Below are 57,671 nucleotides of genomic sequence, written 5' to 3'. Positions count from 1 at the left end.
CGCGAAACTTTAGTGAACGGAAAAGTAACTATAGTAACCTGGCCCTCAAACTCTTTACGTGTTTCCTGCAAACTTACATCGGCAGGCGTAATATCAGCTTGATATAATTGTTTAACGGCTTTAACAGTAGCATCAATAATAAAATTCATGCGGCAAAATTAACATTTTACTCGGGATGTTTAAAAACAGGGTTAATAACAAATCCGAAATCGAACATCCGACATCCGAAATGAAGATTATTCTCAATAGCTTTGTATATCTAAAAATACCTATGATACTACCTGAGAACGATTTTAAAATAGATGTAAGCTCTGAAATTGGCGACTTACGCGCATTGCTTATCCATAGCCCTGATAACGGACTTGGCCGTGTTGTGCCATCGAAAGCGCAGGATTGGCTCTTCGAGGATATTGTACACTTGGATAGCATGCGTAAAAATGAATATGATTATTACGTTAAACTCCTGCTATATTTTTTAGATCCCGATAAAATAAAAGGCAAGCTAAAAGAAATAGATGCTAAGGAAAATAACCGCGACTTTTTTAAGCCGGATAATAAAGACTTCCACGCATCAAACAAAGTTATTGAGATACAGACTTTGCTAGCCAATATTTTGGAGGATGCAGACATCCGGAATAAGTTAGTTGCTGCTGTTTGCGCTATTGAGAGCTGCAATTATCGTTTACAACAAACTTTAACAGATACCGACCCGGTTGAGTTGGCTAAAATTTTCATCTCAGGCTCATTAAATAACAATGAAATGATATTTGCGCCTATACCTAACCTGATATTTTCAAGGGATATAGGCATCGCGATAAATAACTATATGCTGTTAAATAAACCGGCAAAGAAAGCACGCGCACGCGAGACTTTGCTGGCGCGTTATATATTCTTCAACCACCCGTTATTTGCTGCATATAAGAATAATATATTAGAGATACCAGAAACCGTACAACACTTTTTGCGCCCCGGCGAGGATCAGGATGAGAAAACCACGCTGGAGGGTGGCGATGTAATGATGATCAGCCCCGAGCATTTAATTATTGGGTGCAGCGAGCGTACCTCGGCCAATGGTGCTAATGAGGCTATTAAATTACTATTTGCCAATGATGTTGTCAAGAAAATAACCGTAGTAAAAATACCGCACCGGCGGGATTATATGCATATTGATACCGTGTTTACACAAGTTAAGCGCAATGTATGGGCAGTATTGCATTCGCTGGCTGTTACCCAAACCCCGGTTGAAGACAGCGAACCCATTGCCTGGCTGACTGAGAAAAAAACAAAGGATAAAGACCGTACAGATATTATCCAATTTGAAAAAGGCAAGAAAAAGCCTCGTGCGTTTAATTGTTTAGAAGATCTGTTAATCGACATCAGTGAAAACGACTTACAAAGCAAAGAGAAAACAAAGTTCATCTACTCGGGCAATGATACGTTTCCTTATGATGCCCGTGAACAATGGACCGACTCCTGCAACCTGCTCGCTGTTAAAGAAGGTGTTGTTTTGGGTTATGATCGCAACGATAAAACCATTGAGGCATTTAAAAAGAACGGTTTCAAGGTAATTAAGGTCAAGGACCTGCTTAACAAATTTGAGAATGATGAGCTTGATCCGCAAACCATGAAGGATACGCTGATACTAATGCCATCTGCCGAGCTGTCAAGGGCACGCGGTGGTTTCCATTGTATGAGTATGCCTCTGCAACGTAATTTAACCTAAATTCATAATTATTTTATGTTTTACATAAAATAATTTTTGTTTTATCAATTTTAGTTTTCATATTTGTTCTATAAAACAATTACAACCATGAAAACTAATTCAAACTGGCTTTTAAAAACCATAAGGGTATTACTTAACATTATTTGGGTGTTAAATTTTGTTTTTATCGCATTAGCACTTACCCTGGTTACTTTTAAATTTTGCACTTCTGATTTTTCGGAAATTAATAACCCGGTAAAATACACATCACATACCGAGATTATCAAAATGACAGCCTTAACGCCTACTGCAAAGGATATCACAATCACTAATGATCAGGGTATTTTAAGAATGAAGCTTAAAAATACCTTTAGCACCATCACTATAGCTTATTTCTTTTTTATGGCATTTGAGGTATTAGTAACTACTATTATCTATCAGTTGAGAAAGTTTTTTGATACTATTAAAGATAGTACACCTTTTCAATATGATAATATACGCAGGTTAAAAATAATAGCGCTATGCTTTGCGTTGTTAACCCCTGTGCACATTTTAGTTGGTTTATGCACCGCATTTATATTACATACTCAGATTAAAGATTTTAGTTTGCTTAACATGGTTTGGACAGAGAATTTAAGGGGTTTAATAATGGGCGCTGTTATTTATGTTATGGCCGATGTATTTAACTATGGTTTCAGCTTGCAAAAAGAAAACGAGGAATTTGTATAATGGCTATCATAGTTAATTTAGATGTAGAAATGGCGAAGAATAAAATGTCGCTAAAAGAACTTGCCGAGCGCCTGGATATCAGCATGACCAACCTTTCGCTGCTTAAAACGGGCAAGGTTAAAGGTGTACGTTTTGATACCTTACAAGCGCTTTGCCGCGAGCTAAATTGCAAACCCGGCGATATATTGGATTACAAAGCAGATTAATTAACAATTACTAAAAACTGTTGTTATATTGCTTGTATAACCTTGTGCCATGCAATCTACCTCAAACTTGTTAATGATACGCCCGGTAAGTTTTGGTTTTAACGAACAAACTGCCGAAAGCAACGCATTTCAATCCCGCGATACCGACCAGCAGCAGGTACAAGCCAACGCGTTAGCCGAATTTGATGGCTTAGTACAAGTTTTAAGAGATAACGGCTTAAACGTTACCGTTATTGACGATACGCCTCAACCACATACCCCCGACTCTCTCTTCCCAAACAATTGGGTATCATTCCATGCCAATGGTGACGTGTTTTTATACCCCATGCAGGCCGAAAACCGCAGGTTGGAACGCCGTGAAGATATTATAACCCAACTGGAAGATAATTTCACCGTAATGCATGTGATTGACCTGAGCCATTTTGAGTATGAAGGTAAATTCCTTGAGGGCACCGGCAGCATGGTTTTGGATCGCGAAAATAAAATTGCCTATGCCTGCCTCTCTCCCCGCACTGATGAAAAAGTGTTAGCTGCTTTTTGCGAGCAAACGGGTTACAACTCGGTTAAATTTCATGCTGTTGATGAAAAAGGACTCGCCATATACCATACAAATGTAATGATGGCCCTTGGCAGTAACTTCGCTGTTATTTGTTTAGATAGCATTACCAATATCATTGAAAAAGAACTAGTTATAAAATCATTAAAAGATACTAACAAACAAATCATCGACATATCTTTTACCCAAATGAACCAGTTTGCCGGTAATATGCTGGAGGCTAAGAATAATGCCGGTGATACTTTAATCGCGATGTCGCAAAGCGCTTTTCAATCGCTTACTTACGAGCAAAAAGCAGTGCTATCTGCCTTTGGTAAATTGGTTTATGCAGATATACATACGATTGAAAACAATGGCGGTGGCAGTGCCAGGTGTATGATTGCGGAGGTGTATTTGCCACGTAGCTGATAGTTCATAGATCATGGTTGATAGTTATTTATGCATCCGATTTACTATGAATCATGACCTATTATCTATGAACTAATACAATAATTACATTCCGACAATAAAATTCCATCAATAAATAGCCGTTAATTCCGTTAAAAAATTACATTTTTGCCAAAATTTTAATTAATGCAGAGTTACCAGGAATTTCTTGATTTGAGTGTTGGCTTCCCGCAAGACGGCTACGAGATTATTGACGATGAATTATATTTTCATGATCTTAATTTAATGGAGATGATAGAAACGTATGGCACGCCCCTGCGCTTTACTTATCTGCCTATCATTACCAAAAAAATACAACAAGCTAAGCTGCTTTTTCAGCAGGCTATAATAAAGAACGATTATCGTGGCAGCTATAAATATTGTTATTGTACCAAAAGCTCACACTTTAGGCACATTGTCGAAGAAGCCTTAAAGAACGAGATCCACCTGGAAACATCATCAGCTTTTGATATGCCGATGATTGACGCGCTGGAGAAAAAAGGTGCTTTAACTAAAGACATGACCGTTATCTGTAATGGCTTTAAAACCTTCCAGTACAAACAGTATATTATTGATATGCTGCATGATGGTTTTAAAAACATCATCCCGGTATTAGATAATAAAGAAGAGTTTAACTTGTATGATGATGAGATAGAAATGGCTACCCCATGCAACCTGGGTATCCGTATAGCTGCTGAAGAGCAGCCGGACTCGCAGTTTTACACCTCGCGTTTAGGTGTACGCATGGAAGATATTATTGATTTCTACTATAACAAGATAGAGAGCAATCCTAATTTCCAGGTTAAGTTATTGCATTTCTTCATTAACTCTGGCATCTCTGATACACCGTATTACTGGAACGAGCTGGAGAAATACGTAACACTATACTGCAAATTCAAAAAGATAAACCCCGCGTTAGATACTTTAGATATTGGCGGCGGTATGCCGTTTAAAGATTCGTTGGTATTTGATTTTGATTACGAGTACATGATCAACGAGATAGTTAGCCGTATTAAAGAGATCTGCGCCGAGAACGACACCGAAGAACCGGATATTATTACCGAATTTGGTAAATATACCGTTGCAGAAGCATCAGGCATATTGTATAAGGTATTAGGACGTAAACAACAAAACGATCGCGAACGCTGGTTAATGCTGGATGGATCATTCATAACCAATCTGCCGGATGTTTGGGCGCTGAACCAAAAATATGTTTTGCTACCTATAAACAACTGGGACTCTGAATACGAGCGCGTAAACCTTGGCGGCATCACCTGCGATGGCCAGGATTACTACAACCAGGAAGCCCACATGAACAGTGTATTTATGCCCAAAACCCGTAAGGTGCAATACTTAGGCTTTTTTAATACAGGCGCCTACCAGGAAGTTTTAAGCGGTTACGGCGGCATACACCATTGCCTGCTGCCATCGCCAAAGCATGTTATCATTCGCCGCAATCGCGATGAGACATTTAACTTTGAGGTATTTGGCGAAGAACAAAACAGTAAACAGGTATTGAAGATATTAGGTTATAATACCTAAGAGTATATTTTAAACTGAGTAGTCCTGAAATAGGTTGACCATTTTAGGACTACTCAGTAACTTAATATTTTTTTACCTGCCGGTCAGTTTCGCAAGCGCGTCTGGATATCGATTGCCTTGTACATCTATTTTCGAGGCGGCAATTTCAATCTCGTTCAGGTCATCAGTAGTAAGTTCAACATTAGCTGCGCCAATATTTTCTTTCAGACGATGCAGCTTGGTAGTACCGGGTATAGGAACTATCCATGGCTTTTGAGCAAGCAACCAGGCCAATGCTATTTGTGCAGGTGTCGCATCTTTTTGCTGCGCGATCTTACTTAGCAGATCGACTAAAGTCTGGTTAGCTTTACGGGCCTCGGGGGTGAAACGGGGTACGATGTTTCTAAAGTCGGTACTGTCAAACTTGGTATCCTCATTAATAGCCCCGGTTAAAAAACCTTTTCCCAACGGGCTAAAAGGCACAAAACCAATACCCAACTCTTCAAGCGTTGGTATTATCTCTTTTTCGGGCTCTCTCCACCAAAGTGAATACTCACTTTGTAATGCGGCCACAGGTTGTATCGCATGTGCTTTACGAATACTCACTACCCCTGCTTCTGATAAGCCGAAATGTTTTACTTTACCTTCTTTAATCAAATCCTTAACAGTTCCGGCTACGTCTTCCATAGGCACATTAGGGTCTACCCGGTGTTGATAAAACAGGTCAATTGCCTCAACCTTTAATCTTTTAAGCGATGCTTCAGCAACTTCGCGTATGCGCTCGGGTCTGCTGTCCACCCCTGCTTTAGAGTCGCCATTCTTAAAGCCAAATTTAGTAGCTATTACAACCTGGTTATGATAGGGCGCAAGTGCTTCACCTAATAGCTCTTCATTAACAAAGGGGCCATAGGCTTCGGCAGTGTCAAAGAAAGTAACACCGTGCTCAACAGCCGCTCTTATCAATTTTATTGCTTCCTGCGTATCTGTAGCGGGTCCATAACCAAAACTCAGGCCCATACAACCCAGTCCTAAAGCAGATACCTCAAGGCCACTTTTGCCTAATTTACGTTTTTGCATTATCTTCTATTTATTGTATTGTTTATATTCTTCATCGGTTACTGGCTGCAACCAATCTACCACACCCTTTTGCGTGTTGGTACTTATAGCGATGTGTGTAAACTCGCTATCGGGCGATGCGCCATGCCAATGCACCAGATCTGGCGGAATAGTAACTACATCTCCCTTTTTTAATAATTGAATGGCTTTTCCTTTTTCCTGGTAATAGCCTATACCGTCGGTCACTATTAATATTTGCCCGCCGCGATGTGTATGCCAGTTATTGCGTGCGCCGGCTTCAAAAACTACGTTGCCTATTACGCTGTTAAAAATATCGTCTTTGGGTACCAATGGTTTTACCCAGGCTTTGCCAGTAAAATATTCGGCCGGTGCCGGGTCGCCTTTCGGGAAGATGGTGTTGATTAATGTGTCCATGATGCTTTTCTTTTAGTAGTACAAAGATACTGCCACGCAATCATTTAATAGGATGTTCAAAATTGTATAATAATCAAAAACCACATATAACAATATGGAATATTAATGGTTTATTTGTTTACATGGATAATAATCAGCTCAATCAATTGACTCTACCGGCAGGTAACCTAAGTGTGGCAGACGAAAAGCACGCCATACTGGCTGCTATTATAGCTACATCTGATGACGCGATTATCAGCAAAACACTGGAGGGCATTATCACCAGTTGGAATCCGGGAGCAGAACGCATGTTTGGTTACAGCGAAGCGGAAGCGCTGGGCCGGCATATTTCACTTATTATCCCGCCAGATAGGCTGAGTGAGGAGGCACTAATTATCAGCAGCATTAGCCAGGGCAATAAAGTAGACCATTTTGAAACTGTGCGTATGGCAAAAGATGGTCACCAATTCCCCATATCCGTCACCATTTCGCCTATCACCGACCGGTCAGGCAAAGTCGTTGGTGCCTCAAAGATTGCCCGTGATATTACCATTTACCAGAAAGCGAACGAGAAACAAGGTATGCTGGCAGCCATAGTAGACAGCTCGGACGATACTATTCTGAGCAAGACGCTGGATGGTATTATTACCAGTTGGAATAAAGCCGCCGAAAAAATGTTCGGGTATACTGAACAGGAAATTATTGGCCAGCATATTTCCATTATCATCCCGCCAGAACGTATACAGGAAGAATCTTTTCTTATCGGCGAGGTATCCAAAGGCAACAAGGTGGATCACTTCCATACGATCCGGGTGGCAAAAGATGGGCGGCGGGTACCAATTTCGCTCACCGTATCGCCTATTGTGGACGAGCTCGGCAGGATCATCGGTGCCTCAAAAATAGCGCGTGATATTACGGAGCAGCTTAACATTGAGGAAGAAAAGGCCCGTTTGTTTGAACAGGTGAAAGAGCTTAATGACAAAAAAGACGAATTTATAGGGCTGGCCAGCCATGAACTAAAAACCCCGCTAACCAGCATAAGCGGTTATCTACAGCTACTTAGCACCATTGTAACCGATGCAAAAGCCCAGCGATTTGTGAGCAAAACCAGGCTGCAGGTAAAAAAATTGAGCATGCTGGTAGCAGATCTACTGGATGTATCTAAGATAGAAGCCGGCAAATTGCGCTTTGCGGTCGAGCGGTTTAATATCCGGCAGGTCCTTGTCGATGTAATCGAATTATTTTCGCACGGTCATAATAATTACCGGATAACATTGGAAACCAATCTGGCTGAGTTACAGGTAAGCGGCGACCCTAACCGAATTGAGCAAGTTATTAACAATCTGCTTACCAATGCTATACGCTATTCGCCCGGGACAAACCAGATCATTATATACCTGGTAAAAGAAGCCGGTAATGTTAAAATAGGCATCCGTGATTTTGGGATCGGCATTGCCGAAGAAAAATTGCAGGATGTTTTCTCGCGGTTTTACCGGGTTGATGATATCAATTCTAATATATCGGGGCTGGGCATAGGCCTTTACCTATCGCACGAGATCATCACCCGGCACCACGGCAAGATCTGGGCAGAAAGTGAGCCGGGTGTGGGTAGTACATTTTGGTTTACGTTGCCGTTAGAGAGATAAACAGCAAAGCCAACGAATATTCTAATAATTTATACACTATTTATTCATAATGGCTCGCCATGAATAGGAGGTTTGTCGGAAAAGTACCATCATAATGTTGAATAGGTAACTAGCCTATACAACTTTATGACGTTTTCAACCTTTTTGCTATTTTTAACGTTTTAAGAATGCTGATCTAACTTAGCCACTTCGATGAAATCAACTGTTGGAACACTAATTTTAATAGCGTTATTGGGCATGTACCTGCTTGCTGTTGCTTTACCAACTCAAACGTTAGCTACCAACAGAACTGATCGGACGGTTAATATAATCGTCTTACAGGCAGGCACAAAGCATAGCGAAAACGGCAACTCTGGCTTACAGGAAAATTTTCATATGTTTGAAAAAAGACCCGATAGTACCTCGGTTTTTATGGACAACGATGCCAAAGAACAGCTATTGAAGCGCTTTAACGACCGCTACTATGCAAATGCCCCCCCTACAGTGTATAAGTCTGAAACTAAACTGGGAATTGACCATACTGTGTTTACGCTAAATAACAAACCCACATTTTTATATGGCATAAGCTATTATGGCGCGTTGGGCGCCCCGGAATCATTTATACAAAAAGACCTTGCCGACATAAAAAAGAATGGATTTAACTGGATCCGTATCTGGGCGAACTGGCCGGGGACAGATGGCGACATCAGCGCGGTAGACGACTATGGAACCCCCGTTAACATATATATGAATAAACTAAAGTGGATTATACAGGAATGTGATAAGGCCGGTATTGTAGTGGATGTGACGCTTGCACACAGTAATAATAAAGACGGCCGTTCATTAAAAACCCCTGAGGCGCACGAACATGCTGTTTGTTCCATTTTAACGGCACTAAAACCTTATCAAAACTGGTATTTGGATCTAGCTAATGAACGAGATATTGGCGACTCACGGTTTGTGAGTTTTAAGGACCTGAAACTGATGCGGGAAACGGCTAAGAAACTTTATCCTGATCTGCTTATTACCGCTTCTGCCGGTGATGATATCAATTACGAAGACTTAAATTCCTACATAAACGATGTTAAGGTAGATTTTATAAGTCCTCATCGCCCACGAACCGCAGGGTCTGCATCAAAAACATCTGTAAAAACAGAAGAATATTTGGCCTGGATGAAAAAGCTGGGAAAGGCAGTTCCTATTCATTATCAGGAGCCATTCCGCCGTGGGTATTCAGACTGGCAACCAATGATAAAGGATTATATTACAGACCTTTTTGGCGCAAAAAAATCCGGTGCAGCGGGCTGGTGCTTCCATAACGGAGATCAACGTACAGACTCCCAACACCGGCCGATGCGTTCTTTTGACCTGCATGAAAAACGTTTATTTGATCAGCTTGATTCGGAGGAATTGCTGGTTATTCGAACCCTGGCGGAGAAAATGCATTAAGAGATGGCATTTTTATAAAGCGCACCATTCTGCTTTCATGTAATTCCTTTTCCTTTTTTAAACAAGGCTGCGTTACCTTGCATCGTATGCCTCAGTCTAAACGCTGCCTTGAGATTAAGATGTGGTGGCAATATCAACAATGACAATGAATAAAGTTCGCAAAAAGCTGATTGAGTGATTCACTCAAATTTCTAAAATTTCACGATAATCACATAATTATCTTATTTACAAATGATTAAATATATCAGCTTAAAGTTTTAGTACTGATTCAGGGTGATTCACTCCATTTCAGCAATCAATTGATTCATAAATAGTTACAGAAAAAAAGTGATTCAGGTGATTCACTATTTTGTGAATCACTTAAGAAGCTTACAAGCCAGTGTAACTGTCAGGCCGCCGTCAGTAGATCGATATTAATTTAATAGTTCCGCATCAATCATTATATTGGCACTACTATAATTGTAACCGCATGCTTGAACAATACGACCTTAGTAATATACTGGTATTAGACATTGAAACCGTGCCCCAATATGCCACGCACGATGAACTGCCCGATCACTTTAAGAAACTCTGGGATCTTAAAACCCAAAACCAACGCAAAGAAGAAACTGCTGAGAACTTCTACGAACGTGCCGGCATCTGGGCCGAATTTGGTAAGATCATCTGCATATCGGTAGGCATATTCACTGGTGGCAAGGACCGTGGTTTGCGTATAAAATCGTTCGCTGGTCATGATGAAAAGGAGTTGCTGGAGGGGTTTTCGGCAATGCTGGCCGGGCAACCAGCCAACCTTGTATTATGCGCGCATAACGGCAAGGAGTTTGATTTCCCATACATCTGTCGCAGGCTGCTGATCAACGGCTTACCCTTACCCAAACAATTAGACATAGCAGGCAAAAAGCCCTGGGAGATTGGTCATTTAGATACCATGGAACTTTGGAAATTTGGTGATTATAAAAGTTATACATCACTAAATCTGCTTACTGCTATATTTAATATCCCCACCCCTAAAGATGATATTGACGGCAGCATGGTTGGCAGTGTCTATTGGAAAGACAACGAATTAGAACGCATTTGCATCTATTGCCAAAAAGATGTGGTGGCCACCTCGCAACTGCTAAGGCGTTATCGCGGCGAGGCTTTGATAGCTGATGAACACATTACCATAGTTGGTTAATATGCTAAGTGTAACCAACCTCACTATTCGGTTTAAAACAGCTAATGGTTTGTTTGATGCAGTTAAGGGCATCAGCTTCCATCTCGCCAAAGGCGAAACCATTGGTATAGTCGGCGAGTCGGGTTCGGGTAAGTCGGTTACTGCGTTGTCATTAATGCGTTTGCTGAATAAGAGTAATTCGGTAGTTAGCGGGCAAGTGATGTTGGATGAGTTCAGTCTGTTTGAATTATCCGAAGATGAAACACGTGCTATCCGTGGCAACAAGATAGCCATGATATTTCAGGAACCCATGACATCGCTTAACCCGGTGCTTACCTGCGGTTTCCAGGTTACAGAAGCTATACAACTGCATTTAGGATCATCTAAATCCGAGGCTAAAGTACAAGCTATCAAACTATTTAAAGAAGTACAACTCCCCCGCCCTGAAGCGATATTTGATAGTTATCCACACCAAATATCCGGCGGACAAAAGCAACGCGTAATGATAGCCATGGCGCTATCCTGCAGCCCCGAGATATTAATTGCCGATGAACCTACTACAGCACTTGATGTAACCGTACAAAAAACAATCATCGACCTGCTAAAAAAACTAAAAGAAGAGCGCGGCATGAGCCTGATCTTTATATCGCATGATCTGGGCGTAGTGAATGAAATTGCTGACCGTGTGCTGGTAATGTATAAAGGCGAAATAGTCGAGGAAGCGCCAACTAAAACGCTCTTCAAAAATCCGCAACATCCATATACCAAAGGTTTATTAGCTTGCCGGCCATCGGTTAAATACCATCTTAAAAAACTGCCGGTAATTGCTGATTTTATGGATAGCAACACTACCATAGAGCAAATACGCAAAGCATACAACTATCCTAAAAAAGAAATATCCGAACGTAAAAAGAAGCTATATAGTCAGGAACCTATATTAAAGATCAATGAGCTGAGTACATGGTTCCCTGTTAACTCAGGGATATTTGGGCAGTCAACAAATATGGTTAAAGCGGTTAACAAAGTTAGTTTTGATGTGTATCCCGGTGAGATACTGGGTTTGGTTGGAGAGTCGGGTTGTGGTAAAACCACTTTGGGCAGGAGTATCCTGCGATTGATAGAACCCACATCAGGCAATATAAACTTTGAAGGCACTGATCTGCGCAGCCTAACTAAAAACGACATGCGCCGTATGCGCCGCGATATCCAAATCATTTTCCAGGATCCTTACTCCTCTCTCAATCCACGCCTAACAGTTGGCGAATCAATAATGGAACCCTTACAGGTTCATAATATCTACAACAGTGATAAACAACGTAAGCAAAGAGTTACAGAACTGTTGGAACGCGTTAATTTATTGCCTGAACATTTTAACCGTTACCCGCACGAGTTTTCGGGTGGCCAACGGCAGCGGATAGTAATTGCCCGTGCATTGGCATTACAGCCTAAGTTTATTATTTGCGATGAGTCAGTATCAGCTTTGGATGTTTCGGTTCAAGCACAGGTTCTTAATCTTATTCGTGAGTTACAACAGGAATTTAATTTGACCTATATCTTCATTTCGCATGATCTTTCTGTCATCAAACATATATCAGACCGGATGATGGTAATGAACAAGGGTGAGATAGTCGAAATTGGCAATCCGGACGAGATTTATAATCATCCCAAAGAGGAATATACTAAGCGGCTGATTGATTCTATTCCGCATTTTTAAAACTTGCCATGATAAATTATGACTTTGCGATTTCAGAACTCGCTATACAAAACTTATAATTTCATACTTATTCCCGTATCTTCGTATAAATACATATCTATACATGTCTAACAAAAAGAAACATAGTTCAACAATAAACCAAGTACTAACCCAAATGGTGCTTGATATTTTTGAGCAAAATGGCAATACACCACTAAACTATAAACAGGTATCGGCAAAACTAAATATCCGTGACCCTGATGCAAAATATACCATACTTGATATTTTAAAAGAAGAAGCTTTTAAACAAACGTTAAAAGAAGTTACACCAGGTAAATTCCAGTTAATTGAACTTAAAACATTTGTTGAGGGCAAGGTTGACCTGACCAATGACGGCTCGGCTTTTATTGTTACCGATGATCCTGACGAAACCGACATTTTTGTAGCACCACGTAAATTACGCAATGCCTTAAACGGGGACCGGGTTAAAGTTTACGTTTATGCTATAAGCAAAGGCAAGCGCCAGGAAGGTGAAGTGATAGAAATATTGCAGCGCGCCAAAATGGAGTTCACCGGTATTGTAAAACTATCAGATCGGTATGCGTTTTTCATTCCTGACGACCGCAAGATGATGCATGATATTTTCATCCCGATGAGTGAACTTAACGGGGCAAAAAACGGTATTAAAGCAGTCGCGGAAATTACCGATTGGCCGGCACAAGCTAAAAATCCGGTTGGTAGGATCAAACACATACTAGGTACGCAAGGCGAAAACGATACTGAAATGAACGCCATACTTGCTGAGTATGGTTTCCCGCTATCCTTTCCTAAAGAAGTTGAACATGATGCCGAAACCATTACAGCAGATATCACACCGCAAGAAATTGCTAAACGCCGCGATTTTAGGGATGTGACCACTTTCACCATCGACCCATTTGATGCGAAGGATTTTGATGATGCCATATCTTATAAAATATTAGAGAATGGTAATTATGAGATCGGCGTACACATTGCCGATGTATCGCATTATATCATTCCTGATTCGGCTTTAGATAAGGAAGCGTTTGATCGTGGTACTTCAGTTTATTTGGTTGACAGGGTGATACCGATGTTGCCAGAGCGGTTGTCAAATGGATTATGTTCTCTACGCCCTAACGAGGATAAACTTTGCTTTGCGGCTGTATTTGAACTGGATGAAAAAGCAAATATAATTAACGAATGGTTTGGTAAAACGGTCATCAACTCCAACAGGCGTTTTACTTACGAGGAAGCCCAGGAAGTTATAGAAACCAAACAAGGCGATTTTAACAGCGAAATATTAAAGCTGAATGAGCTGGCTTATATACTACGCGACCGAAAATTTAAAAACGGCGCCATCAGCTTTGAAACTACCGAGGTTAAATTTATCCTGGATGATAAAGGCAAACCAACCGGCGTTTATGTAAAAGAGCGTAAGGACGCGCATAAACTGATTGAAGATTATATGCTTTTGGCTAACCGAAAAGTTGCTGAATTTGTAAGCAACAAAGGTAAAGGCAAACAAAAGTATACGTTTGTATATCGTGCGCACGATTCGCCAAAACCTGATGCATTGGCCAGTTTCGCTAATTTTGCGGCAAGGTTTGGTTATAAGATCAATACCAAGTCTGATAAAGAAACTGCCAAATCCTTAAATTATTTAATGGAGGATGTGGAAGGTAAAAAAGAGCAGAATGTATTAACGCATCTGGCTATCCGCTCCATGGCCAAAGCTATTTATACTACCAAAACCAGTAGTCATTACGGTTTGGCGTTTGATCATTATACACACTTCACCTCGCCTATCCGTAGATACCCGGATGTAATGGTGCATCGTCTGTTAGAGCATTATCTAAATGGCGGTCAGTCTGTTAATGCAGATCATTACGAGAAAATGTGCCAGCATGCTTCGGCAATGGAGAAAAAAGCTGCGGATGCAGAACGCTCATCAGTTAAATACAAACAAGCAGAATTCTTGAAAGATCAGGTCGGCACTGTTTACAGCGGCGTTATATCGGGTGTTACAGAATGGGGCATGTATGTAGAGATTATTGAAAATAAATGCGAGGGTATGATTCGCCTGCGTGATATATCTGATGATTTTTATACTTTAGACGAGAAAAATTATGCCATCATCGGCCAGCGTAAAAAGAAGATTTATCAGTTGGGTGATGAAGTATTGATCCGCGTAAAAAACGTTGATCTGGCTAAAAAACAAATTGATTTTTCGTTAGTACAAGGTTAATATCCTTGTAAATATATCTATGAAAGAACTAAAAGATCTGCAGTTATTAATTGACAATGCTGTTACCAGGCTCAATTACCCGGTTTACCCTGCCGAATTATATGAGCCTATAAATTACATACTAAGCATGGGTGGCAAACGCATGCGCCCTGCCCTGCTTTTAATGGCCTGCGACCTATTTGGCGGCGATGTGGAGAAAGCGCTCCCTCCTGCCCTGGCTATTGAGGTGTTTCATAATTTCACCTTGATGCACGATGACATAATGGACAACGCACCATTACGCCGTGGCAGGGTGACCGTACACGAGCGCTGGAACCAAAACGCAGCCATACTATCGGGCGATGTAATGCTGATAGAAGGCTATAAGTTAATGATGCAGGTTGAGGACCGCTTGCTGCGTGTAATACTTGACATATTTAATAAAACCGCTATAGGCGTTTGCGAGGGTCAGCAGCTGGATATGGATTTCGAGGTACGTAATGATGTAAAAATAGACGAGTATATTTACATGATACGCCTTAAAACCGCTGTAGTATTAGGCGGGGCATTAAAAATAGGTTCCATTTTAGGCGGGGCCGATATGAAAGATGCTGAGTTAATTTCAGAATTTGGTGAGAACCTTGGTCTGGCTTTTCAATTACAGGATGATATACTGGATGTGTATGGCTCGCCAGAGAAATTTGGCAAGCAAGTGGGTGGCGATATTATCTCCAACAAAAAAACACACCTGCTAATAAAAGCGTTGGAGCTGGCTGATGCCAATCAAACTATCGAGCTAAACAGTTGGATAACCCTAAAGCAATTTGTTCCCCAGGAAAAAGTAACCGCAGTTACCTCTATATATAATACCCTACAGGTTAGGCAATATGCCGAAACAACCATGCATACCTATGCAGATAAAGCCTTTGAAGCATTAGAAAAAATAAATCTCCCCGAAGAAAATAAACAATATCTGCGCGATTTTGCAGATGGATTAATGGTGAGGGAATATTAATAATATGGAATAGATTTGTGTCATTGCAAGAAACGAAGCAATGACATTATAATGTATATTTGAGTATGAAGAATGTTTTACTTATTCTGATTGCTTTCGTATTTGCTCTTAAAACAAAAGCGCAGACCCTTCAAATCACAAATTTCGTCAGTCAGGATTCACTAACAAGCAATATTGACGTAATGCCCGAGTTTAAAGGCGGCATGGATAAATTCTACGCCCGTTTAAATCGTATCCCCTACACCTTTTTAGATAGAATGAGCGAATGCCAGGGCCGGGTAATAGTAATGCTTATAGTTGAAAAAGATGGTAGTATAAGTAACCTGAAAGTTCTACACGGCTTTTCTGCCGAACAAGACGAACAAGTATTAAAGGTTTTTAAAAGATTAAATAAATGGACACCGGGTTTGAAAGATGGCAAACCTGTTAGGGTGCTTTGCTCGGTACCTATCAATTTCAATATTAAAGACTCTTAGTATCAGCTTTTTTACGGGTTGCCGGTTGTATTATGCTAAAAAGATTTATCATATTTATCTATCCAATAAAACCAACTTTATGAAACCCCTAAAAATATCACCCGTTGCTTTGGCTGGCGGTAAAAATACCCGGCGTACTTTTATTAAAAATAGCGCTACGTTAGCTGCAGTAGCCGCGGCAACTCCACTTATAAATATGTCGTCTTTATTGGCTGCTGATAAACCGGCTAAGGATATGATCAACGGCTTGCAGGTTGGTATGGCATCATTTGCCGATGAAGGCGTTGATACGGTTCTTGATGTTTTGCAAAAACGCGGTGCTATTAACACCATCTTTTTAAACACTTTTACTTATGGCGATGGTTTATCAGGCAGGCAGGTTGGCGGACAGCCGTTTCCTGATCACGGCCCGCAGGAAGCTGATAAAAATTATCATGGCGGCAACTATGCTATCCCTCATGCCAAATATTATACTAATACAATATTAAAAAACACCCGCTCGCCAGAATATGCCAACCGTGACCTGGTAGCCGAGGTTTTAAAAGGCGCTAAAAAACGTGGCATGAAGGTTTTTGCTACTATTGAAGACCAATGGCGCGATGATGTACTCGGCATTAACGAATGTCGCGAAGTAGATCTGATGGGCCGTAAAACAAAAACCACCTGCTTATTTAATCCTAACGTTCGCGCGTTTTGGACGGCTTTGGCTACCGATACCTGTGCCAGCTATGATTTTGACGGGCTAGTTTTCTTTAACGAACGCAGCGGCCCTTTATTGAATGCGCTTGGTGCAAGTCATTTGGTAGGGACAATCGATCCTTCAAAGTCAACCTGCTTTTGCCAATACCATCAACAGGAAGCTAAAAAATATAATATTAATTTTGAGCGTGCTAAAGAAGGTTATCATAAACTGGATGCGTTTGCAAAAGCAGCGTTAAACAATCAGCGCCCCAGTGATGGTTATTATGTAGAATTTCAGCGGATCATGCTCGAATATCCGGAGATCGTCGCCTGGGATCAATTATTTGACCGCGGCAAGCATGAGATAGTTGACAATGTTTATGCGGCTATAAAAGCATTAGGTAAAAAACAGTTGGTTGGCTTGCATATTGAGCATGTAAATTCATTTAACCCTTTCTTCCGTGCTACACGTGATTATGAGAACCTGGCCAGCAGGGTAGATTTTTTAAAAGTGGTGGCTTATAACAATTGTGGCGGCGAACGCTATCAACACTTTATTAGAAACATAGGCTCGACCATATTTAAGGATATACCGCACGAAGAATTAATGCGCTTTAACAGTAGATTATTAGGTTATAGCGAAAATGAGGCATCCTATGATAATCTGCCAATGGCTGGGTTATCACCTGACTATGTATATCGTGAAACGCAACGCGCCATTGCCGGTGTAAAGGGTAAATGTGCCATACTGCCCGGCATTGATATTGGCATACCAACAGGTAAAAACAGCCGCAAGCAAAGCGCTGATGATGTTTACAAAGCAACATTGGCCGCTTATAAAGCAGGTGCGAACGGTGTTATTATATCGCGTAAATACTCTGAAATGAAATTAGAACTAGTTGACGCCGCAGGCCGCGCGATCCGCGAGGCCATGAAAGGCTAATACATAAAAACGTATATGAACGAAGAACAAAAAGACGGTATATCGCGCCGTAAGTTTATGCAGGCCGGTGGTATGATAGCTGCGACAGCGATTGTCCCGGCAGGGTTAAATACTGCTACGAATAAACCCATTGAAGGATTGCCACCTGTTGAAGAAGATTACCTTCAATACATAGACCCTACAATAGGCAATATAGCCCCGCTGTTAAACACAAACCGCCCGGTGGTACATTTGCCTAACCAAATGGTTAGAACGCACCCACGGAGACAAGATTATCTGGATGACCAGGTTAGTGGTTTCCCTTTACTGTCATTAAATGTCATTACGCCACAAGTTATCTTCTCCGTAAGGCCGGCAAAAGGATCATTAATAGATGCCGACTGGAACGAACGCCTAACCTATGACCATGATATGGAAATTACCCGCCCATGGTATTTTGCAACTACTTTGATTGATAAAGACATAAGAGTTGAACATACGGTAGGAAAAAGAGGCGGCATGTATCGTTTTAAATTTCCAAAAGGTGTTAAAAAACACGTACTGCTTACCCATTGCTATGACAATGGTTTATATAATATTGCTGCTGATAACTCGATTACTGGCACCGAATTTGTAATTGACAGCATCCACGCACAAAGAGGCAAGGCCTATATGTATGGTACTTTCTCGGGGAAACCGGTAAGCGCGAAATTAATAGGTGATAAAGACTGGGGCAAGTATACCGTACAAGGTGCTTTAGCTACTCCTAAAATGATGAACGGCGAAAAAGTAGCCATGACTTATGATGAAAGCGACCCGGATGCCGTTGAATTTAGATTTGCGGTTTCGTTTATAAGCGAAGAGCAAGCAAAAAAAAACTATGAAGAAGAGTTTGCACATATAACTTTCGACCAATTGGCTGCACAAGGTAAAGCCATTTGGAAAAAAGCTATCGGCCAGATAAAAGTTGAAGGTGGAACCGTATCACAAAAACGCACGTTCTATACCGCGTTATACCGCAGTTATGTCCGCATGATAAATATCACCGAGGGCGGTAAATATTATAGCGGCTATGATCAAAAGGTGCATGATGATAAACGCAACATGTATACCGATGATTATACCTGGGGCGATTATATAGCGCAGCACCCGTTACGTTGCATATTGAACCCTGCACAAGAAGGTGATATGCTGCAATCGTACGTAAATATGTATGAGCAAAGCGGCTGGATGCCCGAATATCCAAAGGTATTTGGCGACAGGCCGGGTATGTTCGGGTTTTATTCGGCGGTGATGTTCTTAGATGCTTACAGAAAAGGCATTAAAAACTTCGATACCAAAAAAGCGTTAGAAGGTATGCTAAAAAATGCTGAGCAGGCAACCATGCTGGCCTCGACCAACGGCCCTAAAGGTGCGTTAGAGGACTTTTATTATGCAAAGGGCTACTACCCTGCCCTGCATTTAGGCGAAGCCGAAAGTGACCCGGTTGCAAAAGCGCACCACAGCGCGCGGTCAGCAGTAGCCGTTACCTTGGCAGGAAGTTATAACGACTGGGCAGTAAGTGAATTGGCAAAAGAACTAGGCGATAACGCTGTACACCTAAAATTTGCGCCACGAGCCTATAATTATAAAAACCTATGGAGTAAGGACAAAATGTTGTTTATGCCTAAGGATGATAAAGGCGAGTGGGTGGACATTGACCCAAAAACACAGGGACAATCCTACTACAACGAAAATAACGGCTATACTTATAAGTGGGGTGTAACGCATGACATTGAGGGCCTAATTGAGCTGATGGGTGGTAAAGATGTATTTGAAAAAGAACTAGATCAATACTTTAGAGAAGGTTTAGGCAGTAGCCGTGCAATGTTCTATTCAAAATTCCCGGATATGACGGGGTTGATCGGACAGTTCTCAATGGGTAACCAATGTTCATTCCAGATACCGTTCCTGTTTAACTATACCAACAATCCGTGGAAAACACAGAAATGGACACGCTTTATACTGGATGTTTACTTTAAAGATACTGTATTGGGTGTTCCTGGTGATGAGGATGGCGGTTCTATGTCTTCAGTAGTGGTATTCGCGGCTATGGGATTTTTTCCTGTAAAACCGGGATCACCAATGTACACCATAACCAGCCCTTTATTTAGTAAAATAACTATTGATCTGCCAAATGGCAAAGCATTTACGCTGATAGCTGCCGGATGTTCGAAAACTAAAAAGTATATTCAATTTGCTAAAATGAATGGTAGGAAATTGGATAAACTATGGTTCTCGCACCAGGACCTGGTTAATGGCGGCACGTTAGTTTTAGAAATGGGCGAAATGCCGGTGAAAAACATCTGATGAAAACCTCAATTTTAGTTTTAGGCATTTTTTTGTGTTCAGGAAAAGTAAATGCTCAAAAAAATGACACTACTGTATATCTTGGTTGTTCTACAGTACGAGAGCGTATAGATTTAAATGTAGGTAATGGAAAAAACAACCAAAAACCAACCTATAATTTAGTTTTTGATAAATGCCCAGAGTTTAAGGGTAGCAATAAGGCGTTGACGAGGTATTTTCGCATCCTGACTGGTAAACCTCACGTTAAAACTTCTACTATTTATGTATCATTTATAGTAGAAAAAGATGGACATCTGAGTAACGGAAAGATTATACGCAGTGCTTCAACTTATTTTAACCAGTTAGCACTCAAACTGATTAAGTCATCTCCTATATGGCAACCAGGAATACTTAAAGGAAAACCAGTTAGGATTGGATTTACACTCCCTGTAAGAATTACAAATTCTTAAAACAGAAACCCTCAAAGTAATTACTTTGAGGGTTTTCAATATCTTCCAACTAATTATTCAGCAGCCGGAGCTTCTTCAGTGTCTGCGGCTTTCTTTTTAGGAGCTGCTGCTTTTTTTGCTTTTGGAGCTGCTGCTTCAGCCGGGGCTGCTGCAACTTCTGCTACAACCACTGGTGCTGCTTCAACAACCGGTTTAGCTGCTGCTTTTGCTTTAGGTGCTGGTGCAGCATCTTCTGCTACAGGTGCAGTTGCAAAAGGAATAACTGATACGTATGAACGGTTATCGGCTTTCTTTTTGAAAACTACTTCGCCTGCTTTTAAAGCAAATAAAGTATGATCTCTGCCTATACCTACGTTAAGACCAGGATTATGTTTTGTACCACGTTGACGAACGATGATATTACCTGCAATTGCCGGTTGACCACCAAATATCTTGATACCTAAACGTTTGCTATGTGACTCGCGGCCGTTTCTTGAACTACCGGCCCCTTTTTTGTGTGCCATTTCTTATATTTTTATGACCTGTTTTTCAACGGATCGTTTTAAAAATCTGATTATAAAGTTATACCGGTGATCTGGATCTTGGTAAATTGCTGACGGTGACCGTTTTTCTTTTTGTAACCTTTTCTTCTTTTCTTTTTGAAGATAATTACTTTATCACCTTTTAAATGAGACAGGATCGTAGCAGATACCTTAGCGCTTTTCAAATCAGTTCCTAATTTGAATTTACCTTCGTTTTCTCCTAACAACACATTGTCAAATTCAATATTAGCGCCCTCGTCTCCTTGTAATCTGTGTACAAAGATCTGCTGGTCTTTAGCAACTTTAAATTGCTGTCCTGCTATACTTACTATTGCGTACATGGTTTGTTAATTAATGTTTTAAAATTCGAGGTGCAAATATAGAATATATATTTTATATAAACAACGTATTGATTTACTTATTACATTGTTTTTTTAGGGCTTCACCATAACCCGGAGAAATAGATTTACCGCCAAGTTTCATACATTCATTGTAATACTTTAATGCATTTATACAATCTTGCTTGTAAAAATAAGCTACAGAAAGCTTGAATAATGTATTTTGGTTAAGCGGGTCAATCTTATAAGATTGAATAAAGAGAGAGATACTTTTATTTAAATAACTAACATCATGTTTATTTACAAAATAACCTGTGTAAATAGTTGCCTTGTCAGTAAGAATATTCGAACTATTAGGATTGAGTACAAGCCCTTTATCCAACTGTTTTAAAGCTTCTTCGTAATCTTGAAATGTAAAATATACGGCAGCAAATCCCCAATAAGCATTTTCATTTTTCGGATCAAGTAGCCATGCTTGATTAAACCGCTTCATTGAAACTTCCAACTCTCCACGATAAAGATATTGAAAGCCCAATTTCACCATTTCATCCGAGGCTTTTCTGCCAGTGCCGAGCTCCCTTAATTCATCGTCAATAAATTTCTGATCATATTCCTGATAGCCCTTATCCTTTCTTACATTACCATATTCAGGGAGTAAATTTATTTCTGTTTTTGCTTTTTCTTTCCATTCGCCATAACTCATTTGTTGAGCGACAGAAGGCATCGATAACAACAATAATAAATATAGCAAATATCTCATTTTATTTTTTCTGATTAGCCTCTTCTGTCTCTATTACCTGTGTAATCTCTTTTATTAAATTTTGGTTAGCATCTACTAATCTTGGGTCGCCATCAAAATTAGCATCAAACACTACTCTTTTATTTTTGCGTTTATATTTAAACTCGATAATATAACGTAAAGGTTTGGCCCCATTTCTTAAACTATCACCGATTTCATTTGCAGGAAAATCCCAAAAACCCAGATCAGCAGCTTTGCGATGCAGATACAACAGATCTTTTTGATTAAGATGCACATGCTTTTTAACTAACGAATCACGATTGTTTAAATACTGATAATCGCCGGTTTTTGAATCGTATTTATTTATCAAACTATCACGATTACCATATTGAATGTTCATCGAATCAAACTCAGTAAATTTATAAGGCGCGTTCTTTAACATCATCCCATAATAATATATACAGTAAAACAAAAACGGCAGGATTATACTAGCAGCAAGAAATATTTTTTTAGAGTTTGAAAGTTTGAAACCTATATAAGCCATGTGGATTAATGAGTGATTTTTTGAATGAGTAAATTATTATAAATCTTCGACAGGGATAGGGTTTCCATCAGAAAGTTCTCCCTCCCATTTGCTTACTACCGCAGTTGCCATGGCATTACCTAAAACGTTGGTTGCAGAACGGCCCATATCTAATAATGGATCAATACCGATCAACAGCGCTAACCCGGCTTCAGGGATACCAAACATGGCAATAGTGCCGGCAATAACTACTAATGATGCACGCGGCACACCCGCAATACCTTTACTGGTTAGCATTAACGTTAACAGCATGGTAACTTGTTGCACAAAGGTTAAATGAATACCGTAAGATTGTGCCAGGAACAAAGATGCAAATGTCATATACATCATAGAGCCATCCAGGTTAAACGAATAACCAAGCGGCAATACAAAGCTCACAATTTTATTACTACAGCCAAAACGCTCCATTTCAATTAAAACGCGTGGATATGCCGCTTCGCTGGTTGATGTACCGAAGGCAACCAACATGGCATCTTTTATATTATTTACCAATTTAAATGCACGGCCTTTCAGCACAAAAAATCCTGCTAAAATTATGGCCGCCCAAAGTATGATCAGGGAGAAATAAAACTCGCCGATGAATATGGCGTAGGTTGACAATATGCTTAGCCCCTGCTTGGCAACTATAGCTGTAATGGCACCAAACACCGCCAATGGTGCAAGTTTCATAACATAACCGGTTATCTTTAAAATAACGTGGGCAATGGCATCAAATGCTTTTACAACAATATCTCCCTTCTCGCCTATGGAAGCTGTTGCTACACCAAAAAATAAAGCAAATACAACTATCTGCAATATTTCATTGTTAGACATAGACTCGAAAAAGCTCTTTGGGAATACGTGACTAATGAAGTCTTTAAGCGAAAGCGCGGATTTTTGTATATCGGTACCTAAATGACTATCGGGCAGCATCAGGTGCATTTCCTGACCGGGCTGAAACAGGTTAACCAATATCATACCTAATAACAATGATACCAGCGTGGCGCTTAAAAACCAGAGTAAGGTCTTCCCACCTATTCGGCCTACGGCCTTTATATCACCTACTTTGGCTACACCCACAACTAAGGTTGTAAACACCAACGGTGCTACTATCATCTTTATCAGCCGTAAAAATATATCGCTTAAAATGGTGAAATACTGCACCTTACCCTCTCGTATACCATCATTTACTTTACGTATTTTGGATTCGGTAACACGTTGTGTCTTTAGGTTTTTATAAACTACAGATGTAGTGTCTTTTATTAAAACCAACTTATTATCAATAATTTTGATCGTGGTTTCGGCGGCATTAATTTTGTTATTGTAATCTTTAATTACAGCAACATTGTAAATGTAACCAACAACTACACCCAGGATGAGGGCGATGAAAATGTAGAGGGTGAGTTTGTTTTTCTTCATTTATAAATATAACGATGCGAAGCTACAACTATTTACTATTTTGCTAAAAATATAAATTTATTAAACATGAGCACAGCCAACTATGGCTTACAGGATATAAAAAAAGAGTTACAGCACTTATCAAGCTTGCAAATAGCCGAGCTATGCCTACGCCTGGCCCGTCATAAAAAAGAGAATAAAGAACTACTTGCCTATTTGTTATTTGAAGCTGATAACGAAGCTGCTTTTATAGAAAAAGTAAAAGCCGAAATCGGCTTTATGTTTAGCCAGTTGCCTATACGAAGTTATGATGCAGCCAAGTACCTGCGGAAAATTTTAAGGCTGATTGGCAAATACACCAAATTTATGGCTTCAAAAGAAGCTGAAATTGATCTGCTCTTAAACTTTTGTACTGATTATATTCAATATGCCGACAGACGTACATCCTACAAACCCTTACGTTTAATATTAGTTAGGCAGGTAGAGAAAATACGCACCGCAATAGGCAAACTACATGAGGATCTTCAATTTGATTTTATCAACGATTATAACTTAGTGTTGGACGATGCCGAAAAAAAACTAAACTGGTTCGATAAGAATAATTACTTGTTGTAACAATCAGCTTATCTTTGCATCTAACTTATAAAAAACAGACCTATAACTGTGGCCGAAAAGGATATTATCTTTAAGCAAATATTTGAAGCCAATTCAAAAAAGATATTCCATTTATGCTATGGCTATACGGGGGATGATGATGCTGCGAACGACCTATTACAAGAAACATTTTTAAAAGTTTGGCAAAACCTGGATAAGTTTAGAAACCAGGCAATGATATCAACCTGGATATATCGTATCGCGGTAAATACCTGCCTTACATATCTACGGTCAGAAAAACGACAAGCTAAAGATGAACTTACGCCACAGATAGCCGAAACCAAAATGGAAGAGGTATCAAACAAAAACGAGCAGGTGGCACTGTTATATAAATGTATATCAAAACTGGAAGAATCAGAAAGGATTATAATTACTATGGTGTTGGATGAAATGCCGTACCCGGAAATAGCCGAAATATCAGGCATATCCGAAGGCAATTTAAGGGTTAAGATTTTCCGTATAAAACAGAAATTGACAGAATTATATAATCAATATGAAAGACTTTGATCATTTAATGTCGGTTTGGCAGGAACAGCCAAAGAAGGATCAGCTTTCAGTAGATGATGTGCTGAAACAGGTAAAGAAAGGAATGGGTAGCCTGGGCCGAAAACTGCTATGGAATATTATCAGCATGGGTATTTCATTCTCGGTGTTGTTTTTTGTGATGCTGTTCTTTGTTTTTAATTCGTGGATCACTTACCTGGGTATTGTCATCATCATGGTTACCATGGTATTATATGTAATGATGATGGTAAGAGATTATCGCATCATCAGCAAGCGGGATGTAACCATTAATCCGGCTGAATATTTACAGGATCTTAAAGAGTATCAAAAAAATCGGGCTAAAGTTTATGGCGGTTTATACTATTTGTATGTAATATTAATAAGCAGCGGGTTATTATTATACTTTTTCGAGGTATTGCAAAGCGCATCGGCTACATTTAAAATAGTAGCCTATGGCATAACTACCGCCTGGTTGTTATTCTGTACGTTTTTCCTAAGGGGTAGATTTGTAAAAAGCGAGCAAGATAAACTTAACCTGATGATTGATCGCCTGATACGGTTACAAAACCAGTTTGACTAATTAAACAGCTAATCCTACAATCCCACTAATCTTAAAAATCTTAGTCTATTTAACCACCCCCGTAGCTGCCCAAAACAACATATAGGTTTTCGACAAATTCTTTATGTTTACTGCAGTAAGCACACGTTTTTCATCAAGATGGATATTCAAAGCATGAATGTTATGATGATCTGTTTCTGTTAAAGTACTTCTATTACTCCATTTAGCCAGGTCATGCACCACATAGCTAAAGTTAGGATCATTATCGGACACATCGTTTGCCCAATCGGGTACGGTGATATTCTTCACTTCTCTCCCATCATTGTAAACCAACTCATATTGCAATTTAGATTTTCCGTAAGCACTGGTTAAACAAACATAAAGGTCGCTATACTTATTTGCAGGCGCTTTAAGCGTAAATGAGCCGCCGGTGTCGGCCAGTAATCTGGTCTGGTATTTTGTACCATCATTATTAGCATAATGTAATAGCATAGCCGGGTGATGCTCATTAGCCGGGATCAATGAATTATCAGGTATAGCTTTCGGGTTAGTTTCTTTATTAAACAAAGCTGCGGCAATTGTTAGGTAACCGTTTTCGCGATCTACGCCTTTTGTCCACGGCACAAGTTTGCCATTGGTTAATGTGGTAACAGAGCGTGTGTTTAACAAGCTGCTAACGTCAATTTGTATTACTTTATCGGTTTGATAACCCAGACTAATAAATAAGGCACCAATTACATTTAGTATTAACAAATATTTATTGAAAATTTTACGATACATGTTATAAAGGTAGCGTATATTTATTAATGACTAATTCCAAATCAATACTGCATGAATAGGCTAAAAAGAAGAAAATTCATCCAATACCTATCTTTCATTGGGGCAGCTTTACCAATTAACGTATGGGCTAAAAAATTAACAAATACTCCTGCAAAGGCATTTAATTTCATGTTATTGGGCGATTTGCACTTTGATAAGCTGATGCATCATGATATGGATTATCTGAAAGAAAAATACCCTAACGATATACAACAAATTGAAAACTACTCGCGCATAACCAGGGATAATTTGTCAAGTTTAATGCGTGTATCAAAAGAATGCGCTATAGAAATAAATGCCAAATTTTTCCTTCAAATTGGCGATTTTGTAGAGGGACTTTGCGGGTCAAAAGAATTAGCTGCAATCCAAACTAATGAGTTAATAAACTATGTAGACCAACAAGAATTTAACTTGCCATTTGTAGCTATAAAAGGAAATCATGATATTACAGGTATAGGCGCTAAAGAAGTGTACCAGGAAATTGTGCTGCCATGGCAAAGCAAACAATTACAGCAACCGGTAACTTCTGCTAATAATGTATATGTGCATAATAATGCCCGATTTATTTTATTTGATTGTTTTAATGAAAAAGATAGCTTGCCGTGGCTAAGAAATGTTATTAAGGAACATAAAAAAGATGAGCAATTATTTTTCTGTACACATATTCCATTAATTCCATACGATGCCCGTTCAAACTGGATCATCTACGTTCATCCCGGACAGGAACAGTATCGCGATGAAATATTAAACCTGTTAGCCCGACACAAAGCAATTGTTTTAAGCGGGCATTTACATAAAACAAGTATCGTGGCGAGGAACACACCATCGGGCAATGTTGTACAGGTAGGTATTGGGAGTGTTATTCCCTCGCTAAACGCACCTGTAAAGCATCATCTTACAGGTATTAGCGCATATACAACAGAATTAGTAAATCTGGAACCTGATTTTTCCCTACCAACTCTACAGGCCAGAAAAGACATACTTGAAAAAGAAAAGCCTTATATACGCCATTATGAATATGCTGATTTTTGCGGCTATGGCACCGTAAATATTAATGAGTACAATGAAGTAAATCTTTCAATTTTTGCCAATGCGGATAAAGCAGCGTGGGCACATATTAATCTCACTAAATTATTTAATGTTTAACAGCATTATTTCAAAGATAAATTAATGATAACTATGTAATAGCCCATTTAGATGTGCTGGAGCAACCTGGCAAAACTAACCTGGAAAATCCCGGATCATTAGAGCAACTAAAAGCATTTAAAGGCGAAAAAAGCGGCTTACCGTTTTGGGTGATATTAAATGCAAAAGGCAAATTATTGGGTGATAGCCAGATACGCCCTACAGGTGCAGCATTAGATACTCAGGGCGAAAGCATAGGCTGCCCTGCTGCTGAGAATGAAGTTGCTTACTTTGCTCAGCTTTTAAAAGCGACCTCAAAACTTAACGATGAGCAGTTGGCGGTGATAAGTAAACGCTTTGCACTAAACAAACCCGTACCTGTTGCAAAACCCGTAACAGCGGCGCCATCATCAAAATAAAGAAAGATTATAAACCTTGTTTTATACTTCTAAACGGCCTGTCGTAATCTGCACTGCTGTATAGAGTGAGTATACTATCTTTTAAAACCATATAATCGCCCTGTTGGCTTACCACCATTTTCTTGATGCCTTTGGAGGTAACTTCCATTGGTTGTATGGCCGATACTACTTTGCCAACGGTATCCAGTTCCAAAATATATAACTGGTTATCGGCGTGCTTGTCCTCGTAAATAATGCTGATAGTTTTAGTATTATCATCAATAAACTTACCTATAATATGTTTACCAGCCATATCCTTTGGGTCAAAGGCCAATAACTCTTTTGCTTTAGCAGCGGTAAAGCCTACAAATTCAAAGCTCAGCAGGTTATTGTCGTTATCTTTAACCGTATCGGCAGGGGCTATAGCGGCTTTATCATGATAGGCAGCTGTAGCATAGACAGTAATGCCGGCTTTGTTTTGATAGCTGTTACCGGGCAGTATGTAGTCTATTTGCAAATTGTTGTATTGCGAGCTGTCGCTTTTTAGGTAAGCGGCTATATCTACCATTTCCTGTTTACCTATACGGCTGTTAACTTGTACATTCAGCTTTGCGCCATCTTTGATCTTTACTGACTTTAATATTTGAAACGGTGTTTTTGGTTTCGAGTGGCAGGCGACAAGTGCTATGGCGATAAACAAATAGAATGATCTTTTCATATTTTATTGGGCTGGATAAATCCGGCCCAAATATATCCCATAAAAAATGCCCCGGCAAGTACCGGGGCGTTTTCTACAATCTAGCTTTTTTACGTTCGGGTTTATGCATACTGTCTTTGCTTGACGTTGCAAAAGATGGCTGCCCGCCCGAATTACTTATTCCTTTTTCTTTAAGCTTTTCGTTTTGATTAGTAAAGGCTCTGTCGGCAGTTGTGCTGCCCTGGCCGTTGTTGTTGTTTTTAAAATCCTGCGTTTTCATAATTTTATGATTTTGATTTTTAACATAACTGCAACAACTGTACCGTTATCATAAAAATTCACAGCCGTTCTTTTATTTAACGCAAATTACTGAGTCGATACCCGCCAGCTAAATTTTCAAGATTGCCTCTTCAATAGTGGTGTTATCATCCAGGTTCATTTTCTTCCTAAGGCGTTGTTTTGCCTTTTTAACACCTTCAATAGTTATCCCTAACATATTAGCCATTTCTTTATTATTAGACTGTAGCTTTATCAGTGTTAATAATCTTATATCGTTTTCTGAAAGATATAAGAACCTTTTCTTTAGGTTAAAGAAAAAATTAGGGTAAACTTTTAAAAATATCTTTTTAAACTCCATCCAGTTACCATCTGTCATAATATGCGCCTGCATTAACTCTTCCAGATGCTCAACAACCGCATTGTCGGCATTTTTACTTTTCAGATGTTCTATTTGTTGTTTAAAGCTTTCAATCAGTTTGTTGTTTTTCCTTAGATTCTCTGTGTAATTATCCAGTTTAAGCGCTGTATATTTCAATTCTTCATCTACCCGTAATTTTTCTGCCCGCAAAAGTTCTTTGTCTTTTTTTGTTTTTAATGCCTGCCTGCTGTATACTAATACAGTGATAATAAGCAATAAGAAAAGTATAATAAATACAGCGTTACGCTCATTGGCTTCAACTTTGGCCTTTGCTTTAAGTTTACTTTCTTCGGCTAAATGCTTACCTATAACGTATTGCATTTTCACCACGTCAACTGCGGCAATATTGTTCTGAATGGTCAGACTATCTTTTGCGGCTTCATATTTCTTTCTAAAAATCAGGGACTTAGCAGGCAGCCCCATTTTATCATAACATTGGGCTTTAAGGTCAAGCATATCTGCGCGTAAGTTTAAAGCCAACGTGGGGCTATTGTGTATTAAAAGTTCGGCAGTATCTAATTGCTTAAGCGCCAATTGAATTTTATTGTTAACAAGATTTATTTTTACTATCCTTAATAACGCAATAGTGGCGTTTATCTTTTCATTATATTTTAATGATTGGCTATAATCGGTCTGTATATATGGCAATGCCTTACCATAATCATTTTGCATAAAATAAACAGAACCTATATTGCCGTTAGCTATACCCATCCAAACAGTATCCTTGTTTTTCTGTGCCTGCTCCAATGTTTTATTAAAATATATTAACGCTTCCGGGTATTGATGATTATTACGATAAATTAAAGCTATGGTATTGGTGATGCTTATCCCATCACGTGGTGTAGTTAACTTATATTTAAGTGCTTCTTGCAACTGTGCTTTGGCATTAGCATAATCGTCTAAATGATAGTAAAAATCGGCCACCTGGCTATAGTAATAGCCCATGTTAGGCACTTTATCAAAGCCAACTTTTTTAAATTCTTCCTGCGATTTTAAGAAATACAAGCAAGCCGTAGTATTATGTTTAAAGTTATAATAAAACATGCCTGCATGATGGAGGTAAATAGCAGTTTCAAGCGTTAATCCATTATCCTTTGCAAAGTTTATAGCTTTTTGGTAGTACGCAATACTTAAATTATTAAACGCATTATTTACAGCGTAATAATCGGCCTTAAAATCAAACACAACACTTTCCAAGGGTTTATCATCAAGTTCCCGGGCCAATGCCGACAACTGATCGAGGTAGGTCATGGCACGCAGCTCAGTTATATGTCTGTAATTTCTTTTATATATCGATACCGCTGCCTCTATCCTATTTTCTTTTTTTAGATGATTAAGGATATCAAACGGCTGTAGAACTGTAGGAGTGGTATCATTTGCCGCAAGGGCTGCCTGCAAATGTGTACTATACAGCGATATAAACAAAAACACCAATACTTTAAAAATATACTTTTTAATAGCAATAGTTGCGGGTTTCATCAGGGGTGCTGTAATTAATAATTAAAAACTAAATTAATAATTAATATCAAATAGACCTGTATTTTTATAAAGCATTTTATACTTAACAATCGACCTAATTTGTTCTTTAATAGAAAATTCCTAATTCTGAGATTATAAAGGTAATTTCGCACTTTAATAATTTGAAAGTATATAATGGCAGGGTTTGATAAATTAAAGCTGAATAAACAACTAATAAGATCTGTGAACGAGCTTGGTTACGCAGCACCAAAAGAAGTACAACAAAAAACCCTGACAAGAATAATAGGCGGACAGGACATTATCACCATAGCGCCGGAAGGTTTTGGTAAAACTACTACTTATGTTTTAGCTACCCTAAACCGGTTTAATTATGCGCCCGAAGGTGTCCCTAAAGTTTTGATATTAGTCCCTGAGAAAGAAGATGTGCTGGCGGTATTAGAACATTTTGAGCGATTAAACAAAAACTCATCAATATCGATAGTTGGCCTATACATTACCCCGGGCACCGAAGCACAAATTGATGCATTGGCCGATGGTGCTGATATCGTGGTAGCTACTCCCGACCGTGCCCGAGCTATATATCTAAAGCTGGCCCTTAATTTAAATAAAACGGAACTATTGATTATCGATGATGCCGACCGCATGTTAAAAAAAGGACTGCAACTACCTATAACCGAGCTAGCTAACAGCATTGGCAGATGCCAACACCTGGTATTTACAGATGTAATGCATAGCAGGATTGAGAAAATGATAGCCCCGTTTATGAACCTGCCTGCTACTATCGAGATAGAAGCGTTAGAAGAATCACCGTTAGAAACACATCATCAATTATTATATAATGTACCCAATTTTGCTACAAAACTAAACCTGCTCAATTTGTTTATGTATGATGAGGAGGTATTTACTAAATCTATTGTATTTGTAAACAATAAAGCTACTGCCGAAAAAGTATTTCAAAGCCTTGATCGTCGTATGCATGAGGCTGTGGGTTATTTAAACTCGCCGTTTTTTGATGTAAAGGGCTTTAAATCTGTAGAAGAATTTAAGGCTGAAAATAATGCAAGGGTAATGCTTGTGGTAAGTGAAAATGAGGAAGTTATTGATCTATCAGGCATACCATTCCTTGTACATTTTGATTTGCCGCAGAGTAAAGAAACTTATATCAACAGGATTATTAATACCAATGGCGATGATGAAACATTGGCCCTTACTTTTGTTACCGATTTAGAGTTAAGCCTGGTTAAAAAGATAGAACAAACCACCGGAAAAAAAATGCAGGCCTCTGCCCTGCCCGATGAACTGGTGATAGTAAACGACTCTAAACCAAAAGCAGAATCGACTAAACAGTCTACAAAACCTACCGAACCTGAAGCGGGCGCGGCGTTCCACGAAAAGAAAGCATCCAACAATAAAAATTACAATTTTAGCTCGGGCCAAAAAGCTAAAATGAACATGAAGAAAAAGCACGGGTAAGTCTTAAAAGCTTAATCACTATAAAAAAACAAGAATAACTTTTTCTTACTCTTAGAAAAAGTTATTCCATAAGTACCTTCATAGCCATAATTATACATAAACCCTATGGATGACTTATCCTTTTTGATCTCTTCCCATTCAGGTTTATCCGCATTATCAGCGCTGGAATAGGCATTATCAAAGGTTTCTTTAGGATCTATTGCCGGCGATATGAATTTCCTGGTATCTAAAAAATCGGCCAGCCTTTTTTTAATGGTATCTTGCTTTTGTCTATTATTTAAAACATCGCCCATATCACCCAGCAGATCCTGTGCGTGATAAGTTTCTTTAAAAATACTTTTATGGGTATGATCAAATATCTGAAATACAACAACACCGCTAAGTATTGTTTTTCCATACAAGTTAATAGAGAAAATATCTTTGTAAGTACTATCCGAAAAATTGTGAGCTACTGAATAACCCATTATTTTTTTAATCGTGTCTGCAATAGTATCAGCTTTAGTTTTGTTACTAACTTCAACTTGTTTTTGAATAGCTGTATCAGTTTTACTTACAGATTGTTGACTTTGATTACATGCTGATGCCAGTACGACTAGTATTATGACGAGATATCTATACTTCATATTATTTACCTCACCAAAAACTCGTAACTCCCCGAAGCTATCTTCAACCCACTCGCCGCAACATCCTTCCCACCCAAAGTAGCTTTTTTACCTGTCGGGAATGTAACCGTAGCCGTAGAATTAGCCGGTACAGTTACCGAATACTTAATTGCATCACCTTCTCTTTTCCATGCCGAAACTATCTTACCATAAGGGCCGGTATGCTCGGCTTCAAAATGATCTAAGTCCGATACAAAATTGGGTTGCAGTAATATATTTTTAAAGCCCGGGTTTGCAGGGTCTATCTTTATACCACCGATACCTTTGTAGTACCAGGCGTTTATTTCGCCAAACATAATATGGTTTAATGATAGGTCGCTTTTTGCAAAAACGTCCCAGTTCTCATATAAAGTAGTCGCACCATTCTTTATCCACCAACCCCATGAAGGGAAAGTCTCCTGAGATGCGATAGAATAAGCCACATCAGCATAACCATTATCGCTTAACGCGCCTAAAATGGCTTTAGCGCCTAATATACCGGCATCAAGGTGATTGTTATCCTGTTTAACACGCTCGGCCAGGTTGGCTGCTACTTTAGCTTTCAGGTTTTCAGGTACTAATCCCCAATATAGCGGCATACTTAGTTCTGTTTGGTATCCTTTATCGTAAATACCCGTAGTTGTGTTTAAGTATTTTGTGTTAAGCGCGTTTTTTATCTTTAAAGCCAGTGCAGTATATTTCTTTTCATCATCGGCCCTGCCAAAAAGCTTTGCAGCTTTTGTCAGAATATTTACGTCTGTAAAATAATAGATAGACGACACAAACTCAACTGGCGATACCGATTTAACGGGCACCCAATCGCCCAGGCCCCAGGTTGTCATACCTGATGGATATAACTCATCAATGTGGTTAACGTAACGCCTGATTGCATCATAATTATCATTTAAAGTTTTACTATCGCCATAAAACTGGTATAGATTCCATGGTATAATAGCTACAGTGCTCGTCCAATCTGGGCCATTGCCCCACTCATATCCCCAACCGTCAGACGGAATAATAGATGACAATACGCCATTTGGCTGCTGTTCGTCCCTATGATCGGCCATCCATTTTTCATAAATAGTGATACCGTCAAAGCCGTACAAACCTGTTTCGCTGGCGATGTGGGCATCACCTGTCCAGCCATTTTTTTCGCGTTGCGGACAATCGGTTGGGTAGCCATAAAAATTTGATAAATAAGAGGTGTTACAAGCAAACCATATTTTGTTCAGCGTAGTGTTTGATGAGTTGATATTACCTATCGTAGCTACATCGCTGTGCATAAAATATGCGGTAAGGCTCTCTTTTTTTAATTTGATCGGCTTATCGCTTGTAACGTCAACATATTGAAAGCCTTTGTAATTAAACCTCGGCATAAAGGTTTCTTCACCTTTGCCACTTAGTATAAATATGTCTGTCTGGAAAGGATCTGATTTATCTGTCGGGCGATAATGCACATCTATGTTAGACATATCGCCATAGCCATTTTTACCCAGTTTCTCGGTATGTTTTAGGCGGATAACCGTACCGGCTTCGCCGCTTACAGTTATTTTGGTTACCCCTGCAATTGTTCTTCCTATATTAAATTGATAGGTAGTATCATCTAGCTTTTTTATATTAGCAGCCGGAATTGTTTCTATAGCGCGAATAGGCTGCATAGCCTGCGACACAATATTTGCCGATGGCGCAGGGCGAATGATTACCGTCCTCCAGGTCCGGGGTGTCTCGGTAAAGTTCGTGGTGTTCCAGCCCGGTTGTTCCAGGCGCGCATCATAATGCTCGGCAGTATATATACTGTTAAAAGTTATAGGGCTTGATGATGATTTCCATTTACGGTCTGATGTTAAAGTTTCAACCGTGCCATCCGTATAAGTAACCCGCACATCCAAACAAAAAGTTGGGCGGTTACGCCACGGGGCCTTGTGGAAATCCCATACTGCTGTACTTTGCATATTATACCAACCGTTACCTAATAACACACCTATGGCGTTTTTGCCGGTTTGTAGTTGGCTGGTTACATCATAAGTAACATATAGCGTTCTGCGATCAAAACGGGTGTACATAGGGTCAAGTCTGTGATTACCAATTTTTTGGCCGTTGATATAAAGTTCATATAAACCTGCTACCGCGATATATGCACGGGCTGATTTTACTTTCTTACCCAGATCAAATACATTTCTAAAATATGGGGCAGGTTTAACTTCCGGCCCGCGGTTATCGCTTATCCAGGTACCTTTCCAGTTGCTTTTTTCAACCAGGCCGGTCTCAAAGCTGACTATGGCTGATGTGGTAATTTTTCCGGTTTCATCCCAAATAGTAACCTGCCAATAATATTTAGTAAAAGGCTGTAAGGTTTTACCACTATAAACAACTCTACTATTTGCTGATAATACCTTAGCCGTTTTCCATGTAGCCGCTATGCCTTTGTTTAGCTCGACAGAGTCTGTACCCACTGATAATTGATAAGCAGTTTGCATTGCCCCATGACGGGTATCATTCATCACCCAAGTTAAACGTGGATGTACAGCGTCAATCCCTAATGGATTAACCAGGTATTCGCATTTCAGATCGTCTATCTTCTCGGCGGCATTTGCAGGAGTAAAGCTTAACAAAACACTTGCTGTTATAAACAGGAAGGCAATATTTTTCCTTACGGATAATTTAACGGGTAAAAAACAGCTCATTTACTTATTGGTTTGAGCGACTAATATATAAAAAAAGCCCTTGCATTGCTGCAAAGGCTTTGTGACAATAGAATAATCTATCGTTTATTTTTCAACCGGCTTACCTATCAGGTCCATAAACTGATCCAATTTTGGGGTGATGATAATTTGCGTACGCCTGTTTTTCGTTTTACCCGCATCGGTAGTATTATCGGCCACCGGATTATACTCGCCACGGCCACCGGCAGTTAAACGTTTAGGATCAACATTGTAGGTGTTTTGTAAAGCCTGCACAACCGATGATGCCCTTAATGTACTCAGATCCCAGTTGTTACGAATGTTAACCTGTTTAATAGGTACATTATCGGTATTACCTTCAATCAACACATCATAGTTTGAATAATCCATAATGATCTTAGCAATTTTACTCAACGTTGTTCCGGCCTTATCTGATATTTCATAGCTGCCAGATTTGTATAACATGTTATCAGATAGTGATATATAAACCACACCTTTTAACACCTGCACATCAACATCCTTCATTTCTGCCTGGCTTAATGAGCGGGTAAGATTATTAGTTAATACCATATTAAGCGAGTCGCTTTTACCTTTAGCGGCTATTAATTGCTTAATATATTTATCAGACGCATTTATCTGGTCGGCCAGCTTAGCAATGTTAACATTGCCTTGATTGTTGCCGGCTAAACATTTGGTTAAAGCATCCTGCAAAGCAGCACGGTTTGATTTTTCGGACGCTATTTGTTCCTCTAAACTTTTAACACGGGTTCTTGAGCCTTCCAGTTCGCGCTGAGTAAGATCGTAGCTTTGTTTTAACTCAGTTTGCTTAGTTTGTAAGGCGTTATAGTTTGTTTGCAGTTCAGCATACTTTTTATTGCTCACACAGCCCTGCATTATAGCAGCTGTTACAAGTACTAGGAGTAATAATATTTTAATTTTCATGACTGGTAGTTGTTAAATAAGTGATTATGATACATTCATAATCCTTATACACAGACAAGTCGCAACTTGAAAAGTTTGAAATACTTTTGATACAGACAAGAACTTTTAGTGGAGATAAAACGAAAAAGCGCCCCAGTTTCCTGGAAGGCGCTTGTTATTTCTATTAAAACTCACCGACCTATTACGGCATTGGCGCGGCTGATGGTGGCGGTGAATTTGTGCCCCAGGTTTTATTAGCAACCGGGCCCATTTCCAACTCTAAAACACCACCATTGGCAATATCGCTATGTTTAAACCAAGGCTGATTAATAACCTTTCCATTTAATTTAGCTGATTGGATATACTTATTGGTAAACGAAGCGTTATGTGCCTTTATCTCGAAAAACTTACCGTTACCAACATTCATTTTTACATAAGGGAAGCATGGGCTGCCAATATTATAAGTTGGCGATCCCGGTGTAACCGGATAAAACCCTAACTCGCTAAACACCACAAACGCTGTCATACCACCGCCGTCTTCATCGCCAGGTACACCCATCAAATCATTACGGTACCATTCGTCTAACAAAGAACGGATACGTTTCTGTGTACGCCATGGCGCGCCCGCATAATTATATAAATATGGAATATGGAAACTAGGCTCATTAGCCATAGAGAACATACCTACGTTGCCGGTATGATCGGGCAGTATAGCGTAGAAATCCCAACGTGAGCCGGGTATTGGCTCGTTAAACATATTTTCGAGCGCAGCTACAAATTTATCATTGCCGCCTACCAGATTTACCAGGTCGCCAATGTTATGCTGCACATCCCAGCGATAAACATAACCGTTGTTTTCGTCATAATAATCGCGTGCGCCAGGGCCGCCTGATGTACGATAATCTAACGGCTCAATAAAGTTTCCGTCTTTGTCTTTAGGATGGAAAAATCCTGTTTTAGGATTAAATACATTGCGGTAGTTATAAGATGCTTTCAGGTAATGTTGCGCGTCATCTGTTTTACCCAGATCACCTGCAATTTGCGATAAGCACCATTCATCAAACGATGTACCCAAAGTAACCGCTATTGGCTGGCGTTTTTCCCATTTGCTTACATTGGCTACTGTTTCTGTTTCGCCTGGCTTTAGTGCCGGGAAATAACCTTTTTGTTTATAAAAATCATCTAACTCGCCCGATGGAACAGCTTTTGACCACGGTAATAATGATTTATCCTCAATAGCACCTTTACAAACCTCGTACGCTTTAGCCAGGTCAAATCCTCTTAAACCTTTGGCATAAGCATCGGCAATACTGGCTATGCCATGGTTAGAGTTCATTCCGCGGTCGTCTCCGGATATGCCGGGGAAGGTTGGCATCCAATGGTTAGGTGTTTGTTCTGCCATATGCACGTACGAGTTCAAAATATCATTCTCAACCTGTTTGTTGATCAATACACGTAACGGATGCGCGGCGCGATAGGTGTCCCAGGTCCAGTCATCAGTATAAAACGGACGGCCTTCATCATTATGTATCTGACCATCTGACGCACTGAAATATTTGCCATCCTCGCTGATACAAACAGGGCGTTCGAAAGTACGATACAATGAAGTATAAAACACCGTGGTTTCTTTATCAACAGCTCCCGATACGGCTATTTTTCCTAACGCATCGTTCCATATTTTACGACCTATGGCAGCTACTGCATTAACATCGTAATTTTTGATTTCGCGATTAAGGTTTTTCTTTGCTTGTTCTTCGCTAATAAAAGACACTCCATAACGGATGCCTACTTTCTTCGTCCCCGTAGGATAAAGTAAAGCTATGGTACCGGCAGGCGATGCTCCCCAACTTATACTTCCACTCCTATCCGGTACGCCGGTTTTAGTTGGCGTTACATCGGTTTCGGCGTAAATATATAATGATGTTTTATTTCCCAGATCTTTTGATCCTGTGATGGTGTTTCCAACGGCTTTTACCTGGCCGCGCCCCCCGGTGTTAAATACCAGGTAAGCGTATCCCTGCCTGTCAAAAGAGATCTTATAAACCGCGCTTTGATGTGATGGCGCAAAATCAACACCTATATTCATTTCGTCCAGGTAAACCTGGTAACGGTATGGAGTCACCTTTTCCTGGTCATAGCTCAATTGTTTTGTTGGCGTTATTGTACTTTCCGCGCCCTGGTAAGGGTAAAAATTAAAACTTGATGAGGATCTATGATGGGTTACAATTAACGGCAGCCCTCCTATCATGTTAGTTGTATAATCATGTCTCACCGGGAACACACGCATCATACTGTTGGGTAAATGCGTTGTGGGATAAGTTGGCACCAGCATGTGGCTTATGTTGCCAATGTTGGGGTTTACGTAGTCAACAGGCTCTTTACCCGTGGCTTTTTTCCCTTTGGAAACGCCTTGCGCGTAAGAAGTTGTTAATGTACTAAGCATTACTCCGGCAAGGAGCAATATTCGGTTAGCTTTCATCATAAAATGGTTTTATTTGGAATAGTAAAGAAACAAAAAAATCACTTAAAACTAGTTGTTAATTATTAAGCTTAATAAGCCTATAATTAAATATTATTGCCTACACATTTGCCATTGTATTGCTTCGAAATTCTTTTGTCATTTCTTAAAATCTACATTTATACCCTCGCTACTTACGTAATACCTGTAAGCTGTATAATCCAGATATATAGAATTAATTGGTAAAGCTTTGTAAACGTGGCACGATTTTAATCCATAAATAAATACATGCTTATTGACATTGTTTTTCTCTTATATTTATCGGCCTACCGTTATCTATACGGAGGCATTTAGCATGACCTAATTAATATTTGATGTGAGCATGAGGAGTGAAAAACCAGCGAAGCCCGGTACAGCGGCTAAGAATTTGCGGAACCTGTTTATTGTGTTCCTGTTATTTACCTTTATTATTACAGCCGGCTCAGTAGTACTTAAATATGCTATTGGACGGAAGCTGGATAAGTTGAGCGAGCGGCTAAGGGAACCTTCGCAAGAGCCCGAGATCAGTGCAATTTTGCTAGACCTAAATAGTGCCGAGAATGATTTCCAGCAGGCTAACTTAACCGGACACGCTGATAAACTGGCCACCTATAAACTCAAGTTAAACACCATATTTGGCCAGTTAGACCGTCTGCTACGCAAATACCAGGCGGATAGTGCGCAATATTTCCCCGGCAGCAAGGCACAAATTGCACAATCATTTGCACAAAAATTACAGATCTCGCAGCGTGTATTTGACCTGAAACTACATTTTGATTCGCTATTAAAGGCCACAACAGTTGCCAACATCAGTGCTCCCGTATATAAAGCGAAGGGCGGGGCCTCCAAATCCGATACAACGGTCAGCATGCGGCAGGAGGCCAATAAAAGCGGGTTATTAAAGCGTTTAAAAGATGCGATAGTCAATAAAAACCAGATCAAAGTTCTAATTATAAGAGAAAAACAACACAGGGATTCTATCCGGCGGGCTATAACGCCGGCTAATTTACTTCGCGAGCTTAAACGGCAAAATGCTTATCTGCTACTCTCTAACGAGCAGTTAATAGGAGCCAATTTAAACTTACTGACCCAACTACACCAATTGTTGCAACAACTCAAAGATATTGACCAGGCAGCATGGGAAAAGGGACGGAACGAGATCTTGCAACAATACCAATCAACCACTACCGACATGAACCATTTTATCGGGGTAGCGATCACGCTTATTTTAATATTTATTATCCTGCTGATCTTTTTTATTCGCAAGGCGGGTCAGGCCGAGCAGAATTACCTGATGGAAAATGAGCGGGCGGTGGCCTTGGCGAGCCAAAAGTCTGAGATACTGGCTACGATGAGTCACGAAATTCGTAACCCATTAACGGCAATTACGGGTGCCATTTATATGCTGAATAAAACCACCTTATCACCTGACCAGGAAAAAAAGGTAGTCGCTATTAACCTTTCTTCTACTATGCTGATGGAAACCGTGAACAATATACTGGATGTTAGCGCACTGGAACACCAACAAGGCACAGCACTATTGAGGTTGGTTTTTAATCCGTTTCGTGTAATTAAGGATGCGGTTGAAAGTATGCTGTTTATGGCCGAAAAGAAAGGCATTAGTTTGGTTTGTGATTTCGACATTTCTGTAGATTCGCAGGTGACAGGAGATACATTTAAGCTAAAACAGATCATGATCAATTTGCTGAGCAACGCCATTAAATACACAGACGAAGGTGGTGTAACCGTAAGGGCGGAATTGAATACGCTAGATGAACAAACCGTTTCACTGGCTGTCAGCCTGCAGGACACCGGGATCGGCATTCCGAGAGAACAACAGGCCGGTTTATTTACCCGCTATTACCAGGCCGGTGGCAGCGCGGCTAAACCCGGAACAGGTTTAGGCTTATACCTTTGCAGGCAACTGGTGAGCTTACAAGGCGGCACCATTCAAGTAGACAGCGAAGCGGGCAAGGGCTGTCTGATCCGATTTACTATCATTTACCGTTCAGAGCCTGATGCCTAAATTCCCTAATTATGTTATTTGAACAGAAAGTTTAGTCTTTAATGAAAAATAAACTTCATTTAAGACTAAAAAAAATGGGACAACATCATTTTACTGACCTTGTCCCATTAAAGGGTAAATGATGGGGCTCGAACCCACGACCCTCGGTACCACAAACCGATGCTCTAACCAACTGAGCTACATCTACCGTTTTGGAGAGTGCAAATGTAAAAATCTTCGGGCTAAATGCAAAGCCTTTTTTAATATTACATTAGGCTTACCGCTTTACCCTTTGGGTATCAGTAAATTTGTATTCTATGACAGAGCAATTGGTAGAGTTAAACGTAACGGGGATGCACTGTAATAACTGTGCCCTATCCATACATAAATTACTGGAAAAGAAAGGCTTGGGCAACATCCTGGTTGACTTTGCCGGCGAGGAGGTTAAATTTAGCAATGATAACAACACCCAACTGCCCGAAATTATAAAAGGCATAGAGCAATTAGGGTTTAAAGTAGTTGATGACCCCGCCTTGCATACCCCAAAGTTTTATGAGAAGGTAGAAAACAAGTTTATTTTCTGCGCGATATTTACTGCTCCGCTGCTTTTGCACATGGTTTTCCCATGGCACGTGTTACACATGCCTATGGTACAATTACTATTATGCTTGCCGGTTTTTATGGTAGGCTGCCTGCATTTTGGCAAAAGCGCGTTCCACTCGGTTAAAGGCGGTGTGCCTAATATGGATGTGTTGATATTTATTGGTTCGACATCTGCATTTATATACAGTTTAGTTGGAACCATCCAAAACCTGGGCGAACAGTACCAGTTTTATGAAACCTGCGCCACTATTATTACGCTGGTGTTACTAGGTAACGTTTTCGAGAAACGCTCGGTAAATCAAACCACATCGGCTGTAAAAGATCTGGTCAAATTCCAACAGGTAAATGCTAACCGTATAATTGACGGTACGGTTGAAGTTATAAACGCCCGGGATGTACGATCTGGTGATGTATTAATAGTTAATCATGGCGATAAGATCCCGGTAGACGGTGATATTTTAGAGGGCAATGCTTCTGTAGATGAGTCTATGCTTACCGGCGAGAGTGTGCCTGTTGATAAAGAAAAGTATGATAAAGTTATTGGCGGTACTATTGTACAGAACGGCAATTTCAGGATGATAGCCACTAAAGTGGGATCGAACACTATCCTATCACAAATCATTGAACTAATGAAAAAGGCGCAGGCAGCCAAGCCTCCGGTTCAAAAATTGGGCGATAAGGTCGCAGCTATATTTGTACCTGCGGTAATATTGATATCCCTAATAACCTTTGTGCTGACTTACTTTTTAAGTGATGTAGGTTTACAAAAGTCATTAATGAATGCTATTGCTGTATTGGTGATCTCCTGCCCTTGCGCTATGGGATTAGCTACCCCTACTGCGGTTATGGTTGGCCTGGGCAGGGCGGCAAAAAACGGCATATTAATAAAAGGCGGTGATACTATTGAGGCTGTATCCAATACCAAGTATGTAGTGTTTGATAAAACCGGGACCCTGACCACAGGCAAATTCAGCATAAATGATATTAAGGTTGAGGATGGTGTAGATCTGGAGCATATCCGCGGAATAATTGTAGCCATTGAGGAACGCTCTAGCCATCCTATTGCAAAATCACTTGTAGAAGGTTTAAAAACATTACCTCAATCTAAATTAATATTACGCTCTGCTACCGAAGAAAAAGGTTTAGGTATGCGCGCCGAGGATATTGAAGGCAATACCTATTTCCTGGGTACCGGCAAAACAGCCAACGAGAATGATTTTAACTTATCGCTTTATAAAAATCAGGTATTATTGGCGCAAATAGCTATTGATGATACGATAAAGCCCGAAGCTATATCGCTAATAGCACAGCTTAAAAACATGGGTATAGTACCGGTGCTATTAAGCGGCGACAGGAAAAATCGTTGCTTAAACGTTGCCAAAGCTATAGGTATTACAGAAGTGCATGCAGAAAAATTGCCTGATGAAAAGTTATCAATAATTGACATTTATAAACAAAAAGGGAAGACTGTTATGATAGGCGATGGCATTAACGATGCCCCCGCCCTAACTAAAGCTGATGTAGGCGTATCTATGAACGATGCCAGCCATATAGCCATACAGTCTGCCCGTGTGATATTGTTAAATACCGATTTGAATTCGGTAGTGAAGTTCCTGCAGATCAGTAAGCATACGCTGCTTACCATTAAGCAAAATCTGTTCTGGGCATTTGCTTATAATGTTATAGCAATCCCTGTAGCTGCTTTAGGCTTTTTAAACCCGATGATGGGCGCATTTACAATGGCTTTTTCTGATGTGGTGGTAATTGGCAATTCGCTTCGCCTAAAGCGTAAACGCCTCAATTAATTTTTCTATTTTTGCCCCATGGCTATGGACTATCGACCATAGACTATGGACTATATCATGATAGAAATTTATACAGACGGTGCATCAAGTGGTAACCCGGGTCCGGGTGGATATGGGGTGATTTTGCGATCGGGGCAGCATTATAAAGAACTGTCCGAAGGTTTCCGTAAAACCACCAATAACCGTATGGAACTGTTGGCCGTAATTAAAGGGTTGGAAGCTATTACCAAACCTAATCAAGATGTCACCATATTTTCCGACTCTAAATATGTTATCGATTCCATCGAAAAACGCTGGGTATACGGCTGGCTGCAAAAGGGCTTTAAGGATAAAAAGAACAAGGACCTTTGGCTGCGTTACCTGGATATCAGCAAGCTCCATAATATCAAATTTAACTGGGTACGTGGTCATAACGGGCACCCCGAAAACGAGCGTTGTGATGAACTAGCCGTAGCCGCCGGTAAGCAAAGGGAACTATTGATTGATTCTGTTTTTGAAATGGAAGCTGCTAAAACGAATATGTTTTAACCCTATACCTAAGATACTTAGGCGTGATCCACCCAAGGTGATCCGCTCTAGAATTTAAGAATTTTAAAAATAGTTTAAATAGTTGGTATTCAATTATTTAACTGATCTAACCTAAAGTTTTTGTAGTGATCCGCTCAAAAAGTTAAATATTTTATTTTCAAATAGTTATCTAAAAAAGGTGATCCAGGTGATCCACTTTTTAATGTGGATCACTCAATGCTATTTCGCGCCTAATTCTATCACTTGCAAATCCTGAATCTTATTACCTTCAATGTTAAAGCGCATTAACGTGCGCACCTTTTGCCAACCCTGTTTGCCCGCCGCACCGGGATTAAGGTGCAAGCAGTTGATCTTTTTATCATAGATCACCTTTAAAATATGCGAGTGGCCAGATATAAATAATTGCGGTGGGTTAGCGTAGATTTGGTTCCTGATCCGCAGGTCATACCTATCCGGATAGCCGCCTATATGTGTCATCCAAACATCCATATCCTCGCATTTAAACCGCAGATTTTCAGGATAGGTTTGTCTTATTTCTTTGCCATCGATATTGCCATACACGCCGCGTAAGGGTTTAAAAGCGGCAAGTTTATCTACCAATTCTATATTCCCAAAATCGCCGGCATGCCATATCTCATCACAGTTTTCAAAATGCTTAAAAACGGCATCATCAAGGAAGCTGTGGGTGTCTGATATGAGGCCTATTCGGGTCATTTATTTTTCGGATGTTCGATTTCGGATTTATTTAAAAAATTGTAAAAAAAGAAGTTAGCACATCTTGATATTGCTGTGAGTATATCTTTGGTTCAGCATAAATAACAAATTGCTCATTCGGCTCTTTATCTCCGTTCAAAGATAATACTAAAATTTCCCGGTGAGGGGTAGAATCAGGATAAGATAAAACACTTATTATTTTTCGGAGATTTAAGTTGTGTTTTAAAGTAATAATCTTCACCAATTCAGCCGTTTGCAAAGGCAATATCAACCAACAACTCCCTTGTTCTGTAAGATGCGCTGCAACACCTTTTACCAGGCTTTTAAAGAAATTCTCATCGGTATGTTTGGCTAAACTTTTTTTAGCACCGGGAGATTCTAATGAATTGATATGAAACGGCGGATTAGATATAATTAGATCATATTTTTTATTATGCTGATTAAAATAGCTTTCAAAATCCAGCGGGGAAATAGTCAACCGATCAGCAAATGGAGAACTTTCAAAATTATGTTTAGCAGTATCCGCGGCGGTTTGGTCTATCTCAGCAGCATCAATTTTGGCTTGTGGGCATCGTTGGGCCAGCATTAAAGCTATTACCCCTGTGCCCGTACCAATGTCTAATATATCTTTCACATTATTTGCTTCCGCCAAGGCGCCTAACAATACGCCATCGGTATTGATCTTCATGGCACAGCCGGTTTGGTCGATGTTGAATTGTTTGAAGCGGAACATTAGGGGAATTTATATAAATTACTTAAATTTGAATATGCCTGAACTATTTCGATTATTTGGTATTAGATTTTTCTTTTTCAGTAATGAGCACTTACCTATACACGTACACATTGAAAACGGTGATGGGGATGCTAAATTTGAGGTAAAACCTGTTAAGCTTATATCTAACAATGGTATAAAAAACAAAGATATTAAACTTGCAGAGAGTATAATTGAAGAAAACGAAGATATGATCGAAAAAAGGTGGAATGAATATTTTAAGAAATAAGTTATGATCACAATAAATTCAGTTTGGTTTAGCGGGAATGATATTTGTGTCAAAATGAGTGACGGGAAGGTCATTCAAACTGCTATTAATTTATACCCTAATTTAAGAAAGGGCACCACCGAACAGATCAATAAATACGAAATTAAAGGTGGTGGTAGATGGATTCATTGGGAAGAATTGGATGAAGACTTATCCGTTGAAGGATTTTTGCAATTACACTAATTACTTCTCGTAAAACTCAATCGGCAATCCATCCGGGTCAGCGAAAAAAGTAAATCGCTTGCCGGTAAATTCATCTATTCGTATCGGCTCAACAATTACACCATCGGCAGTTATAGCAGCTACTGCTTCATCAATATTATTCACCTCGAAAGCTAAATGGCGCAATCCGGCAGCTTCAGGACGTGATGGCCGTTTTGCGGGTTCCGGGAAAGAAAAAAGCTCGATCTGGTATTGGTTGCCCACTTCCAGATCAAGCTTGTATGATTTCCGTTCAGCGCGATAATTTTCCTGTAATATTTTAAACCTGAGTATCTGCGTATAAAAGTGCTTTGATAATGCGTAATCAGAGCATATTATAGCAATATGATGTACCCGGTTAATCTTTAACATTTAGTCTCCCAATATAGCGTGCAATACGTTATCATAAACCAATTTTATATCGGTTATATGGCCAAATGATTCTTCATCTACGCTTAAATACCCATTGCTAACCGTACCTAATAAGCTAAACTCAACTTCGCTGGTAGCCATTAGTTCAATAAAACGTTCCTGGTCTGCAGGTGCAACGCTTACTACTACCCTGCCTTGTGCTTCGCCAAACAGGAAAGCATCTTTACGGATACCGTTTTCTGAAGCGATTTCGAAGCCTAAACCATTTGGCATAGCCGATTCTATCAGCGTAATAAACAAACCGCCATCAGCAACGTCATGAGCCGACTGTATCATTTTATGCTTGATCAGTTCTTTAACAACCTGCTGCATATCGTACTCTTTATCAATATCAAAATGCGGCGCTGGTGCAGCTAGTATTTTATGCCATGAAGCCAGGTATTGTGATGAAGCGATATCATTAACCGATTCGCCAATTAAATAAACCAGGTCATCAGGTTGTTTAAAGTCTGATGTCATGATGTTAGTTACATCATCCATTACCCCTAACATACCTATAGTTGGCGTAGGGAAAACCGGGCCATCATCGGTAGATTGGTTATAAAAACTTACGTTACCACCAGTTACAGGGGTTTCAAACTTGCGGCAAGCCTCACCCATGCCTTTAATGGCACCAACAAACTGCCAATAAACCTCAGGAACATAAGGATTACCAAAATTTAAGCAGTTGGTTATAGCAACCGGTTCGCCGCCTGCGCAGGTAATGTTACGTGCAGCCTCGGCAACAGCTATGGCCGTACCTTTCTGCGGATCGGCATATACGTAGCGCGAGTTACAATCAACGGTTATAACAATGGCTTTATTAGTACCAATTACATTTACTACAGCAGCATCGCTTGGACGGTTGGTGGTCATGGTAGACACGCCTACCATTGAGTCATACTGGTCACTAACCCAACGTTTGGATGCAATGTTTGGATGCGATATTAAGTGCTCTGCAACAGCTAATAAGTCCGCAGGCTCTTTAACATCTTCTATTTTAAATTTTTGATTTTCTGCAAAATAAGCCGGCTCGCGGTATTCGCGCTCGTAAACCGGTGCACCGCCACCTAGTACCAAATCATCAGCAGGTACATCGGCTACTAATATGCCACCTGCATAATATTCTAAACGTTTAGTATCGGTAACCTCGCCAATGATAGCGCAATTCAAATCCCATTTATCAAATACAGCTTCAACTTCTTTTTCGCGTCCTTTGTGCACTACGATCAGCATACGCTCTTGCGACTCTGACAATAATATCTCAAATGGTTTCATGTTTTCCTGGCGGGTTGGTACAGCGTCCAGGTTTATTTTCATTCCATGCTCGCCTTTGGCAGACATTTCAGAGTTTGAGCAGATAATACCTGCCGCACCCATATCCTGCATACCTACAACAGCACCAGTTTTAATTACTTCTAATGTAGCTTCTAATAATAATTTTTCCTGGAACGGGTCACCAACCTGTACGGCTGGCAAATCGTTAACAGAATCTTCGGTAATATTTTTTGATGCAAAAGCCGCACCGTGGATCCCGTCTTTACCCGTTGCAGAGCCTACTATATAAACCGGGTTACCAACACCATAGGATGTGGCTGACACCGTTTCGCCCGCTTTTACAATACCAGCCGAAAAAGCGTTAACCAGCGGGTTAACATTGTAGCAATCGTCAAAAAACAACTCGCCGCCAACAGTTGGTATACCAAAAGCATTACCGTAATGGCTTATACCTTTAACTACACCTTTAATTAACCACTTGGTTTTATCCAGCTTAATATCGCCAAAACGCAACGAGTTTAGCTGCGCTATAGGCCTTGCGCCCATGGTAAAAATATCGCGGTTAATACCTCCTACCCCTGTAGCAGCACCCTGATAAGGCTCTAATGCTGATGGGTGGTTATGCGATTCTATTTTAAAGGCACAACCGATACCATCGCCCAGATCAACCAAACCCGCGTTTTCCTCGCCGGCTTTAGCTAGCATACGGGGGCTATCTTTTGGTAAAGTCTTCAACCAGGTAATTGAGTTTTTGTATGAACAATGCTCGCTCCACATTACCGAGAATATAGATAGTTCAGTAAAGTTGGGTACGCGGCCCATTATTTCAAGTATTCGGTCGTATTCTGTGGGAAGTAAGCCTAGATCTTTGGCTGTTTCAACGGTTGTAAGTTCCTGGTTCTCCAATGTTATCTATTTATTTAAAAGAATGCGCAAAATTAGAAAAAACAGCGGAAAGGCGAAAGGAAAACGTAGCTAAAAGCAAAAAGCGTAAAGCGACAATCCTGTTGCCGCTTTACGCCTACATATTGAAAATTAAATTATCGTTCTGCTTTAATCCCCCAGCGAGAAATTAACCGGCAAAGTATATTTTACCCGCACTGACTTACCATTTTGCATACCGGGTGTCCAGGCATGCGCCATTTTTAAAACACGCGCCGCTTCTTCGTCCATCCCGAAACCCGCGCCACGGTCAACAGTGATGCTTGATAAGTGCCCGTCTTTTTCAACAATAAAACTTACAAATACCCTTCCGCTCATTTGTCTATCCAATGCTTCGCCGGGGTAGCGTAAGTTCTTTTGCAAAAATTTGGCCCATCCGGCAGCGCCACCATAAGGCTCGGGCATTACTTCTACAGATTTGTAAACATTTATATCGGCCGTGCCTGTACCTTCCCCAATTCCACTGCCAGTTTTATCCCCTGTTTCGGCACTCGCGTTATTGCCTGTTACCCCGGTTTTTATATCTACAGGGCCCACTGCGCCCTTTATATCTACTAATTTAGGTGGTTCTTCCGCTTGAGGGTCTGGTACAACTATTGGAGGAATAAATTTGGTGGTAAGAATAGCCGCTTCGAGTTTTGGCGCGGCAGCTTTTATTAGTTCGGGTTTTGGTTTGGGTGGTTCTACTTTCGCTGCAGGAGGTATAAATATTTGTTCGTTATTAACTTGTATAATCCGCTCAGTTATTGGTTTAACCCTTATGGCTATTCCGATTATAATAAACGCGGCAGTACAACTTAAAAATGTAATAACCATGGCTTTAACCATATTATCTGCATAATGTTGTCTGATAGCGTAAGCGCCATATTCTTTGTTACGTTTTTCGAATACAAGCTCGAGCCACTCGGACTTGTATAAATTAAAGTTTGAGATAAGCATAGTGTTTTAATTTAGTTTCTATTAAAACGCTTATCAAATATTAATTGTTGCAACAATATTGCGTTTTAGTATTTTTGCAACATTATTGTACTTTTACCCCTATTGCCTTATATATTAGAATTATTTTATTATTAAAATAATATTAAAATGCAACATTATTGCAATTGAGTTTTCCGCAAAATATCATTAAACAAAAAAAGCTGCCCCGAAATGATCGGGACAGCTCCATTTTTTATGAAGAGTTAACAATTCCTTATTTAGAATGCATAAACAGCAGCTAAAGCAAACTGTGAAGCTGATTTTGTACCAACGCCAGAAGAGTTAGTAAATGAAGAGTTTGTTAAGCTATTAACGTTATCAAGACGAACCTCTGGAATAAATGTTAAAGGACCTGATTTGATATTAGCAGTTAATGTATATGCCATTATAGATCCGCCTGGTGCAGCACCTGTAACAAATGAATTTGCATCTGTGCCAGGTTTGGTTTTAAAATACTCGCCTCTTAACCCTAAAGTAACGGCTTTAGATACAGCAAGTTGAGGATATAAAGCTACGCCTGTAAAACCATAATTGTTTGGAGGATCGTTTATACCATGCAAATGAGTATAGTGTGATGGCGTAAAATCGGCTGCATTTAATCCTAATTTGAACGCTGGTGTTATTTGGTAAGCAGTTGTAAGGTCAAATTCTGTTCCTGAGAACGGCCCAGAAAGAACGTTCAGGTATGCTGTCCATCCTGTTACCGGCACAAGCATTAATTGTGCTCCAAAAGTTGATACTTCTTTTCCGGTATAAACATTCCATGAGTCATTGAAAGCGCCTACCATTAAGCTTGCTTTATCAGAGAAAGCATAGGTAGCTTTAATACCTGCATTTTGGAACGGGCCATTGGTAAACAGGTATGAAGTTGAGTAGTTAAAGTTGCCGGTTGGCGCTATTACCTCGTATCCTACAAAAGTAGCCATAAAACCAGCGGTTAAGGTTAGTTTTGAACTAAGGGCATAATTAACATATAAATTTTGAATGTGGTAGCCGGCATTTGCAATTGATGCATCACTACGGGGACCAAAAGAAAGCTCGCCAACAAAAGATGCGGCACCAACTGTTTTCTTAAAGCCCAGGTCAACCATACCTATAGAAACAGAATTTTGATCTGATGCAAAGCTTGTACCGATATTTTTATGGCCAGAAAAGTCATACTTATAATAAGCATCTACCGAACCGTATATAACCAACGGGGCATCACTTGTAGTTTTGATTGTATCCTGCGCTTTTGATGCCAGACTAAATGCTGATACAGTAAGTAATAAAAGTAATAGTTTTTTCATGATTTGATTGATAATTGTTTAATTGATAATTGTTGTGTTGATTTATTAGTTGTTATTTTCATATTAATTAATTGCAATACTAAACAAGTGACTGCCATTAACTATGACTATTTTTTATATTATTGATTTTTACGAGGTTATATTTTATAATTCTCAATTTTCTAAAACAATACCCTGTCAATCCTACCATATTGATAGGGTAAACAAACCTTTTTAATAACCCTTGCATAGTTGAAATTAAACTATACAAGGGTTACTTATTTATATTTAAGCTGTTACTTTGGTGCCTTTATCAAAAAGGCCGCTTAAGCTGATATCGTCATCAGTTACCGGATAAACCTCAACACCATGATCAAACATATCAATACCGCCTACGCCAAGTTCGCCATGTTCTTCAACACGTAATCTCCATGGGTTAGGTAATTTGTTGATGATGTACATCATTATAATTGATACTACAAATACGGCTATTGCAATGGTAAATGTGCCTATAGCCTGAGCCTCTAATACGCTGGCACCACCACCGTAAAATAAGCCTGTTACCGGTGCACTATTATCCGGACCGGCTACTCCTGTTACACCATATTGGCCAGAAGCAAATAAGCCTAATGATAATGTACCCCAGATACCGCAAGCACCGTGTACAGACACTGCACCAACCGGATCGTCAATACGTAACCACTCTATAAAGTTCATAGCTGCATATACTAAGAAACCGGCAACGGCACCCAATGCAAGCGCGCCAAGCGGGCTAACCCAGTAGCAAGGGCAGGTAATAGCAACCAAACCGCCTAATAAACCATTCAAGGTATATCCTAAATCAAATTTACCTTTTGTAGGGCCCCACCATAATCCGGCTAACATAGCCATCATACCGCCAGCGCAGGCAGCAAGCGTAGTGTTGGCAGCAACACGGCCAATACCTTGTACGTCCATACCAGATAAGGTACTTCCAGGATTAAAGCCATACCATCCAAACCAAAGTATGAATGTACCAACAGCTGCAAGTGCCATATTGTGTCCCGGTGGCATTCCTCCTTTTTCTTTATTATCACGTGCAAATATTCTTCCTAAACGCGGGCCTAATACAATCGCACCTGCCAATGAAGCTATACCACCAATAGTATGTACTACAGTTGAACCGGCGAAATCGCGGAAACCCTGACCTAAAGTTGGCAAGAAATGACCAGCAGAACCCATTAAAGCTAAGAAACCATCAGGTCCCCAGGCCCAGTGACCAATTATTGGGTAGATAAAACCAGTGATACCTATACTGTAAAGGATATCGCCACGGAAACTTGTACGACCGATCATTGCACCAGACACAATGGTTGAGCAAGTATCAGCGAAAGCGTATTGGAAAATCCAGTGTGCAAGGATAGGAACACCGTATGCTTCGTAAGTTGCAGGGGTATTTTGTAAGAAGAACCAATTTTTACCATCAGCTCCACCCCATCCTATAAATCCATTACCATGTCCAAACATAAATGCGTAACCAACGGCGTAGAATAAGATACCGCAAAGGCAGGTATCATAAATACACTCCATTAATACGTTAACTGTTTCTCTTTTACGAGCGAAACCAGCTTCAAGCATAACGAAACCCGCCTGCATACCAAATACCAAAAATGCCGCAACCAATGTCCAAACTGTATTGATTGAATTCATTATCGAAGTTTCAATGTCAGTTGGTTTTGCAGGAGCCGCAGCGGCATGAACCGCAGAAGGCAATAGTCCGGGAATAGTAAACATTGCTGCCACTACTAAGCCCAAGCCAATCATTTTTCCAGTTAAAATGGTCGCACCCAGCGCCCATTTCTCCCGCGTCAATCCGCGAAACGCGTTCAGCAGGGTGAATTTTGGTTGTTTTACTTTCATTTTGTTTGTTGATTTAGTGTATTAGTTAAAAGTGATTTTTTGTTTTTAGTATGTTATTGTCGTGTTGTTGCAAAAATTTCATCCAAATATTAACATTGTCGTTATTGAAATACCAGTTTGTTAATATTTTCATAAAAATATGGATGAATTTTATAAAAAACAAGAGTTTGATTAAATTAATTGCATTAAATGGTTAATTATTACAATAAATATAAAATTTAACAATTATTTAATGAAGTTTTTGAATAATTTTTAATTAAAAAACTATAAGCGATATAATTTATATAATTATTTATTATTAAAAAATCGAGTAAAATTATAATTTAGATCATTTATTTAAAGTATTTGCGAAATAAAGCCACAAAAACAACAAAATAACATCATTTTATCACTAAAAAATTAAAATAATTCAAATAATCTTCAATAATTAGCCGCCTATTAGAAAAATCAAAGAATTTTATTAAACTTTTATAATTCCTTTAATATTTACACTTTATTTTAAAGTATAATTCTATTTTTGAGGTAAACCATCAAAATAAAACGCAAACCATGCCTAATATCCGTTTTCAAGCCCTTCAGGCAGTATTAACAAGGACAATTCCTGAAACAAAAGCTCCGTCTACAAAAATTTCTGATTTTTTTGGAGCAAATGTGTTCGATATTAAAAAAATGAAGGAGCTTCTATCAAAAGAAGCTTTTAATAGTATAGTTAATTCTATCGAAAAAGGTGAAACCATCCCACGGGACATGGCAGAACAGGTTGCTACCGCCATGAAATCATGGGCATTAAGCAAAGGTGCCACACATTATACACACTGGTTCCAGCCACTTACCGGCACCACTGCCGAAAAGCACGATGCTTTTTTTGAACCAACTGCCGATGGCGGCGCGATAGAAGTATTCTCTGGCGATGCGTTGGCTCAACAAGAGCCGGATGCATCAAGCTTCCCTAGCGGTGGTATCCGTAATACTTTCGAGGCACGTGGCTATACTGCGTGGGACCCTTCATCGCCTGCATTTTTAATGGCACGTACCTTATGTATACCAACTGTTTTTGTATCGTATACCGGTGAAGCATTAGATTATAAGGTACCCTTATTAAAGGCGGTGAATGCTTTAGATAAAGCCGCGGTTGATGTTTGCCATTATTTTGATAAAGGCATTGAAAAAGTAAATGCATCATTAGGTATTGAGCAAGAATATTTTTTGGTTGATATAGCCTTATTTAATGCGCGTCCCGACCTTTACTTAACAGGTCGTACTCTATTTGGCCACATGTCTGCCAAGAACCAGCAGTTAGAAGATCATTACTTTGGTTCTATACCTGAGCGTGTGTACGCTTTCATGCAGGATATGGAAACCGAATCCTTATTATTAGGTATACCGTTAAAAACACGCCATAATGAGGTAGCACCTTCGCAATTTGAATGTGCACCTATTTATGAAGAGATCAATTTAGCTATCGATCATAATCAGTTGCTAATGGATTTGATGGATCGCATAGCGAAGCGCCATAATTTTAAGGTGTTATTGCACGAGAAACCTTATGCGGGCATAAATGGCTCTGGTAAGCATAATAACTGGTCGATGATTACCAATACAGGTAAAAACCTATTGTCGCCGGGCAAAACGCCAAAGAACAATTTAATGTTCCTGACTTTCTTTGTTAATACTATTAAAGCAGTATATGAGCATGCAGATCTGTTAAGAGCATCAATAGCTTCTGTAAATAATGATCACCGTTTGGGTGCTAACGAGGCACCTCCCGCTATTATATCTATATTCCTGGGCAGCCAATTGAGCGAACTTTTAGACGAGATAGAAACATCACGTATCAGCAAAAAAGTAAAAGACGAAGCATTATTATGGCAGGGCATCCCTAAAATACCACAGATATTAAAAGATAATACCGACCGTAACCGTACATCGCCATTTGCATTTACCGGTAATAAATTTGAACTGCGCGCTGTAGGCTCGTCAGCAAACTCTGCGAGCCCTATGACTATCTTGAACCTGATAGTAGCAGATCAGCTTAAAAAATTCAAATATGATGTAGACAAACTATTAAAGAAAGGCGAGAAGAAAGACGTAGCCTTATTAATAGTAATTAAGAAATATATTAAAGAGTCAAAAAATATCCGCTTTGAGGGTAATGGCTATAGTGATGAGTGGGAAAAAGAAGCCGCGCAAAGAGGTTTATCTAACTTTAAAACTACACCTAAGGCGCTTGATGCCTTTATATCAGAAAAATCTGAAATTTTATATGCCGAAAACTCGGTATTCACCAAACGCGAGGCTCATGCCCGCCATGAGATATTGTTAGAAGCTTTCTTTAAAAAGCTACAAATAGAAGCCCGTGTTATTGGCGAACTGGTAATGAACGTTATTATTCCTTGTGCAATTGAATATCAAAGCAATTTGGTTGCAAGCGCCAAAGGCCTGAAAGACCTGGGATTAGACAAATCTGTTTACCAGGTGCAATTAGATATCATCAATAAAATTGCCGAGCATATTAATTTCATTAAATTAAATACAGACCAGATGGTTGCCGAGCGTAAAAAAGCTAATGATATTGAAGATCTGCGAGAAAAAGCCATTACTTATGATGAAAAAGTAAAATCATACTTCCAACCTATTCGTTACCATGTTGATAAACTGGAGCAACTGGTTGACGATTCATTATGGCCGTTGCCTAAGTTTAGAGAGCTGTTATTTATTAAATAATATACATAAGCCTTCGCAAATGCGGGGGCTTTTTTATTATAAAACCTATATTTGCCGCATGGTTTCTTCGCAACGATATGATCAAAGAGGGGTATCTGCCTCTAAAGACGATGTACACAACGCTATAAAAAATATTGATAAGGGCATTTTCCCTAAAGCATTCTGTAAAATAGTACCCGATATTTTAACTAACGATGCGGAGTATTGCAATATAATGCATGCTGATGGTGCCGGCACCAAATCATCATTAGCTTATACTTATTGGAAAGAAACCGGCGATATTTCTGTTTGGCGTGGTATAGCGCAAGACGCCATTATAATGAATTTAGACGATCTGCTTTGTGTAGGCGCTACTGATAATATCCTTTTATCATCTACCATCGGCAGAAACAAAAATCTGATACCAGGTGAAGTAATAGCTGCCATAATTAACGGTACAGAAGAAATACTGGCAGAGCTGCGCGATGCCGGCATAGGCATTTACTCGACAGGTGGCGAAACTGCTGATGTTGGCGATTTAGTACGCACCATAATTGTTGATTCGACCGTTACCTGCCGCATGAAGCGTAGTGATGTAATATCAAACGACCGTATTAAACCCGGCGATGTTATTGTGGGTCTTGCGTCATACGGACAAGCCAATTACGAGAAAGAATACAATGGCGGTATGGGTTCAAACGGATTAACTTCTGCACGCCATGATGTATTTAATAAAACTATTGCCGACAAATATCCGGAAAGCTATGATGCAGCTATTCCGTACGAATTGATATTCTCGGGTACAAAGAGACTGACTGATCCAATAAATATTGGTAAAGAACAATCTATTACTGCGGGAAAGCTGGTCTTATCAGCAACCCGCACCTACGCACCTATTATTAAACAAATATTAGATAAATATAGAAGCCAGGTACACGGCATGGTACATTGCAGCGGCGGCGCGCAAACCAAAGTACTACATTTTGTTGATGGGTTACATATTGTTAAGGATAATCTCTTCCCTATCCCGCCGTTGTTTAAGCTGATACAGGAAGAATCAAAAACCAGTTGGCAGGAAATGTACAAAGTGTTTAACATGGGGCACCGTATGGAGCTTTATGTACCACAAGAAATAGCCGGGGATTTAATTAAAATATCACAAAGTTTTGATGTTGACGCGCAGATCATTGGCAATGTTGAAGCAGCAGGAACAAAACAAGTTACTATCAGATCTGAATTTGGCGAGTTTGTATACAACTAGCCAAATAATACTAAACAAAAAACCCCGACCAAATTGGCCGGGGTTTTTTATTGAATTTATTAGAGATTAAAACAATGTAAATTCTACACGGCGGTTTATTTGACGGCCTTTTGCAGTTTTATTTGTTGCAATTGGTTGATTTTTGCCATACCCGGTAGCCTCTATACTTGATGCATTAGCCCCTTTACTTACCAAATAAGATTTGATAGATTCTGCACGTGCTTTAGACAGTCTCATATTAGCATCGCTTGACCCTACGTTATCTGTATGGCCTGCTAATTTTAAGCTAAAGTTTTTATCAATTAATAATTGAGCAACCCTATCTAAACTTGGATATGAATGTGCACGGATGGTAGCCTTACCAAAATCAAATTCAAGATTTCTGATAGCTTCTTTAACTATTTTTCTATCTTCTTCGGTTACAAAAACTTTAGTAACTGATGCCGGTGCTGGTGCAGCCACAGGAAGCGGACACCCTGAACCGTCTACCTTAACACCTGAAGGTGTACCCGGACATTTATCAAAAAAGTCAGATACGCCATCGCCATCACTATCAGTAGTATATTTAGCCAAATTAGCGTTAGCTGCAGCCATATCAGCTCTAAGTTGATCGTTTGCCGCTTTTTGCGCGTCAATTTGACGTTGCAATCTTTGTTCTTCGGTTA

General features: G+C 39.7%; 52 protein-coding genes and 1 tRNA gene (2 of these 53 running past the window's edge). 28 read left to right on the top strand and 25 right to left on the bottom strand.

Annotated elements, in window-relative coordinates; translation table 11 throughout:
- Positions 1–149, bottom strand: the 5' portion of a protein-coding gene (gene argS / locus JWQ34_RS11335; RefSeq protein WP_299357375.1) for an arginine--tRNA ligase. Its footprint begins 1,615 nt before the window's first position; the window shows 149 of its 1,764 coding nt (coding positions 1–149); the start codon lies at positions 147–149; the stop codon falls past the left edge of the window.
- 80 nt (positions 150–229) lie between these two features.
- Here argS and JWQ34_RS11330 point away from each other — a divergent pair, with 80 nt between their 5' ends.
- From JWQ34_RS11330 to JWQ34_RS11310, 5 genes are all read left to right on the top strand, one after another.
- Positions 230–1,723, top strand: a complete 1,494-nt coding sequence (locus tag JWQ34_RS11330; RefSeq protein ID WP_299357374.1) for an arginine deiminase family protein — start codon at positions 230–232, stop codon at positions 1,721–1,723.
- Between the two features lie 87 nt (positions 1,724–1,810).
- Positions 1,811–2,431: a DUF2975 domain-containing protein gene (locus JWQ34_RS11325; protein ID WP_299357373.1), complete on the top strand. Its 621-nt coding sequence runs from the start codon at positions 1,811–1,813 to the stop codon at positions 2,429–2,431.
- Entirely contained in the window at positions 2,431–2,637 is a 207-nt protein-coding gene (locus JWQ34_RS11320; protein ID WP_299357372.1) for a helix-turn-helix transcriptional regulator, read from the top strand. The genes JWQ34_RS11325 and JWQ34_RS11320 overlap by 1 nt, the downstream gene beginning before the upstream one ends.
- A 49-nt stretch (positions 2,638–2,686) precedes the next feature.
- Positions 2,687–3,601 (top strand): citrulline utilization hydrolase CtlX, encoded by a 915-nt coding sequence (gene ctlX, locus JWQ34_RS11315; protein WP_299357371.1) that lies wholly within the window; start codon positions 2,687–2,689, stop codon positions 3,599–3,601.
- Between the two features lie 165 nt (positions 3,602–3,766).
- Positions 3,767–5,161: an arginine decarboxylase gene (locus JWQ34_RS11310; protein WP_299357370.1), complete on the top strand. Its 1,395-nt coding sequence runs from the start codon at positions 3,767–3,769 to the stop codon at positions 5,159–5,161.
- 72 nt (positions 5,162–5,233) lie between these two features.
- Here JWQ34_RS11310 and JWQ34_RS11305 read toward each other — a convergent pair whose 3' ends face one another.
- Positions 5,234–6,217 (bottom strand): aldo/keto reductase, encoded by a 984-nt coding sequence (locus JWQ34_RS11305; protein WP_299357369.1) that lies wholly within the window; start codon positions 6,215–6,217, stop codon positions 5,234–5,236.
- Positions 6,218–6,223: 6 nt separating this feature from the next.
- The gene (locus JWQ34_RS11300) at positions 6,224–6,631 is read right to left on the bottom strand and encodes a cupin domain-containing protein (RefSeq protein ID WP_299357368.1); all 408 of its coding nucleotides are present in this window, start codon (positions 6,629–6,631) and stop codon (positions 6,224–6,226) included.
- 122 nt (positions 6,632–6,753) lie between these two features.
- Between JWQ34_RS11300 and JWQ34_RS11295 the strand changes: the two genes are divergently transcribed.
- The 10 genes from JWQ34_RS11295 to JWQ34_RS11250 all read left to right on the top strand — a co-directional run bounded on the left by JWQ34_RS11295 (position 6,754) and on the right by JWQ34_RS11250 (position 20,667).
- Positions 6,754–8,256, top strand: a complete 1,503-nt coding sequence (locus JWQ34_RS11295) for a PAS domain S-box protein (protein WP_299357367.1) — start codon at positions 6,754–6,756, stop codon at positions 8,254–8,256.
- 192 nt (positions 8,257–8,448) lie between these two features.
- Complete coding sequence (locus JWQ34_RS11290) at positions 8,449–9,684, top strand: hypothetical protein (protein WP_299357366.1); 1,236 nt, start codon at positions 8,449–8,451, stop codon at positions 9,682–9,684.
- A 469-nt stretch (positions 9,685–10,153) separates the two neighbouring features.
- Positions 10,154–10,861, top strand: coding sequence for a 3'-5' exonuclease (locus tag JWQ34_RS11285; RefSeq protein WP_299357365.1), 708 nt, complete (start codon positions 10,154–10,156; stop codon positions 10,859–10,861).
- Between the two features lies 1 nt (position 10,862).
- Positions 10,863–12,554 carry an ABC transporter ATP-binding protein gene (locus JWQ34_RS11280; RefSeq protein WP_299357364.1) on the top strand — a complete coding sequence of 564 codons (1,692 nt, stop codon included), beginning with the start codon at positions 10,863–10,865 and terminating at the stop codon, positions 12,552–12,554.
- A gap of 103 nt (positions 12,555–12,657) precedes the next feature.
- Positions 12,658–14,796 (top strand): ribonuclease R, encoded by a 2,139-nt coding sequence (rnr, locus tag JWQ34_RS11275; protein WP_299357363.1) that lies wholly within the window; start codon positions 12,658–12,660, stop codon positions 14,794–14,796.
- 19 nt (positions 14,797–14,815) lie between these two features.
- On the top strand, positions 14,816–15,790 hold the full coding sequence (locus JWQ34_RS11270; protein WP_299357362.1) for a polyprenyl synthetase family protein: 975 nt from the start codon (positions 14,816–14,818) through the stop codon (positions 15,788–15,790).
- A 182-nt stretch (positions 15,791–15,972) separates the two neighbouring features.
- On the top strand, positions 15,973–16,266 hold the full coding sequence (locus tag JWQ34_RS11265) for an energy transducer TonB (protein WP_299357361.1): 294 nt from the start codon (positions 15,973–15,975) through the stop codon (positions 16,264–16,266).
- A 79-nt stretch (positions 16,267–16,345) separates the two neighbouring features.
- A complete protein-coding gene (locus tag JWQ34_RS11260; protein ID WP_299357360.1) occupies positions 16,346–17,890 on the top strand; it encodes a twin-arginine translocation signal domain-containing protein in 1,545 nt (514 codons plus the stop codon).
- A 15-nt stretch (positions 17,891–17,905) separates the two neighbouring features.
- Positions 17,906–20,218 (top strand): GH92 family glycosyl hydrolase, encoded by a 2,313-nt coding sequence (locus JWQ34_RS11255; protein ID WP_299357359.1) that lies wholly within the window; start codon positions 17,906–17,908, stop codon positions 20,216–20,218.
- Positions 20,218–20,667 carry an energy transducer TonB gene (locus JWQ34_RS11250; protein ID WP_299357358.1) on the top strand — a complete coding sequence of 150 codons (450 nt, stop codon included), beginning with the start codon at positions 20,218–20,220 and terminating at the stop codon, positions 20,665–20,667. Before JWQ34_RS11255 ends, JWQ34_RS11250 begins: the two co-directional genes overlap by 1 nt.
- A 53-nt stretch (positions 20,668–20,720) precedes the next feature.
- Here JWQ34_RS11250 and rpmA read toward each other — a convergent pair whose 3' ends face one another.
- From rpmA to JWQ34_RS11225, 5 genes are all read right to left on the bottom strand, one after another.
- Positions 20,721–21,170 (bottom strand): 50S ribosomal protein L27, encoded by a 450-nt coding sequence (gene rpmA, locus JWQ34_RS11245; protein WP_299357357.1) that lies wholly within the window; start codon positions 21,168–21,170, stop codon positions 20,721–20,723.
- A 50-nt stretch (positions 21,171–21,220) separates the two neighbouring features.
- On the bottom strand, positions 21,221–21,529 hold the full coding sequence (gene rplU, locus JWQ34_RS11240; protein WP_299357356.1) for a 50S ribosomal protein L21: 309 nt from the start codon (positions 21,527–21,529) through the stop codon (positions 21,221–21,223).
- 73 nt (positions 21,530–21,602) lie between these two features.
- Positions 21,603–22,286 carry a tetratricopeptide repeat protein gene (locus JWQ34_RS11235; protein ID WP_299357355.1) on the bottom strand — a complete coding sequence of 228 codons (684 nt, stop codon included), beginning with the start codon at positions 22,284–22,286 and terminating at the stop codon, positions 21,603–21,605.
- Between the two features lies 1 nt (position 22,287).
- Positions 22,288–22,710 (bottom strand): hypothetical protein, encoded by a 423-nt coding sequence (locus JWQ34_RS11230; protein WP_299357354.1) that lies wholly within the window; start codon positions 22,708–22,710, stop codon positions 22,288–22,290.
- A gap of 135 nt (positions 22,711–22,845) precedes the next feature.
- Positions 22,846–24,246, bottom strand: coding sequence for a dicarboxylate/amino acid:cation symporter (locus JWQ34_RS11225; protein WP_299357353.1), 1,401 nt, complete (start codon positions 24,244–24,246; stop codon positions 22,846–22,848).
- A gap of 66 nt (positions 24,247–24,312) precedes the next feature.
- On the opposite strand from JWQ34_RS11225, the gene JWQ34_RS11220 reads away from it, so the two are divergent.
- From JWQ34_RS11220 to JWQ34_RS11210, 3 genes are read left to right on the top strand one after another with little or no spacing between them, the layout of a single operon-like run.
- Entirely contained in the window at positions 24,313–24,840 is a 528-nt protein-coding gene (locus JWQ34_RS11220) for a hypothetical protein (RefSeq protein WP_299357352.1), read from the top strand.
- 48 nt (positions 24,841–24,888) lie between these two features.
- Positions 24,889–25,386: an RNA polymerase sigma factor gene (locus JWQ34_RS11215; protein WP_299357351.1), complete on the top strand. Its 498-nt coding sequence runs from the start codon at positions 24,889–24,891 to the stop codon at positions 25,384–25,386.
- On the top strand, positions 25,373–25,963 hold the full coding sequence (locus tag JWQ34_RS11210) for a hypothetical protein (protein ID WP_299357350.1): 591 nt from the start codon (positions 25,373–25,375) through the stop codon (positions 25,961–25,963). The genes JWQ34_RS11215 and JWQ34_RS11210 overlap by 14 nt, the downstream gene beginning before the upstream one ends.
- Positions 25,964–26,008: 45 nt before the next feature.
- Here JWQ34_RS11210 and JWQ34_RS11205 read toward each other — a convergent pair whose 3' ends face one another.
- Positions 26,009–26,722 (bottom strand): hypothetical protein, encoded by a 714-nt coding sequence (locus JWQ34_RS11205; protein ID WP_299357349.1) that lies wholly within the window; start codon positions 26,720–26,722, stop codon positions 26,009–26,011.
- A gap of 51 nt (positions 26,723–26,773) precedes the next feature.
- On the opposite strand from JWQ34_RS11205, the gene JWQ34_RS11200 reads away from it, so the two are divergent.
- Positions 26,774–27,907: a metallophosphoesterase gene (locus tag JWQ34_RS11200; protein WP_299357347.1), complete on the top strand. Its 1,134-nt coding sequence runs from the start codon at positions 26,774–26,776 to the stop codon at positions 27,905–27,907.
- 53 nt (positions 27,908–27,960) lie between these two features.
- Positions 27,961–28,305 carry a hypothetical protein gene (locus JWQ34_RS11195; RefSeq protein WP_299357346.1) on the top strand — a complete coding sequence of 115 codons (345 nt, stop codon included), beginning with the start codon at positions 27,961–27,963 and terminating at the stop codon, positions 28,303–28,305.
- A gap of 7 nt (positions 28,306–28,312) precedes the next feature.
- On the opposite strand, the gene JWQ34_RS11190 is transcribed toward JWQ34_RS11195, so the two are convergent.
- The 3 genes from JWQ34_RS11190 to JWQ34_RS11180 form a co-directional block, all read right to left on the bottom strand.
- Complete coding sequence (locus tag JWQ34_RS11190; RefSeq protein WP_299357345.1) at positions 28,313–29,002, bottom strand: hypothetical protein; 690 nt, start codon at positions 29,000–29,002, stop codon at positions 28,313–28,315.
- 73 nt (positions 29,003–29,075) lie between these two features.
- Complete coding sequence (locus JWQ34_RS11185; protein ID WP_299357344.1) at positions 29,076–29,261, bottom strand: hypothetical protein; 186 nt, start codon at positions 29,259–29,261, stop codon at positions 29,076–29,078.
- A 108-nt stretch (positions 29,262–29,369) separates the two neighbouring features.
- A complete protein-coding gene (locus JWQ34_RS11180) occupies positions 29,370–31,157 on the bottom strand; it encodes a tetratricopeptide repeat protein (protein ID WP_299357343.1) in 1,788 nt (595 codons plus the stop codon).
- Between the two features lie 174 nt (positions 31,158–31,331).
- On the opposite strand from JWQ34_RS11180, the gene JWQ34_RS11175 reads away from it, so the two are divergent.
- Positions 31,332–32,630, top strand: a complete 1,299-nt coding sequence (locus JWQ34_RS11175) for a DEAD/DEAH box helicase (protein ID WP_299357341.1) — start codon at positions 31,332–31,334, stop codon at positions 32,628–32,630.
- Between the two features lie 11 nt (positions 32,631–32,641).
- Here the strand turns inward: JWQ34_RS11175 and JWQ34_RS11170 are convergent, their stop codons facing one another.
- From JWQ34_RS11170 to JWQ34_RS11155, 4 genes are all read right to left on the bottom strand, one after another.
- On the bottom strand, positions 32,642–33,253 hold the full coding sequence (locus JWQ34_RS11170; RefSeq protein WP_299357340.1) for a hypothetical protein: 612 nt from the start codon (positions 33,251–33,253) through the stop codon (positions 32,642–32,644).
- Between the two features lie 5 nt (positions 33,254–33,258).
- A complete protein-coding gene (locus JWQ34_RS11165) occupies positions 33,259–35,955 on the bottom strand; it encodes a glycoside hydrolase family 78 protein (RefSeq protein ID WP_299357339.1) in 2,697 nt (898 codons plus the stop codon).
- Between the two features lie 84 nt (positions 35,956–36,039).
- The gene (locus JWQ34_RS11160) at positions 36,040–36,894 is read right to left on the bottom strand and encodes a flagellar motor protein MotB (protein WP_299357338.1); all 855 of its coding nucleotides are present in this window, start codon (positions 36,892–36,894) and stop codon (positions 36,040–36,042) included.
- A gap of 181 nt (positions 36,895–37,075) precedes the next feature.
- The gene (locus tag JWQ34_RS11155) at positions 37,076–39,355 is read right to left on the bottom strand and encodes a GH92 family glycosyl hydrolase (protein ID WP_299357337.1); all 2,280 of its coding nucleotides are present in this window, start codon (positions 39,353–39,355) and stop codon (positions 37,076–37,078) included.
- A 358-nt stretch (positions 39,356–39,713) separates the two neighbouring features.
- Between JWQ34_RS11155 and JWQ34_RS11150 the strand changes: the two genes are divergently transcribed.
- Positions 39,714–41,396: a HAMP domain-containing sensor histidine kinase gene (locus JWQ34_RS11150; RefSeq protein ID WP_299357336.1), complete on the top strand. Its 1,683-nt coding sequence runs from the start codon at positions 39,714–39,716 to the stop codon at positions 41,394–41,396.
- A 113-nt stretch (positions 41,397–41,509) separates the two neighbouring features.
- Here the strand turns inward: JWQ34_RS11150 and JWQ34_RS11145 are convergent.
- A tRNA-His gene (locus tag JWQ34_RS11145) sits at positions 41,510–41,583 on the bottom strand.
- A 109-nt stretch (positions 41,584–41,692) separates the two neighbouring features.
- Between JWQ34_RS11145 and JWQ34_RS11140 the strand changes: the two genes are divergently transcribed.
- Both JWQ34_RS11140 and rnhA read left to right on the top strand, forming a co-directional pair.
- Entirely contained in the window at positions 41,693–43,783 is a 2,091-nt protein-coding gene (locus JWQ34_RS11140; protein ID WP_299357335.1) for a heavy metal translocating P-type ATPase, read from the top strand.
- Positions 43,784–43,840: 57 nt separating this feature from the next.
- Positions 43,841–44,311 carry a ribonuclease HI gene (gene rnhA / locus JWQ34_RS11135; RefSeq protein ID WP_299357334.1) on the top strand — a complete coding sequence of 157 codons (471 nt, stop codon included), beginning with the start codon at positions 43,841–43,843 and terminating at the stop codon, positions 44,309–44,311.
- Positions 44,312–44,530: 219 nt separating this feature from the next.
- On the opposite strand, the gene JWQ34_RS11130 is transcribed toward rnhA, so the two are convergent.
- Positions 44,531–45,025 (bottom strand): metallophosphoesterase family protein, encoded by a 495-nt coding sequence (locus tag JWQ34_RS11130; RefSeq protein WP_299357333.1) that lies wholly within the window; start codon positions 45,023–45,025, stop codon positions 44,531–44,533.
- 31 nt (positions 45,026–45,056) lie between these two features.
- Positions 45,057–45,758 carry a methyltransferase gene (locus JWQ34_RS11125; protein ID WP_299357332.1) on the bottom strand — a complete coding sequence of 234 codons (702 nt, stop codon included), beginning with the start codon at positions 45,756–45,758 and terminating at the stop codon, positions 45,057–45,059.
- 34 nt (positions 45,759–45,792) lie between these two features.
- On the opposite strand from JWQ34_RS11125, the gene JWQ34_RS11120 reads away from it, so the two are divergent.
- Positions 45,793–46,026 (top strand): DUF4160 domain-containing protein, encoded by a 234-nt coding sequence (locus tag JWQ34_RS11120; protein WP_299357331.1) that lies wholly within the window; start codon positions 45,793–45,795, stop codon positions 46,024–46,026.
- 3 nt (positions 46,027–46,029) lie between these two features.
- Positions 46,030–46,248: a DUF2442 domain-containing protein gene (locus tag JWQ34_RS11115; protein WP_299357330.1), complete on the top strand. Its 219-nt coding sequence runs from the start codon at positions 46,030–46,032 to the stop codon at positions 46,246–46,248.
- Here JWQ34_RS11115 and JWQ34_RS11110 read toward each other — a convergent pair whose 3' ends face one another.
- The 5 genes from JWQ34_RS11110 to JWQ34_RS11090 all read right to left on the bottom strand — a co-directional run bounded on the left by JWQ34_RS11110 (position 46,249) and on the right by JWQ34_RS11090 (position 53,042).
- A complete protein-coding gene (locus tag JWQ34_RS11110; RefSeq protein WP_299357329.1) occupies positions 46,249–46,638 on the bottom strand; it encodes a VOC family protein in 390 nt (129 codons plus the stop codon).
- On the bottom strand, positions 46,639–48,861 hold the full coding sequence (gene purL / locus JWQ34_RS11105; RefSeq protein ID WP_299357328.1) for a phosphoribosylformylglycinamidine synthase subunit PurL: 2,223 nt from the start codon (positions 48,859–48,861) through the stop codon (positions 46,639–46,641).
- 147 nt (positions 48,862–49,008) lie between these two features.
- Positions 49,009–49,836, bottom strand: coding sequence for a TonB family protein (locus JWQ34_RS11100; protein WP_299357327.1), 828 nt, complete (start codon positions 49,834–49,836; stop codon positions 49,009–49,011).
- 257 nt (positions 49,837–50,093) lie between these two features.
- Positions 50,094–51,164, bottom strand: a complete 1,071-nt coding sequence (locus tag JWQ34_RS11095; protein WP_299357326.1) for a porin — start codon at positions 51,162–51,164, stop codon at positions 50,094–50,096.
- Between the two features lie 267 nt (positions 51,165–51,431).
- On the bottom strand, positions 51,432–53,042 hold the full coding sequence (locus tag JWQ34_RS11090) for an ammonium transporter (protein ID WP_299357325.1): 1,611 nt from the start codon (positions 53,040–53,042) through the stop codon (positions 51,432–51,434).
- Between the two features lie 549 nt (positions 53,043–53,591).
- Here JWQ34_RS11090 and JWQ34_RS11085 point away from each other — a divergent pair.
- On the top strand, positions 53,592–55,766 hold the full coding sequence (locus tag JWQ34_RS11085) for a glutamine synthetase III (RefSeq protein ID WP_299357324.1): 2,175 nt from the start codon (positions 53,592–53,594) through the stop codon (positions 55,764–55,766).
- 58 nt (positions 55,767–55,824) lie between these two features.
- Positions 55,825–57,006, top strand: a complete 1,182-nt coding sequence (locus tag JWQ34_RS11080) for an AIR synthase related protein (protein WP_299357323.1) — start codon at positions 55,825–55,827, stop codon at positions 57,004–57,006.
- A gap of 66 nt (positions 57,007–57,072) precedes the next feature.
- Here the strand turns inward: JWQ34_RS11080 and JWQ34_RS11075 are convergent, their stop codons facing one another.
- Positions 57,073–57,671, bottom strand: the end of a protein-coding gene (locus tag JWQ34_RS11075) for an OmpA family protein (protein ID WP_299357322.1). The gene runs 787 nt beyond the window's last position; the window shows 599 of its 1,386 coding nt (coding positions 788–1,386); its start codon lies off the right edge, out of view; its stop codon occupies positions 57,073–57,075.

Source organism: Mucilaginibacter sp. (assembly GCF_028288185.1).
Taxonomy (GTDB): Bacteria; Bacteroidota; Bacteroidia; order Sphingobacteriales; family Sphingobacteriaceae; genus Mucilaginibacter.
Note: the sequence above shows the minus strand (reverse complement) of the source record. Positions and strands in the feature narration are given on the sequence as shown.

What these genes read in the sequence shown, in the direction of transcription:
- JWQ34_RS11330 (WP_299357374.1), top strand. Translation starts at nt 230, where the DNA reads ATGAAGATTATTCTCAATAGCTTTGTATATCTAAAAATACCTATGATA.
- JWQ34_RS11325 (WP_299357373.1), top strand. Translation starts at nt 1,811, where the DNA reads ATGAAAACTAATTCAAACTGGCTTTTAAAAACCATAAGGGTATTACTT.
- JWQ34_RS11320 (WP_299357372.1), top strand. Translation starts at nt 2,431, where the DNA reads ATGGCTATCATAGTTAATTTAGATGTAGAAATGGCGAAGAATAAAATG.
- ctlX (WP_299357371.1), top strand. Translation starts at nt 2,687, where the DNA reads ATGCAATCTACCTCAAACTTGTTAATGATACGCCCGGTAAGTTTTGGT.
- JWQ34_RS11310 (WP_299357370.1), top strand. Translation starts at nt 3,767, where the DNA reads ATGCAGAGTTACCAGGAATTTCTTGATTTGAGTGTTGGCTTCCCGCAA.
- JWQ34_RS11305 (WP_299357369.1), bottom strand. Translation starts at nt 6,217, where the DNA reads ATGCAAAAACGTAAATTAGGCAAAAGTGGCCTTGAGGTATCTGCTTTA.
- JWQ34_RS11300 (WP_299357368.1), bottom strand. Translation starts at nt 6,631, where the DNA reads ATGGACACATTAATCAACACCATCTTCCCGAAAGGCGACCCGGCACCG.
- JWQ34_RS11295 (WP_299357367.1), top strand. Translation starts at nt 6,754, where the DNA reads ATGGATAATAATCAGCTCAATCAATTGACTCTACCGGCAGGTAACCTA.
- JWQ34_RS11290 (WP_299357366.1), top strand. Translation starts at nt 8,449, where the DNA reads ATGAAATCAACTGTTGGAACACTAATTTTAATAGCGTTATTGGGCATG.
- JWQ34_RS11285 (WP_299357365.1), top strand. Translation starts at nt 10,154, where the DNA reads ATGCTTGAACAATACGACCTTAGTAATATACTGGTATTAGACATTGAA.
- JWQ34_RS11280 (WP_299357364.1), top strand. Translation starts at nt 10,863, where the DNA reads ATGCTAAGTGTAACCAACCTCACTATTCGGTTTAAAACAGCTAATGGT.
- rnr (WP_299357363.1), top strand. Translation starts at nt 12,658, where the DNA reads ATGTCTAACAAAAAGAAACATAGTTCAACAATAAACCAAGTACTAACC.
- JWQ34_RS11270 (WP_299357362.1), top strand. Translation starts at nt 14,816, where the DNA reads ATGAAAGAACTAAAAGATCTGCAGTTATTAATTGACAATGCTGTTACC.
- JWQ34_RS11265 (WP_299357361.1), top strand. Translation starts at nt 15,973, where the DNA reads ATGCCCGAGTTTAAAGGCGGCATGGATAAATTCTACGCCCGTTTAAAT.
- JWQ34_RS11260 (WP_299357360.1), top strand. Translation starts at nt 16,346, where the DNA reads ATGAAACCCCTAAAAATATCACCCGTTGCTTTGGCTGGCGGTAAAAAT.
- JWQ34_RS11255 (WP_299357359.1), top strand. Translation starts at nt 17,906, where the DNA reads ATGAACGAAGAACAAAAAGACGGTATATCGCGCCGTAAGTTTATGCAG.
- JWQ34_RS11250 (WP_299357358.1), top strand. Translation starts at nt 20,218, where the DNA reads ATGAAAACCTCAATTTTAGTTTTAGGCATTTTTTTGTGTTCAGGAAAA.
- rpmA (WP_299357357.1), bottom strand. Translation starts at nt 21,170, where the DNA reads ATGGCACACAAAAAAGGGGCCGGTAGTTCAAGAAACGGCCGCGAGTCA.
- rplU (WP_299357356.1), bottom strand. Translation starts at nt 21,529, where the DNA reads ATGTACGCAATAGTAAGTATAGCAGGACAGCAATTTAAAGTTGCTAAA.
- JWQ34_RS11235 (WP_299357355.1), bottom strand. Translation starts at nt 22,286, where the DNA reads ATGAGATATTTGCTATATTTATTATTGTTGTTATCGATGCCTTCTGTC.
- JWQ34_RS11230 (WP_299357354.1), bottom strand. Translation starts at nt 22,710, where the DNA reads ATGATGTTAAAGAACGCGCCTTATAAATTTACTGAGTTTGATTCGATG.
- JWQ34_RS11225 (WP_299357353.1), bottom strand. Translation starts at nt 24,246, where the DNA reads ATGAAGAAAAACAAACTCACCCTCTACATTTTCATCGCCCTCATCCTG.
- JWQ34_RS11220 (WP_299357352.1), top strand. Translation starts at nt 24,313, where the DNA reads ATGAGCACAGCCAACTATGGCTTACAGGATATAAAAAAAGAGTTACAG.
- JWQ34_RS11210 (WP_299357350.1), top strand. Translation starts at nt 25,373, where the DNA reads ATGAAAGACTTTGATCATTTAATGTCGGTTTGGCAGGAACAGCCAAAG.
- JWQ34_RS11205 (WP_299357349.1), bottom strand. Translation starts at nt 26,722, where the DNA reads ATGTATCGTAAAATTTTCAATAAATATTTGTTAATACTAAATGTAATT.
- JWQ34_RS11200 (WP_299357347.1), top strand. Translation starts at nt 26,774, where the DNA reads ATGAATAGGCTAAAAAGAAGAAAATTCATCCAATACCTATCTTTCATT.
- JWQ34_RS11190 (WP_299357345.1), bottom strand. Translation starts at nt 29,002, where the DNA reads ATGAAAAGATCATTCTATTTGTTTATCGCCATAGCACTTGTCGCCTGC.
- JWQ34_RS11185 (WP_299357344.1), bottom strand. Translation starts at nt 29,261, where the DNA reads ATGAAAACGCAGGATTTTAAAAACAACAACAACGGCCAGGGCAGCACA.
- JWQ34_RS11180 (WP_299357343.1), bottom strand. Translation starts at nt 31,157, where the DNA reads ATGAAACCCGCAACTATTGCTATTAAAAAGTATATTTTTAAAGTATTG.
- JWQ34_RS11175 (WP_299357341.1), top strand. Translation starts at nt 31,332, where the DNA reads ATGGCAGGGTTTGATAAATTAAAGCTGAATAAACAACTAATAAGATCT.
- JWQ34_RS11170 (WP_299357340.1), bottom strand. Translation starts at nt 33,253, where the DNA reads ATGAAGTATAGATATCTCGTCATAATACTAGTCGTACTGGCATCAGCA.
- JWQ34_RS11165 (WP_299357339.1), bottom strand. Translation starts at nt 35,955, where the DNA reads ATGAGCTGTTTTTTACCCGTTAAATTATCCGTAAGGAAAAATATTGCC.
- JWQ34_RS11160 (WP_299357338.1), bottom strand. Translation starts at nt 36,894, where the DNA reads ATGAAAATTAAAATATTATTACTCCTAGTACTTGTAACAGCTGCTATA.
- JWQ34_RS11155 (WP_299357337.1), bottom strand. Translation starts at nt 39,355, where the DNA reads ATGATGAAAGCTAACCGAATATTGCTCCTTGCCGGAGTAATGCTTAGT.
- JWQ34_RS11150 (WP_299357336.1), top strand. Translation starts at nt 39,714, where the DNA reads ATGAGGAGTGAAAAACCAGCGAAGCCCGGTACAGCGGCTAAGAATTTG.
- JWQ34_RS11140 (WP_299357335.1), top strand. Translation starts at nt 41,693, where the DNA reads ATGACAGAGCAATTGGTAGAGTTAAACGTAACGGGGATGCACTGTAAT.
- rnhA (WP_299357334.1), top strand. Translation starts at nt 43,841, where the DNA reads ATGATAGAAATTTATACAGACGGTGCATCAAGTGGTAACCCGGGTCCG.
- JWQ34_RS11130 (WP_299357333.1), bottom strand. Translation starts at nt 45,025, where the DNA reads ATGACCCGAATAGGCCTCATATCAGACACCCACAGCTTCCTTGATGAT.
- JWQ34_RS11125 (WP_299357332.1), bottom strand. Translation starts at nt 45,758, where the DNA reads ATGTTCCGCTTCAAACAATTCAACATCGACCAAACCGGCTGTGCCATG.
- JWQ34_RS11120 (WP_299357331.1), top strand. Translation starts at nt 45,793, where the DNA reads ATGCCTGAACTATTTCGATTATTTGGTATTAGATTTTTCTTTTTCAGT.
- JWQ34_RS11115 (WP_299357330.1), top strand. Translation starts at nt 46,030, where the DNA reads ATGATCACAATAAATTCAGTTTGGTTTAGCGGGAATGATATTTGTGTC.
- JWQ34_RS11110 (WP_299357329.1), bottom strand. Translation starts at nt 46,638, where the DNA reads ATGTTAAAGATTAACCGGGTACATCATATTGCTATAATATGCTCTGAT.
- JWQ34_RS11100 (WP_299357327.1), bottom strand. Translation starts at nt 49,836, where the DNA reads ATGCTTATCTCAAACTTTAATTTATACAAGTCCGAGTGGCTCGAGCTT.
- JWQ34_RS11095 (WP_299357326.1), bottom strand. Translation starts at nt 51,164, where the DNA reads ATGAAAAAACTATTACTTTTATTACTTACTGTATCAGCATTTAGTCTG.
- JWQ34_RS11090 (WP_299357325.1), bottom strand. Translation starts at nt 53,042, where the DNA reads ATGAAAGTAAAACAACCAAAATTCACCCTGCTGAACGCGTTTCGCGGA.
- JWQ34_RS11085 (WP_299357324.1), top strand. Translation starts at nt 53,592, where the DNA reads ATGCCTAATATCCGTTTTCAAGCCCTTCAGGCAGTATTAACAAGGACA.
- JWQ34_RS11080 (WP_299357323.1), top strand. Translation starts at nt 55,825, where the DNA reads ATGGTTTCTTCGCAACGATATGATCAAAGAGGGGTATCTGCCTCTAAA.